This is a genomic window from Runella sp. CRIBMP (assembly GCF_009905605.1).
Taxonomy (GTDB): domain Bacteria; phylum Bacteroidota; class Bacteroidia; order Cytophagales; family Spirosomataceae; genus Runella.
The window spans coordinates 346029-403699 of the sequence record NZ_JAAAKZ010000003.1 but is presented as its reverse complement, the minus strand read 5'-3'; the positions used below and the strand labels follow the sequence as shown (position 1 = coordinate 403699).

Sequence of the window (57671 nt, the reverse complement as noted above, 5' to 3'; positions counted from 1 at the left end):
GCTGAAGTAAGTAATAATCTTATTTAATGCTCAAACTAAGCACTGGAATATCCGAATGATTGACGGTATCTTCGGTCATGCTACCCATGAAAAAGTGGGCTAGTCCTCGACGTTGATGCGTACCCATCACAATCAAATCCGCATGGTTCTGGTGCGCAAAGTCAAGAATAGCATCTTCTTCATTGAATACTTCAGTGTCAGACACAAACAAGGTTGCATTTTTTAAACCTGATTCTTTCACCAAAAAATCTTTTTGGGCTTCCATCGCCGCCGTGTTTTTAAAATGGCCTGGATCATTGATGTAAAGCAAAGACACCTCTCCGCTAAAAATTTTCTGCAAAGCCGCAAAAGCCTTAAAAGCTGGAAGTTGACTTTCTTTGAGCGTAGTGGGAAAAACAATTTTACCAAACGATACTACTGGGGAAGGCACGGCCAAAACGGGGCATTTTACCCGACGAATCACTTTCTCAGTATTTGACCCTACGATAATTTCTTCCATTCCCGACACACCGCGCGTTCCCATCACGACTAAGTCAATGGCGTGGTCTTTCACAAAATCTTCGATAACACTTACCATCGGCCCCCCAATAACGGCCGTCTTAACTTTTACCCTCGCAAACTTTCCACTCTCGGCAATTTCGGCCAATGTTTTTTTCAAGCTCTCCGTGACCATGTCCAAATACTCATCCTCAATAGCTTTATCGTAGAGATAGTACTCCGCCAACGGCGTTGCCGTCACCATTTTTTCGTTGGCATGGAGCAACATTATTTCGGCATTTGTTTTAAAGGCTATATCGGCCGCCACTTCAAGGGCATTGTGCGCAAAACCTGAGAAGTCAGTAGGAACTAATATCTTTTTCATTGCAGTACATCGGTTGATTTAAAAATGATAGTAAATGTACATTTACCACGAAGTTCAAATGCTGACAAAAATCAAGACAACTGACTGATTTCCATCAACTAATCACTTTTCATCGGAAAATATGTCACCAACCTGATGTCTATCAATCAATCTCTGCTTAATTTTGGTAACCAATATTCATTTAACAAAACCATCGATGAACCTTTTCAAAATAAGTTGGGCCAATCTCAAAGATAAAAAGCTGAACAGTTTTCTAAGCGCACTCCTGATGACGCTCGGAATCGGTATTATTTCGATGTTATTGTTGCTCAACAAGCAGTTGGATGAGCAGTTTCGCCGCAACATCAAAGGGATTGATATGGTCGTGGGGGCCAAAGGCAGCCCACTGCAACTGATTCTATCTAGTATTTATCAAATCGACTCCCCTACGGGCAATGTGTCGCTCGACGAAGCTCAACGGGTGATGAAAAACCCACTGGTCAAAACGGCCATTCCGTTGGCGATGGGGGATAACTATATGTCGTACCGGATTGTGGGAACAAACCCAAAATACCCCAATCATTTTGAAGCCAAAGTAAAAGAAGGACGGCTTTTTTCGACCACGATGGAGGCAACCTTGGGGGCCAAAGCCGCAAGTGTGACAGGCTTAAAAATCGGCGATACTTTTTCGGGAGCACACGGTTTTGACAACATGGATGATGTCCATGGCAACAAAAAATACAAAGTAGTTGGTATTTTCGAAACCAATAATTCCGTCATTGATCAGCTTATTTTAACCGATATTTCGAGCGTATGGTCTATTCACGAGCACGCCGATGAGCCCGGCAAAGGCGCCAACGTAACCGATATGCTCACGGGAGGCGATTCTACCCAAACCGACGAGCCAAGTCAAGAAATCACTAGCCTGTTGGTAAAATTTAGGAATCCAATGGGCATGGTAGCCTTACCACGATTTATTAATGAAAACACCAAAATGCAGGCCGCTTCGGTGGCTTTTGAAATCAATCGTTTGTTTTCATTATTGGGCATCGGTATTGATACCCTACGCGCTATTGCGCTGATTATCATTCTCATTGCGGGCGTGAGTGTTTTTATTTCGCTCTATAATTCACTGAAAGAACGTAAATACGAAATGGCCCTGATGCTTTCGATGGGTGCCACCCGCACCAAACTTTTTGTGATGTTATTACTCGAAGGAATTATGTTGGCACTGGTAGGCTATGGCGCAGGAGTTTTGCTCAGTCGCGTGGGGCTATGGCTATTCAGTCGGGCGGCTGAGTCGGATTATCACTATTCTTTTGCCGATTTTAGTCTTCTACCCGAAGAAATTATGCTTCTAGGCGGAGCCATATTGATTGGAATTTTAGCGGCGGCCATTCCTTCATTGGGCATCTATCGCATCAATTTGTCGCGGACATTGGCCGAAGAATAAAGCATTACACTTAAGACCGCTGGTTGGTAAAATGCCCATCAGCGGTTTCCTTTCATTTAACAGAACTTCCTAAATCCTGATGCAAGCTCTTTACTTCTTGCCCGAAAAACACGGCTGACTGACGGTCAAATGCCTCGGTCGAGTCCGTGGTATAAAATGTCCGTTTGCCATTTTTACTGCATTTAGCTTCCAGTTCGGGATGGCGCTGAAGATAATCCGTCAAACTGTGCGCCACAATTTCGGCTTGATTGATGATGCGAATAGAAGCTGGCAAAAACTGTCGTATCTTCTTGATTAGCAACGGATAATGCGTACATCCCAACAAAACAGCATCAATATCAGGGGACTGCGCCAGCAAATGATCAACGTGCTTTTTGACAAAATAATCTGCTCCATCGCTGTCAAATTCCCCATTTTCAATCAATGGCACCCACATTGGGCAAGCTTCCTGCACGACGTGTATGTCTGGGAAAAATTTCTTTATTTCAACCAAATACGATTTCGACAAGACCGTACCTGCCGTGGCAAAAATCCCGATATGCTGCGTATCGGTAAATGTCCCAATCACTTCGGTGGTAGGTCGAATAACGCCTAAAACCCGCCTATCAGGAGCAATATGCGGCAAATCCAGTTGCTGAATATTACGTAAGGCTTTGGCCGAAGCCGTATTACACGCCAGAATCACCAAATGACAGCCTTTAGAAAAAAGATGTTTGACGCATTCGAGCGTATAATGATACACTGTATCAAACGAGCGCGTGCCGTAGGGAGCACGGGCATTATCACCCAAGTACAAGTAATCGTACTGGGGCAATTGCTTCACCAACTCTCTTAAAATTGTTAAGCCGCCGTAACCCGAATCAAATACGCCAATCGGCCCCTGCATTGATGTTCATTTAAAGTGATTACCAAGATACTGTTTTTAAAAACTCCGCCACAAACAGCCCGCAATACGTGCCAATGGCATTTCCCAAAGCACCCACCAAAATTCCTGGCAAGTACAAATCTGGACGATTCAGACTTTTGGACAAGGCCAGCGCCGACGCAGAACCTCCGATATTGGCTTGTGAAGCGATAGATAAAACATCCCAATCCTGTTTTAAAAGCGCCCCAATTCCGAAGATGACCAACGCATGAATCACAATCAATGTGCTTACAAAAACCATCATGCTAATGGCCAAAGGCCCGTCTTTAAGCAAGGCCTCAATATCGCAAAAAGCGCCGATGACGGCCAAAAATAAATAAATAAAAAACATCGCCAACACCTTCATTCCCCGTAAACGCTGTACTACTGGAAGTTGGGCCAATGCCAACGCCAACGTGGTTAAAATAAGGATTTGAGGTACCTGCGGTATCATCACCGCCAATTGTTTAGATACATACAGCCCTGCCGCCCCCATCCCCACCAAAATGGCCAAATCTTGTGGGCTGAAGGTTTCAACATCACTCACTTGCGCCGAAGCCTCTTTTTCAAACTGTTGCGCCTGTTCGGCGGTATGATTGTATTCGATGCGTCTGGGTAAATAACGATTGAGGAGCTGAGGTAATAGTAATGTCGCCACCATCCATAAAGCCGTCAGGATATTATCCACCGCCACCGCTGCGGCATACACATTTCCTTCTTTATTGACTTCGTAATGCAGCGCCAATGCGTTGAAATTTGTACTGCCACCAATGTACGTACCCGTAAACATTCCTCCCAACGCATAATAAAACTCCCCAAAACCTTTGGGGCCTGAAATAGCCCAAATACCAGCAATAACGCCCAACATTGTTCCAGCTGTTCCCAGAAAAAAACTCAGAATCATGGGTGTACCAGCCTTTTTCAACCCTTTCAGATTAACAGTCAGTAGTAAATAGAATATCGAAATCGGCGCGAGATAAATAAAAATGCCGTCGTAAATCGGCGGTGAATTGGTTGAAGCTGGTATTAAGCCTAGATTGGACGTAATTGCGGTCAATATAATGACGATGAGCGCCGTACCCATATGACGCAGGTACGGCAGTCGTGCCAATCGTTCGGAAATGATGATATTGACCATCAATACCGCCAGAATAGGCAATGAATCTTGAAATAAAGGCATAGCAGGTTAAGGAATGGGTAAATAGCTGATGCAATTTATCATTTCTTATTGCATTTGCACTATCGTAACCCCCGCTCCTCCACGATCTGGGTGTTCATCCTGCATTTTTCCTACCTGCTTGTACGATTTTAAGTGATTACGAACCAATTGACGCAAAATACCGTCGCCTTTTCCATGCACAATCCGCAACTCATTAAAACCAAGCATCAGGGCATTGCTCAAAAAGTCGTCTAATTCAACAATTGCTTCTTCTCCGCGCTTGCCTCTAATATCAAGATTGAAGCTAAAATTCATCATCTTTTCATTGATATCAATTCCGCCCACGCCCGTTCTTATGCCTGCGCCCGCTCCTTTTTCCCCCGTTGCTTCTTTGTACGCTTTTTTGGAGACCTTTTCCAACCGATTCAATTTTACATTGGACTTTAAATCGCCGATTCGAATCTCCACATCTTTGCCTTTCATGGCCAGCACTTCACCCACGGTAGCCTGTCCTTTGATACGTACAAAACTCCCAATGGTAACTTCTCCCCCTTCGGGAATAAATTCCTCGCGCTCGGGTTCAGCAACCGCTTCAATTTTCAACTCCTGCTTTTCAAACTGCTCCAGTTCCTGCCGTATCAGTTTTGTGGTATCGCGTTCGGCTTTGTTTTCCTTTATTTCCCGAATGGTACTTTCGATGCGCTGATTGGCCGTAGCCAACAGTTGCTTGGCTTTTTGCTTGGCATCGTTGATGATTTTCTTTTGGTCATTGTCCAAACGCGTCTGCAACGCTGTCGTTTCGACCAGTTGCTGGGCCAGTTTTCGCTCCTTGATTCCTATTTCAATGTTCTTTTCCGAAAACACTTTTTTCTCAATATCCAGCTCTTTCAACAATTTTTCGAAATTGACCTGCTGCGTACCTAATTTACCCTTAGCCCGTTCAATAACAGCCTTCGGCAAACCGATTTTGGTCGCAATTTCAAAAGCAAAACTACTGCCCGGTTTGCCGATTTCGAGTTGATACAGCGGCTCCAGATGTTCTCCATCGTAGCGCATAGCACCATTTACCAATCCCTGCGTTTTATCAGCGTAGGTTTTGAGGTTGGTATAGTGCGTATTGATTACGCCAAATGCGCCCGACTTGGTCAAATCTTCCAATATGGCTTCCGCAACCGCACCGCCTAAGCTTGGCTCAGTTCCTGTTCCAAATTCATCAATCAAAAATAGCGTACGTTTATTGGCAAATTGCAAGAAATGACGCATGTTGGTCAGGTGGCTGCTGTACGTACTCAAATCATTGTCTAGGCTTTGCTCATCGCCGATGTCAATAAATAAATTCTGAAACAACCCCACCGTAGAATCTTCACGCATGGGCACGAGCAAACCGCATTGAAGCATATATTGCACCAATCCTATTGTTTTCAATGCCACGGATTTCCCTCCAGCGTTTGGTCCCGAAATCACCAAAATACGCTGATTTTGACGCAGTTCAATGCCCAAAGGAACCACTTTTCGGCCCTGTTTCTGAAAAGACAAATACAATAATGGATGCCGTGCCATGCGCCAGTCAATCACGGGTTGATTCACAAAAGCGGGATTGACGGCTCCTAATAGTGACGCGAATTTTGCTTTGGCACGAATAAAATCTACCATCCCCAAAAACTGACAAGCTTTTTGCAACTCAGGCAAATGCGGCCGTATTTGGTTGGCCAGTTGAATCAAAATACGATTAATCTCCCGTCGTTCGGCGTATTCTAACTCTTTGATTTCATTGTTGGCATCCAATACGTCGGCCGGCTCAATAAACAGCGTTTGCCCCGTCGATGATTCGTCGTGCACAAACCCTTTCAATTTCCGCTTGTGTTCGGCAGAAATCGGAATTACCATTCGGCCATTACGTACCGTTAAGGATACATCATCTCCTACCCAACCGCTACTTTTGGCGTGCTTGAGCATTGAATCCAGCTTTTTACGCACCCCCGCTGCTTCCGAAATCAATCGACGACGGATATCCGCCAACTCGGGCGAGGCGTTGTCACGGATCTGTCCGCGGTCGTCAATGATGCGGTCGATGGCATCACTGACCGATTTTTCCACTTTGACGTTGCCTGCCAATTCAGTTAAAAAAGGGAATCGTCCTTCTTCCTGCTCGGCCAGAAACTTCAGCACCTGGCGAATGGTGCGGAGCGAAAGTTTCAAATCAAAAAACTCATCCAACGACAAAACCATGCCTTCCACCCGCATTTTATCCAAAGCGGGGGTAGCATCCAAATAGTTTTGGGAAGGAAACTCGCCCGTCGATTCTTCGAGAATAGCTTTCATCTCGGCAGTTTGACGAGTCAATTTATCAATCACGGCGAAATTATCCGAAAAGCGAATCTTCTGCACAAAGGCCCGCCCGAGTGGGCTCAGGCACAACTCACTCAATTGTTCGCGAATGCGGTCAAATCCTAATTTTTGTTCTAAATCTTGCGGGTATAACATTGTCATTCAACATAAGGCATTGAACATTTATCAAAATGTATAGCCAATGCTAAATGACAAATGTTCAAGGAAAAGTTCCCACAAAGGTAGTCACTATACAATGAAGTATTGTTAAACCCACGGTTAGTACTTAATTTTACGACCAAAACTCACCCACAGACTCCACTTTTGACGGTGGATTACTCACTAAATTCATGTTTCATATCATTCCCGCCATAGACCTTATTGAAGGCAAGTGTGTACGCCTAACCCAAGGCGATTACGAACAAAAAAAAATCTACAATGAGCATCCGTTAGAAGTTGCTATGCAGTTTGAGGATGCGGGACTCACTCGCCTACACCTTGTTGATTTGGACGGTGCGAAGGCTAAAAAAGTAATCAATTGGAAAGTTTTGGAAACCATCGCGACCAAAACCAAACTTCATGTCGATTTTGGCGGAGGCGTTCAGTCAGAAGACGATTTGCGGGTGGTATTTGAATCAGGAGCTAAACAGGTGACGGGCGGGAGTATTGCCGTAAAAAATCCAGATTTATTTGAAAAATGGCTTTCAAATTACGGCGGCGAAAAAATCATTCTAGGTGCCGATGCCCGCAATGAGCGCGTAGCCGTCAGCGGTTGGGAGGAAGGTACCGAACTATGGGTCTATGATTTTGTACAAAAATGGATTGATAAAGGCGCACAGTATACTATAAGTACAGATGTTGCCAAAGACGGATTGCTTCAGGGACCTTCTTTTGAATTGTATAGAAATATGCAGGACCAATGCCCTGGCATACAAATCATTGCCAGCGGAGGCGTAAGCAACTTAGACGATATCGAAATGTTGGCCGAAATGAATCTTTTTGGCGTAATTGTTGGGAAAGCCATTTATGAAGGCAAAGTGACTCTGGCAGAGCTGCAACGCTGGTCTATTAAGTAATTTTTCATGTATAAATTACTTAAAAAATAAATTCTGTTTATGAAAAACAATTTGGTTGTACAATTTTTTCTTGGTTAAGTGTAATACAGACAATAATTCTGGATTCCAAAGAATACTCGGAATTATATTTGGTGTTTCCTTTACACTTTAAAAAAAATTTGGCAAACGCTTGCACAATAAATTTTTATTGTTTTATCTTTGGGTCATAAAGTTAAGACGCAAAATAATTTTCTTCAACCAAAACAACGAGGGGCTACAATATCGAAACAAAGATTTACGTTAACTAATTGTACATACTGAAATGGAAAAGTACCAAGTTAGCGACAGTGATCTGGTTTCATTGTACGTTCATGGCAACGAAAAAGCCTTTGAAAAACTCGTTCAGCGTCACAAGTCCAAGATTTACACCACTATTTATTTGATTGTTAAAGATCAGTACGTAGCTGAGGATTTAATGCAGGACAGCTTCGTTAAAGCTGTTGAAACGCTTAAATCTGGTAAGTATAACGATGAGGGCAAGTTTTTGCCGTGGATACTGAGAATTGCTCACAATTTGGCTATTGACCATTTTCGGCGCGACAAACGCTACCCCGAGATAGTGTTTGAAGACGGAAGCAACGTGTTTAATACGTTAGACTTTTCGGAAGACTCGATTGAGTCGCTCCAGATTCGTCAAGAAACGCATGAACACCTACGCGAACTGATTCAACGATTGCCTGACCCTCAGCGGGAAGTGCTCATTATGCGGCACTACGAAGACATGAGTTTTCAGGAAATTGCAGATGCCACAGGAGTGAGTATCAACACGGCTTTGGGGAGAATGCGTTACGCGCTGATTAATTTGCGAAAGCAACTCAGCAAACGCGTTCCTATATATGATACAAACGTTTACCCCAGATGATGTCATTCGGTATGTTTATGAAGAAACAACCGATGAAGAAAACACGCTCATTGAAGATGCCTTAATCGGCGACCAGGAGCTATTGGAATTTTATCTCGATACGCTTGAGATAAAAAGCCTAATGACCAAGATTGAACGTGCGCCCTCAAACCGCGCAGTTTCAAACATTCTGGAGTATTCGCAAAACTATACAGGCAGTCAATCAGTGGCATAATTGCTGCGGATTGACTGCTTTTTGTTTGCGGATTACTCTTTACTTCCCTCCTTTTGAGGGAAAGCATGCTTTTTGAGTTCGTCGTCGATGACCCCGAAACATTTGTCTCTTAATGATACAACATCTTGAGGGGTTAAGCCGACCGTAGGAATCGCTTCGTGTACTATCGCCTGCATTGGATAACGATGCATTCGGATAGGATGTACGTCTGGTAAAATTTTGTAGTTTGTCAGCAGACTGATCGGAACAATCGGTACTTGCTGCTGAATAGCCATCTTAAATGCGCCATCCATAAAAGGTTGATGCATTTGAGGTGGCTGCTTTGCTTTAATCCCCCCTTCAGGAAAAACCACAATACTTCTTCCCTGCGCCAAGGTTTTGATGGCCCGATTCAGCGACGACACCCGGCTCTGGGTACTTTCGCGCTTGACCTGAATGTGCAAATGCTGGAACATATACCCAAAAAGTGGAATATCCTTAACATCGGCTTTGCCAACAAATGCAAAATAATGTTCTACAATAACGCCCATTACTGCAATATCCAAATACGAAAAATGATTGGCACAAAAAACGTAGGCCTGTTTTGGAGCAAGCTGACCCCTGTATTCTATCTCAAACCTAATCCCTGCCAATGGAAAAAACAATTGTCCCCAGAGTCGGTTTATCCGATGCGCGTACGGCTTCCATTCTTTTCGTTGTAAGCAGATATACGTGAATGGAAACAGAAGCAAAAAAATGAGAATCAACCAAAAAAAACACCAGATTGTATAAATAACTTTCATTGCATAAAAACGAAAAATGTAAAAGTATTTGCCGAATATTGAACATTGTATTCAATTTGACAAACACTGATATAAATAAGTTAATCTCTTTATAATCATGAAAAAAGTCGTATTCCATCACTTCGGTAAACCAGCGGATATTTTAAACGCTGAAAATGCAGAAACCCCAACACCCGGACCTGATGAAGTCCTCATCAAAGTTTTGGCCAGCCCCATCAACCCTTCCGATATTATGTTTGTACAAAACCTGTATGGGATTCGTCCGCATTTGCCGTCAGGAGCAGGATTTGAAGGGGTAGGAATTGTGGAAGCCGTGGGCAGCAATGCCAAAATTGCCGTTGGTACACGCGTAAGTTTTACGGGGATTGGGGCTTGGAGTGAGTACATCGTCACCAACCATCGAACGTTAATTCCTGTTCCAGAGGCCATGAACGATGAGACTGCCGCCCAATTGTTCGTGAACCCATTTACGGCCGTAGCCATGGTAGAAGACTCGGGCGTCAAAAAAGGCGAATGGCTCATGATTACGGCCTGTACTTCGGCCTTAGGAAAAATGGTTATCCAAATCTGTAAAATGCGCGGCATTAAAACCATTGGTACGGTACGTCGAAATGACCATAATGACGAACTGAAAGCACTTGGTGTGGATGAAATTATCAATACCGCCGAAGAAAACCTCCCTAAACGCGTACAGCACATCACCAACTACGAAGGCGTACGGGCGGTCTTGGAATGTGTGGGAGGCGACACCGCGAGCGAAGCAGTAAAATGCATGGGGCGCGGCGCTATCATGCTCATTTATGGCGTTTTAAGCCTTCAAGACCCTAAAATAAATATCGGCCTGATGATTTTCCGCGAGCTGACCCTGAAAGGCTTCTGGCTTACGGATTGGATGCGACGGGTAGATGGGAGTACGCGCCAAAAGGTATCGCAGGAAGTCATTACTTTGTTATCTACCGGACAGGTGAAAATGCCGATTGAGGCTATTTATAGTCTGGACGAAATCAAAGCCGCCGTTACCCATGCAGATGCTCCGGGCCGATGGGGGAAAGTGCTTTTGAAGCCGTAAGCAAACAGTCCCTGTCAGAGGGTGTATTTTGTTACTCTGACAGGGACGATTTTTACTTTAACACAAAAGAGCTTCGATTGAATGCGGCAAAGCAACCCAATCCGTTTTTGATGTTTGAAGGAATCAATGACGGCTCTGCAAAGGGGTTATCTCGGTCAAACGCTTGCACCGCACGATGATAATCATAATAGGTTTTCTCACAATTAAGCAGCGTCAACTCGACATACTTGACCTTAAAAACCAACATTGAGCCGGGATAATTATACAGCCTAGTGCGCGCAGTATTGGATACCATTTCTTTGCCGTCGGTACTGGCATCCGTCGAAAATGCCCCCAAACGATTATTCTCCCCAAAACTCAGGTCTTGAATGGATGGAATGACAGTAAACACATTGGGGCTTGTTTGAACGGTCTGGTTTTGAAATACATACCCACCTACCCGATAATAATTTTCTTGCCCCGCAATGTCGAGCCAAACAATACGATAAAGATATTCTTTGGGTGGGACATAGTTAGGGTTACTTGGATCCATCATCTTTGAATCTACAGAATCTTGTTTAATTTCCTGAATAGCTACGGCTTTGGGAACTGTACATTGGGCTTCGGCGGTTTGGCCGCCTCTTTCTACTTTTAGTTCATACGTTTGTCCTTCCAAAATCGGCATTGTAGTAGCTTTAATACTATACGTACCTGTTTTGGACTCAAATGGCAACGTCACGCTATTCCCTTGGTTTGAGAGCGTGACAACTGCGTCGTTTAATGATATTGGCGACCCATTCAGCCAATAAGGTGAATTATTGCCCCCAATCAATTGACTGCTGTAATAAACGTTGATGCTTATCGTGGTATCCTGCGGTGATAGATAACCATGAACCACCAACTTGCTGTCACTGCGCGGTAGGCGGTCAGGGTCTACGTCATTGACGAGGGTTTCGCAAGAAAAAAGGCTGATTGAGCAAATCGCCAAGAGGGCTAGAATGGTATTTTTCATGGCGTTTAAAATTTGAAATTATAACTCAACGTGGGTACAATCGGGAAAATAGAAATACGTTGTAGCACCGTCTCTGTTTTCACATATTTTCCGTTGGCATCAAACACCTGACGGGAAGTGAGGTTGTAGAAAAAAGGATTTCGACGATTGTAGAGGTTATAAACGCTCAATTCCCAGGTTCGTTCGTGATGCCTTTTTTTCTTGTGAAACTGTAAACTTAAATCAAAGCGGTGGTAAGGCTCGGCGCGAAAACTGTTTTTTGGCCCATAATCACTCACACTCCATCCACCACCAAACGACCTATAGACAATCGATGGAGCATTAGCATTTTGACCGTATTGCACTTGTGGATTTAGATTATGCGGATAAGCTAGATAATTGCTCTGGGGCAATGTGAGGGCATTGCCAGTGCCATACACCCACGTACCAGAAAGCGTAATACGAGGGCTAAATTCATAAATTCCTACAACGGACAAATCATGCCGGCGGTCATAACGGGGATAAAATGTTTGTCCGAAATTTAGTTCAGCAAATTTCCATTGCGTCCATGAAAGGGTGTAGCCAATCCAACCCGAAAGTTTGCCCGTTTTTTTCTGTAATAACACTTCTGCCCCATACGACCAACCACGCCCGCTGGTGATATTTTCATCCCAACGAACCTTTTCAGCACTTGAGGGGTCATCAATCAACAAAAAGCTAGAACCTTCTTTATAATTGACGATATTGTTCATGGTTTTGTAATACCCTTCAAACGTCAGCGCCAAACCCTGTTTTTCAAAATCTTTGGCAAAACCCGCCGCCACTTGACTCGATTGCTGCGGTGCAATTTTGGCCGTACTCGGCACCCACAAATCCGTGGGCAGGCCGATACCAGTGTTAGAAAGTAAGTGAATGTACTGATTCATACGGGCATACGACGCCTTAAACGACAAATCGGGACGCAACATCAGGGCGGTCGAAATGCGGGGCTCTGGCCGAAAATAATTTTGATTTTCTGCGCTGAAATGGCTCAATCTTAAGCCAGCATTCATTTTGAGCCAACGATTAGGCTTCCAAGTATCTTCGGCATAGATTCCAGATTCAACGTTGTTTAGGGCCTCTACTTCAGTTTTGAATTGATTAATATCTGAATTTTTGACCACTACGGCGCTCGGTGTAAAACGGTGCAATGTGGTCACCACGCCAAAACGTAAGGCATGTTGAGGGTTGGGGAAGTAATCAACGTCATACTTTAGCCCCCAATCCCTTACCCCTGAGGTATAGCGCAACTCAAACTCGTTTTCTGTATTATTAAACCTTTCACTTTCTTTGGCGTAAATCTGAAATTTGTAGTTGCTAAAAATCAACGAAGCGTTGGAAAACAGTTTCTCACTAAATAGGTGGTTCCAGCGCAGCGTACCAGTCGCATTGCCCCAATTCAATCCCCCTTCACTGCCAGAAGATGCGTTTTTTTCGCGAAAGAAAAAACGATCTTTTCCAAAATAGCCACTGGCGTATATTTTATTCTTTTGTCCAAAATCATAATTGAATTTAGCATTGAGGTCGTAGAAATAATAGCCTCCCATCGTATTGTCGTCTGTTTGGGCGGCAATGAGCGGCCGCGCCAGTAAGTCCAAATACGTACGTCGCCCAGAAATTAAAAAAGATGACTTGGCCACGGCAACTCCTTTCTTTTTGATGGGCCCTTCGAGCGTTAAACGACTGGCAATTAGTCCGCCGCCACCTTCACCGTGCAGCTTTTCTTTGTTGCCTTCTTTCATATTCAACTCCACCACCGACGACAACCGCCCGCCAAATCGTGCGGGGAAGCCTCCTTTGGTCAGTTCGACACTTTTGAGAGCATCGCCGTTGAAAACGGAGAAAAATCCAAACAGGTGACTTACATTATACACGGGCGCATCGTCGAGAATCACCAAATTTTGGTCGGGTCCACCGCCACGTACATAAATACCCGTTTGGCCTTCCGAGCCTTTTTGAACTCCAGGCATGAGTTGCAGCACGCGCAACACGTCCTTTTCACCCAAAAAAGCGGGAATTTTCTTGATTTGTTGCACCGGAATATCAATCTGGCTCATTTGTGCCATTTGGCTGACTTTGTCGGCCTCACGCCGCCCCGATACGACCACTTCATTCAGCTCTCGTCCTATAGCCGCCAACTGCACGTTAAGTTGGAGATTGCTGCGCAGCTTTACGGTACGGATTTCTGTGCCATAACCAACAAAGGAAAAAGCCAACGTAACAGAATCGGCCGCGGGAAGGGTAATAGAATAAAAGCCGTAGGTATTGGAAGTCGTGCCTGTGGTGGTATTGGGCAAATAAACGTTTACGCCGATTAATTGCTCCTGGCTTCCGCTTTCGCGGATATAACCACTAACCGTAAAACGTGATTGGGCATAGACCGAAAATGTAAGCAGAATAAAAAATAAAATTAAACGCATGATATGGCTGTTCAGGTAATGAGTTGTAAGTTTGGCGGTTTAATGTATAACGTTTCCTTTTTAATACATAGTCTGTTAAGTAGCCAAAAGGGTTGGAACCAACTTAAAAAATAATTATGTCATCTATTCTTATCATTAACGCCCGCGTAGTCAACGAAGGGCATATTTTGGAACAGGACGTTCTGGTAAAAAACGGTTTGATTGAAAAAATCGGGGGTGATTTAAAACATCTTGATGCCGATAAAATCATCGATGCCGCTGGCCAATACCTACTGCCAGGGGTGATAGACGACCAAGTTCACTTTCGTGAGCCAGGTCTGACGCACAAAGCTACTATTTATTCGGAAGCTAAAGCAGCCGTGGCGGGCGGGGTAACTTCTTTCATGGAGATGCCCAATACCGTACCCAATGCACTAACTCAAAGCTTATTGGAAGATAAATATCAAATTGCTTCGCAGACCTCGTTGGCAAATTACTCTTTTTTTATGGGGGCTTCCAACGATAATTATGATGAGGTTATGCAAACGATTTGCCCTGATGTGTGCGGCATCAAGATTTTTATGGGCTCTTCCACGGGCAATATGCTCGTAGATGCGCCAGAAGTGCTGGAAAAACTATTTGCCAATGCTCCTTGCTTGATTGCCACGCATTGCGAAGATGAGCCCACGGTTCGGCAGCGTACAGAAATGTTTAAACAACAATACGGTGACAACGTTCCGTATGATATTCACGCGCTCATTCGCAACGAAGAAGCTTGTTATAAATCGTCTTCGATGGCGATGGCGCTGGCAAAAAAACACGGTACACGGCTGCATATCCTCCACATTTCGACGGGTGAGGAAACCGAATTATTTGAAGTTGGTAGCTATGGAAACAGTGCCATAAGCGAAAACGATAAACGACAAAAACGCATCACCTCAGAAGCATGCGTACATCATCTATGGTTTGACGCCGAAGATTATCATCGATTGGGTGCCCAAATCAAGTGTAACCCTGCCATCAAAGCGCCTCATCACAAAGAAAAAATCTTTCAGGCACTGCTTGACAACCGCATCGACGTCATCGCTACCGACCACGCTCCACACACTTGGGAAGAAAAATCAAAAGGTTATTGGGCGGCCCCTTCTGGTTTGCCTTTAGTGCAGCATTCGCTCAATATCATGTTAGAATTTGTGCAGCAAGGTAAGATTTCGATAGAACGAGTAGTAGAGAAAATGAGCCACGCCGTAGCCGACGTATTTCAGATAGACCGCCGTGGCTATATCCGGGAAGGCTACTGGGCCGACTTAGTATTGGTAGATTTAAACCAACCTACCACCGTAACTAAAGAAAATATTTTATTCAAATGCGGTTGGTCTCCTTTGGAAGGAACTACCTTTCAATCAGGCATTACGCACACGATTGTTTCGGGACATTTGGTGTATGCCAACGGAGTTTTTGATGAGTCTGAAAGAGGAAAACGATTATATTTTAGACGTACAGTTTAGAGACGCACGGTGTTGCGTCTCTACGCATTTCAGTTCACTCCTTATTTTATCGGTTTCATCAGGCGAAACCACAGGTTTGTCTTTTTTTTTGGGCAACGTGCAACCTTTTCACCCACCTTTACATCATATAGTTGTAGAGGTTTGGTGGTCAATGGTTATGTGATGAAAGGAAGTTTTCAACGACAAGAAAAATTGCTTACCACTCATCCTCTAAATTTGCCGATTAACACTTTTTAACCAAAAACAAGGTACTTTGTATTGCATAATACCATCCCAAACCCATATCTTTGTTTCATCCGAATCGTCGGTCCGAATTCAGCCATCAAAAATAAATACTCGTTACGAATCCATTTAAAAACTCATACAGTCATGAAAGCTATCACCCTCGTCGTCGCCCTGTGTTTGTTGAGTACCGCCGCTTTTTCAATTGGCCGGCCGCACAATATTTTTGCGACCCACAAAGCCTTGACCGAGCGTACGGTTGTTTCTCAACCCCAAAAGACTGTGATTCCGCAAGGTTCTATTCTCAAGAACGTTACGCAACGAGCACAGGACGGCGTGGAGGAAACTCGCCAAGCTGTTTCTACCGTTGGGCGTATTGTAAGCTTCATTATCAAAATTACGCACTAGTACTTCCACCGTCAGCAGGTCTCAGCCCAATGACAAAAGCACTCCACAAAAACATTCAGAAGTAAAAAAATTATTGTAGTTAGGGTTTAGGAAAAGGGACAAACGCTGCTCGGTTGGGTGGCGTTTGTTTTTTAATTAACCTTGGGAGAAGCCACAAAAAAGACCTCAAAACCCTGCCGAGGAAGAATGGAATTGGCGGCGGGACTCATGCGTTTTAGGTCAAAAGTTTCCTCAAATAAACCTTTATACTCTTCGACCGTTCCGCCGAAAGGAGGACCACCTTCAAAAGGCCGATTAAACAAAAGCCCCGCCAACCTTCCGCTTGGAGTCAGTAATTCATGCATTTTGTGCACATAACGCGGCCGCAGCGACGGGTCGATTGCGCAGAAAAACGTTTGTTCCAAAACTAAGTCATACTGCCCCTCGTGCTCAAAGAAATCTTCACAAATAGCTTTGAAGCCTTTTGAAGCATGTTTATCTTGAAGTTTTTTAACAATTTCGGCCGATATATCCACCACGGTCACGTCCGTAAACCCCTGCTGAAGAAGATATTCTGCCTCATAGCTATTGCCACCGCCAGGAATAAGGATGCGAAGGTTCTTATCAGTTAATTGGTCAATGTAATCTTTCAAAGGCGGCGATACATAGCCAATATCCCAACCCGTTTGACCAGCGCGGTAGCGTTCATCCCAGAAATTTTGATCTAAATTACTCATACACTTTTTCACCTTTATTGAGCCAAATCCCCCAAGACCGCGAATAAGCGTGGACTTTTTGGGTAGGTTTTCCCTGCGTATCTACCACGGAATTTTCCTGATTTACCCATTCAAAAATACTACCATAAAGATTTCGGACATTTTGAAACCCTGCCGCTTTAAGTCTTTCGCCAATGCGCTCTGAACGAACGCCTACGGTACAATACACCACGATTGGCGTATTTTTGGGAAGGTTTTCTACTTTTTTTAGGTCAAATTCTTCATACCCAACCCATCTAGCTTCGGGCAAATGGCTCACTTCAAATTCGCGTTTGGTGCGGGTATCCAGCAGAACAACCTGAGACTGTTCCTTTTTCAATTCCTTACAACTTACCGTCGGAACGGTATGCTTGTACATTCCCTCCAACATCATTTTATAAGCTCGACTTTTGGTCTGGGCGTTGGGTTTAAACCATGAAAATAACATCAGTAACAAAAGGAGCTTTCGCATTAGATTTCGAACGCTAAATGGAGATTCAATACATTTTGTTCGTCAAACTCCACTAATGTAGCGCGACGACCATGAATAAATGTATAACCCGTTTCGAGGTTGACACGTTCGCTTAAACTCCACAACAAGCTTCCTCCAAACCAAAATTGGTGAAAACGCAAAGGCTTTTGACCGCTCAACAGCGGTGGGTCATGAAAAAGAATCTCCGTAACGCCATTCACACTTACAAAAGGGGTGAATTGATAACGAATATTGGCCCTACCGCGTACCCGGCCAACGGGATGAAAATTATTGGCTTTAAAAAACCGTAACTCTTGCATGAACCGCTGCCGAAACGTGAGTTTTTCGTTTACTTCTTGGTTAAACTCAACCCCGCCTGCATAACGAAACTCCTTGCCAATGGGAGCATTAAAATCTTCCTCTTTTCCCAACAGCTGATTGGAAACCATGTAACTCATTTGAGCAATATGTACCCATACCGTATTTTGGGTATTACGATGCGTAATCAGCGCTTGCCCTCCCATCATCAACGGACTAGCAGTGGGATTATGAGGATTCTCTTGATAATTATTCTGACGTCTCCACATGAGCGTCCCTACAAGATTCCAGTTCGGATTCGGTTCTTTGGCTACTTGCACCCGTGACCAAAGCGTCAGGTGAGGATAATATTGCTTTTGCGCCTCTGAAATGAAAGGCCATACTCCAACTGCAAACAGGAACAAGAAGCGATGCAAGGGGAAAGCGGTTGAAAGAGTTTACAGATTTAGAAAATTTTCAAAGATGCGCTGCCCCACATTCCCACTGATTTCGGAGTGAAACTGAGCCGCAAAAAAGTTGTCCTTTTGTAACATCGCTGAGTATTCAACGATGTAGTTGGTCTTGGCTGCCGTTTGGTCACAAAGCGGTGCATAATAGCCGTGATTATAATACACATAATCGTGCTCATTCAAGCCCGCACAAAGTGGGTTATTGAGCGAATAAATGTCATTCCAACCCGTTTGAGGCACCTTAAAGCCATTTGTACGCGGAAAACGCAACACATCCACGTCAAAAATTCCCATGCAAATAGTATCGTTTTCTTCCGAATAACGGCACATAAGCTGCATTCCTACGCACGTACCCAACAGCGGCTGTTTGAGCGAGGGTATCAATTTATCAAGCCCGCGCTCTCGCAAATATGCCATGGCGGTACTCGCTTCTCCCACGCCTGGAAAAATTACTTTATCGGCCGAACGAATCGTATCTGGGTCGTCGGTCCATTCGTAAGCCGCGCCGATTCGGTCCAAGGCGTACATCACAGACTGCACATTGCCGGCGTTGTATTTGATAATAACTGTTTTCATCGTTTTTATTGAAGGCCCAACATTTTTATGGCTGTCATGGCAGCTTCGTCGCCTTTATTGCCGTGGATACCTCCTGCTCGGTCGAGGGCCTGTTGCAGCGTATTGGGCGTTAAGACCCCAAAAATAACGGGTTTGTTGTACTTCAACGCTACGTCGGTGAGGCCATGAGCAACCGCGTGGTTGATATAATCGTTGTGCTTGGTTTCGCCCTGAATCACGCAGCCGATGGCAATAATGGCATCAACGTCGGGCTTTTGGGCGTATACCTGTGAGCCAAAACTTAATTCAAAGCTTCCAGGAACATTCACTCTCCGAATATTCTCGGGTTTGGCACCGTATTCGAGCAACGTTTTATGGGCTCCTTCGTAGAGCGCACCAGTGACCTCGTCGTTCCATTCGGCCACAACAATGACAAATTTTTTAGCACTTATATCGGGCAAACCTTCCGTGTTGAATACACTCAGGTTTTTGTGAGCAGATGACATTCTTAGCAGTCCGTTTACGGTTAATAGTCTATAGTTTTACAACAGCGAATCACAAAATTAGGGTATTGCTGCGAAGTTTCTATTTTTTCGTACTTTCGTCTTTCCTAAACCTTTCGAAATTATGCGTTTTTTATCATTTGTTGCCCTCAGTTTGGCTTCTTTTACGGCCCTTGCGCAGGCTGATTTTCAAAAAAAACTTCAGCGTCAGCTCATTATGGCCGAAGACGGTGCCACCATTACCCTTGAGGCTGGCACTTATACATTGAGTGGAAGTTTGTCGCTCGAAGGCAAAAAAAACATTATCGTTCGCGGAGCTGGAATGGAAAAAACCATTCTGAGTTTTAAAGGCCAAACAGATGGTGCGGAAGGATTACGGGTGAGCAACGCCGAAAATATAATGCTAGAAAATTTCACCGTCCAAGATGCCAAGGGCGATGCCATCAAAACCATGAATGTCAATGGCATAACGTTCAGAAACGTCAAAACCGAATGGACAGGCGAGCCCAAAGCCACCAACGGCGCTTACGGATTGTACCCAGTTATGTGTCAAAACGTATTGATTGAGGGCTGCGTGGCCATTGGCGCTTCTGACGCAGGGATTTACGTAGGGCAATCCAAAAATATCATCGTACGCAATTCCCGTGCTTACCACAATGTAGCGGGCATTGAAATCGAAAACTCACTGGTAGCCGACGTCTACGACAACGAATCCACCGAAAATACGGGAGGCATTTTAGTGTTTGACTTGCCTGATTTGGTTCAGAAAAAAGGCGGAAATGTGCGGGTGTACAACAATCATATTCACCACAATAATTTCCCCAATTTTGCCCCAAAAGGAAACATCGTAGCTGGCGTGCCGCAAGGTACAGGAGTCATGATTTTGGCAACCAACCAAGTGGAGATTTTCAACAATAAAATCATTGGCAACAATAGCCTCGGCACAAGTATTATCAGCTATTTTCTGACCGAAAATCGCATCAAAGATAAAGACTATTACCCTTATCCTACGGGCATATATATCCACGACAACGTCTATGAGCGCGACCGCGTGCGCTATCAGGGCAAGGGCCGCATGGGCCAGTTGTTTCGTTATAAATTACGGTTTGGTAAAAAAGTCCCCCATATCATTTACGACGGAATCGTAGACGCCAACACTTTAGAAAATGGCCAAATTAAAGCGGAAAGCCGCATTTGTGTTCGTAATAATCAAAACGCAACCTTTGTAAATATTGACGCAGCCAATAATTTCAAAAATGTTTCGCGCGATGCCGCTGCCTACGACTGTTCCCATTCGCCGCTAAAACAAGCGGCGGTCAGCATGAAATAACCTACTTTTTATGGGCTGCCTCGTAATGCGCTTTTAATAAATCTTCACCCCAATCGTTGGTTAAATCTCGCACCACGGAATGAACGTGGTTGCCGCCGTTTTGGGTATTATCGTACTCAATCAAAAACGTGGGGCCGTGTACGCGGAAATAATGCCCATGCCCTACCCCCCGAATCGGCTCGCGGTCGCCCATCCAAGCAAAATAAATTTTGTTCATATCCGCTTGGCGCAGGCGGTCCAATTCCTGATTTTTAAGCGTTACGTGGTAGCGGCTTAAATAGATATTTATCAATTCTTGAAACATTTTTTGTTGTGCAGGGGTCATATCGCCCAGTGCCAATCCTTCCCGATTTTCGAGATTTACCTTTCGAGAATTGGTGGTTAGTAAATCATTGGGCGCTTTGTTGGCAAGCATTACTTTTTTCAGTTGTTGCTCGTCAAAAGAGCCCAATAAGCGAAAAGCGGCATCGGTTTCTTCTTTCAACACCTGTTTTCCTTCCTGAATGTAACCTGGCAGTACAATACCCGGGTTGCTACCGAAAAAGCTCGGCATAAATTCCACTTTGTTATCCACAATCGTAAAATGCAACGACAAATGATGGCCTTCCACACTCCAGCCCCAGGGCTGCTTGGCATCGGGACTACCAAAAACGGCAAAAGCGTAATTTTCAGGGTCGCGGTAAGTGTCATTTTCGGGGCGTTTTTCCACCTGACGCAATACGTATTCCAAGCTAATAATCGCCTCGGCTTTGGCTAACCCTTGGTCACTTAAAGCCACTTTCAACAAATTCATGGCGGCTTTACGTTGGGATTCATTCATTTGTTTGAGAGGCAATCCTTTGCGTTGACGCGGCGTGTAGTTCCAATCGTAACGCCACTCCGAGTCAAAAGGCAACGTAGCCAATGCTTTTTGTTCAGCTGTAAGGGTTCCTAAAAATTGCTCAGAAGCTGATTTTAAGTCACTACTGAGCTTTTTTTGCGCGTGTAGCTCCACCGTAACAACGTAGAGATAGAGGAATAAAAGCGCGATAATTTTTGCGCTGTCAGAGATTCTTCGAGAAACAAAAGAGCAGGTTTGCATAATCGGGGCAGGATTTAAGGAATAACACTCTGAAAATGACGACATTCCTTAAATCTACTCCATAAAAAAACCGAGAACAGTCGTCCTCGGCTTTTTTTATAATCTGACACCAATATGAATTCTTTATGTTAAGGCTGTACTTTGGCTGGCACAACCCATTCATTTATCTTTTTATCATAAACCAAAGTCGAATCTGGCCACTCCACGTAATGCTTCATGGTCACATACTTGTCAATGTTTCCTTCTTTTATCATTGCTTTAAACAAAAACTCACCTCGTTCCAACACCAAACTGTCACTCTTAAAATGAGGTGTACACCATAGTTCTTCGTACTGCATAGGCATTAGATTTTTGCCCATCTTAAACTTACCTCCCACCCCACGCTTGTAATAGCCACTGCCCACAGGGCGGTTGATGAAAAAGTAGTGCGTGGAATCAGGCGCAACAAAGTAACCTTCAAACTTATACTGCCCCAAGCGACTCACGTATTCTTTGCGAAAACGTGGTTCAAAACGGGTAGTGTTGGTAGCTCCTTTGGCATACTGACTGGTGTAAGTAATGATGTTGGCGAGCAGCGTATCTTTTTCATTTTCAGAAAAATACGCACTTACATCATAAGGGTCACCGTCTTTGCAACTCACAACGCCAGCAGTTATCCCAAAAGCAATAAATAAAATAAAGAACGCGGTTGAAAATTGTGTTTTCATAAGTTTCGGGAAGTCGAATTTAAATGACTTCCCGAAATATACTAATTATTGCACTTTGGTATAATCCGTCGTGCCCGAATTAAAGTTAGCCCATTTAGCAGTCCAGTCCATGTCTTTAAACGCGCCGATAAAATCAGTAGCTGTAAAGAAAGCACCCGCAGGAGCTTGACCACCTTTGGTTAAAGTTTCCGCAGCAGAAGCACCAACGGTAAAGGTAGGTGTACCCGCCACAAATAGGGTATTGCTCAGACCAGTAAGCGTCCAATCCGTTAAGATTTTATTGCCTGGCTGCGCCGCAAACCACTCTGATGGTTTTTGCGTGCCAATGTTGGCAAGGGCTACTGGCGTAGTAGCGGTATTTACATCACGAACCGCAAAACCGTTAGGGTTGCCTGCACCAGCACCGAAGCTGTTTGAACCCCAGCTTTTTACGCCAGAAACCACTACGCGATTCAACACCAATTTTCCATCAGCGGCATTTTGTAACGTAGAAACTGCGCCACTTGGGTCGATGAAAATACCATTAGGGAAGCCCGTCACAACGGTATTATGAATTTTCACCTGGGCATTACGACGCAAGTGCATACCGTTTTGGTACTGAACGCTGATAGCGGTTGTATTGTCCAATTTTGGTCCAATCAGCGAGAAGTTCGATAAAGTAGCCGATGTCACTGGCGTGTTGGCTGTACCGCTTCCGTCGTTGTCGATTTCAAAACCGTTTGAACCAGACTGGTCAGCAACTGCCGCACCACGAAGACCGATTCCGTACTGTAAATTTCCGCTGAAACCGTTGTCGATGTCGAAATCATCGTCCAAACCACGGTAAGCAATCAAATATTTGCCATTTACGGCGCCACCAAACCACTCAAAAGAGTCGTCGCCGCCGTAAGATGCCTGCAAGTATTCCATGGTAGTGCCACTTCCGACCGAACCAAACGTAAACGAGTTTACTTCTTGATTGGGGTTGATGGGTATACCAGCGTATTCTACGCGAACGTATTTCAATGAACCTGAATTGTCGGCATTGTCGGTTCCGCCGTGGAATGCGCCGTATTGGCCTTCCAATTCAGCGACTCCTTTTACACCACCCGTAGTCAAGTTGTTCAATCCTCTACCGCAGATAACCAAACCACCCCAGTCGCCCGCTTCGCGTTCGCCAATGGCGCGCTCAGAGGTAAATACAATCGGAGCATCGGCGGTTCCGTTGGCGATGATTTTGCTACCACGCTGTATAATCAACGTTGCTTTTGAAGAGCGCTCACCGATAATCACAGTACCTGCTTCAATGGTCAGCGTACCCGTTTTAGTGGGGGTTCCGTCAATTTTGGCATCTTCACCCACCCGAACGAATCCTTTCAGACGGTAGATATTCCCTTTTGTCCAGCTGATGTTTCCTTCTAAAGTACCGCTTACATCCACGATGGGCTTGCTCGGAACGGCCGAAACCGTAACGATTTGCGTAGCAATCGTAGAAGCTTGGTCTTTGCTATCAGTTGCTTGAAATGTAAACACAACCGTAGACCCTACTGGCAGGCTTTCTACCGTATAATCTTTGGTATAAGAAAGCGTTGTTTCACCCGTAAGTGCTTTGCTTTCAAATGTTTGACCATTTTTCAAAACGGTCAATGTTTTCAAACCGCCAGGAGCGTTAAGCGTGGCCGTAATTTTTACAACATCACCTGTTTTGGCGTTTGCAGCGGCACCCGCAGCGATGGTCGGTGCAGGAAAAACTTCTTCCTCTTCTTTACAGGCATTGAAGATTACTGCGGTTGACAGCAAAAGCGCTATCGTTCGCAACATTTTGATGGATTTAAACATATTCATAGTTTGGGATAATTGACTTACTTGATGGTTAAAGCAAAACTTACAAAATGCGGAAAGAGAAGCCCAGTTGCAGCATTCGTCCCGGACGATACGTTTGGATTAATTGGTCGTTGTTACGGTCAAATTTTTTGTCGCCGTTGCCATTCTGCAACAATACGTTGGTTTGGTTCAGAATATCAGTCACCCCCCCTTTCACCGTCCAACGCGCTCCGATTGCTTTAGAGAATGTAAGGTCCAATACGTTGCGGGGCATTTCATAAATATCAGGGTAACCTTCAAAACCTGCGGCGAAGATTCGGCGCCCAATGACGTTATAGAGCACGTTTACCTGAAAATCAGACTTAGGATTGTTGTAGTTCAAGCCAACATTGACGATGTATGGCGATTGACCCTGCAATGGGCGGTCGTCAGACTGGCCTAAACCCAACGTACCTAACTTGATGCGGCTAAAAATCAAGGCTGCGTTGAACAACAAACTCATGTTTTGCAAGATGGGAGAGGGAGCAAGCGAGCCTAGTCCTTTGCGAATTTCTAATTCTAAACCTGAGCTTACAGAGCTTTTGGCGTTGGCAAACGTAAACGTCTTTGCCCCTCCCGAACCAGCGCCCGGCACCACGATTACTTCAATTGGATTGGTAAAATACTTGTAAAAACCCGCAATACTCACCACTTCATTGGGCGTAGGATACCACTCGTAGCGCAGGTCAAAATTGTCAACATTGGCCGTTTGAACATCTGGATTTCCTTTGTAAACAATGTTATAATCAAAATCATAGAAGGCAAACGGCGCTAATTCACGGAATTCGGGGCGGTTGAGGGTACGTCCGTAGGCAGCCCGAATCAATGTTTTTTCGGAGAAATTATACGTTAGATTCAGCGACGGCAACAGCTTATTGACTGGAAAACTTACGTTGATAGGGTCTCCGTTAATGGTTGCTGATTTTAATTGTTGCGTGTTGGCTTCATAACGTACCCCAGCAATCATGTTGAATTTTTTCGACAGAGGAATGTTCGCCGAACCGTAAAAGGCAATTAAGCTATTGTCAGCATCGTAAGAGTCACTATTGTTGGTTTGTTCGTCAATCCGAATTCCGTCGGTATTGTTAATGTTTTGAGGCTGAAACAATTGCGTAATTGAGCCACTCAAAATATCGGGATTGGTACGGCTGGTGCGCACATAGCCTAAGTTGCGGGCTTTAAATTCACGGCTTTTATCTTCATAATAACCGCCAACTTTCAGCTCAATATCCGAACCGTTTTTGGTGGCCAGTTTATGCGTCAGGTTTACACCGCCCGTTACCGCACTCTCATTCATTTTTGAAGAAAAACGACCTAAGAAAAAGGCCGCCGCCGTGCCGAGGGGCACATAAAGAGTTCTTTGGCCGTTTGATTCATCCAAATCGGACCGGTAACGACGATAGTCGGGTTGGTCGCGGTAGGCGTTGTTATATCCTACAACCCAGTCAACCACCGTTTTATCGTTGTTAAACTCGTGTTTTCCCAACAATTGCCCCGTATAAATTCCACGATACACTTGGTCAAAAGAGTAGCTGTCGGGCGAGAAGTTGGATTCAAGATTGCGTCCTGTACGGTTTACGGTGCTCGAATTGCTCAGTTGATTGTACAAATTCTTAAAATCAATGGAGTGATTTTCGTTAAATCTTACAGACCAATTGTGCAAAATACCCACCCGAATATTGCGGTTAGACTGGGCATCGTTGTAGTTATAAATGACCGACTGTACGTTGTTGTTGCTCTCGTTGAAGTCTTTGCGCGTTATTTCAAAAGCCGTCCGGCTATCACTGTATGTAAGCGCCGTTACGTTTCCGATTCTCACGTTTCCTGCCTGTAATTTGAAGTTACCAGTCAAAGAGTAACGTTGGTCAGGAATCGCCGAAGTCCGCTGTGCGGTCCAGTTATTACGTAAGGCGCGGCCAGCCAGTTCTAACTCAGCGGGCGTGGCGAAATTCAGGTTCTTATTAGGAAAACTGCTCGGAATACTCTGGTAGCCGTTGTTGAAACCCGTCCAGTAGTTTTTGCCCTGCTCAGGTTGGTCGAAGTCCCCGAAAGTCGTGCCTTGGCGGAAACTCGTGCTGTAATCAAACGTAATGCTCGTCTGGTCAGGAATGTTTTTGGTAAAAATCTTCACGACTCCACCCGCAAACTCGCCCGGCAACTCCGCCGCTGGGCTTTTAAATACCAACAAACGGTCGATTTGTGAACTCGGGATGATGTCAAATGAGAACGACTTCACGTCCGTTTCCATCGAAGGCGTGAAGGCATTGTGCAGCATTACGTTGTTATAACGCTGATTTAATCCTCTAATATTTATAAAACGGTCGCCAACGATGGTGATTCCAGGTACACGTTTCACCACCTGCGCCGCATCGCGGTCAAGGGTACGCGCAATTTGTTGAGACGAAATCCCGCTGACGATATTTTGGGAGGCTTTGATTTCGCTGATGACCGAAACCTCCGTGTTGGTTTGGCGGGTAGCTACTACTCTCACTTCTTGCAAGGTAGCGGCGGCTTCCAAAAGGGCCGTATTGACTTCGGTTACTTTGTCGGCCTCAATAGACACATTTTCAATGATTTCCGTTTTATAGGAAACGTAGGTGATTTCTAATGTATACTTACCCGCAGGGACTTTGGCAATGGAAAAGAAACCGTTAATATCGGTGGCGGCCCCAAGTTGGGTTCCAGTAAGTTTTACAGTAGCCCCAATGAGCGTTTCTTTATTCTTAGCATCGGTAATGGTGCCTCGAACGGTGCCCGACTGGGCAAAGGACTGAATCGAAGCAAAAATAATGGCAGCAAATATCAGTAATCTGCTCATGGATTTGTAATGTTTAAATTTAACTTTCATATCAGTGTTTTGTCGGGTGCAAAAGTACGGGTACAATATTATGCCAATGTTAAGCCAACATTAAGAGTAGATTACCATTAAAACCCAAAGAACAAACAATTGAATATCAAATATTTACACACAAAACCAACTACATACTAATACCGACACAGGATAATTCGCCCCCAAACCTCTTTCACTCTTGAAATGAGTTTTGTACTATTTTTTTAGGATGTCATAACTTTATTTTTTATTATTTTTGTCAGTATTTACCAACACCTAATGAAAAAAATATTGATTAGCACCTCCTTTTTGGGGTGTACTCTTGCTTGCCTACTGGGCGTGACAAGTTTTAAAAATGACACACCGAGGGGCACTTTTATATTTGCTGAAAGTAAATGGGTCGATAGTGTTTTTAAATCACTTACGCTCGAACAAAAAATAGGTCAGTTTTTTATGCTCGCCACGCATTCTGACCGCAGCGAGTCTTACTATCGCCATTTCGATGTATTGATTAAAAATCAGCAGGTTGGGGGGCTTATCTTCTTTAAAGGGGGCCCTTCGCGACAGGCAAGCCTGATTAATCGTTATCAGGCGCTCTCAAACGTGCCGTTGATGATTGGCATTGATGGCGAATGGGGCTTAGGAATGCGGCTTGATAGCATTGAAGATTTTCCCAAACAAATGACTTTGGGGGCCATTCAGGACAATCAATACATTTATAAAATGGGCCTAGAAATAGCCCGCCAGTGCCAACGATTAGGGGTAAACGTGAACTTTGCACCCGTTGCCGATATTAACAGCAACCCTCGTAATCCCGTGATTGGTCTGCGCTCGTTTGGAGAAGACCGCGACAATGTGACCAACAAAGCCGCCGCCTACATGAAAGGCCTCCAGCATCAACGCATCATCGCCACCGCCAAGCATTTTCCGGGGCACGGTGATACAGATTCCGACTCACACTATACTTTACCTGTTCTCTCGCATTCAAGCGACCGCTTGGTGGAGACCGACCTTTATCCGTTCCGTAAGCTCATCGCCGACAGCCTGACGGGCATCATTACGGGGCATCTGTACGTACCCGTTCTTGACAATACGCCCTTTCTCGCTTCCTCTCTTTCCGAAAAAATAGTCACTGATTTACTTAAAAATAAACTGGGTTTTCAAGGACTGGTTTTCACCGACGCCATGAATATGCAAGGGGTGATGCGGGGACGCACGGCTGTTGATGCCAACATAAAAGCCCTACTGGCAGGAAATGATATTTTATTGTACCCCGAGCACGTCGCCGAGTCCATTAAAAGAATTAAAATAGAAGTAGAAAAAGGGCGCATTCCCAAAGATGTCATTGACGAAAAAGTACACAAAATACTTCGGGCCAAATACTGGATGGGCTTGCATAAATCTCGGCCCGTGGTGATGAAGCATTTGAACGATGATATCCAAAAAGCCGAAGTGCGGGCGCTTTCGCGCGAATTGTGCGAGCAAGCCGTTACGCTGGTTCGCAACGATAACCAACTTCTGCCCATCAGCGCCGTTGATACCTGCGCGTTTGCATCTATTGCCATCGGCGGTGGCGGTATCAATCAGTTTCAGCAAACCCTAAGTCGCTACGCTCCCTTCAAACACATCATGTACGCCGACAAACCCACCACCAACGAAGAAGTGGAGAGTTTGCTCACGCAGGTCGGCGATGCCAACGTTGTTATTGTAAGTCTGCACGAAACACGGCGGAACTTTAACCGACCGTTTTTAATTACCCCCGCTACGATTGAATTGATTACGAGATTACAGCAAAAAGCCAAAGTAATTGTCAGTTTGTTTGCCACACCTTACGCCCTTAAGCAGCTTCCTGCCACCTCGGCGGTGGTGTGTGCGTACGAAAATCTGGCTGATTTGGAAGTAACCGCCGCGCAGCAAATCTTCGGGGCGCTGCCTTTCAAAGGAAAATTGCCCGTCTCTATTGAAGGCCAATACGAAATAGGAACGGGGTATGAAACCACCACCCTCAACCGCATGACGCTGGGTTTGCCCGAGCAAGTAGGCATGAGTAGTTTACTGCTCAACCGCATGGATACCCTGATTCAGAACTCTATCAATGCGCGCATCTTTCCGGGGTGTCAGGTGGTGGTGGCGAGAAAGGGGCGGATTGTTTACCAAAAAAATTATGGAACCCTCAGTTATGACAAAATCACGGAAAAAGTTCAGAATGAATCACTTTATGATGTAGCCTCGGTCACCAAGGTAGCGGCTACCCTTCAGGCCGTGATGTACCTGCAAGAACAAAATGTACTTGACCTAAAACAAAAATCGGCACACTATTTGCCTGAGTTAGTGGGGACAAACAAATCTCAGATCACTTTGGAGGACTTGCTACTGCACCGCTCAGGGATGGTGGCTTTTTATCCTAAACTCTGGGAACGCACCAAAACGGGAGGAGGTGGCCTGATGACCGAATATTACAGTTCACTGCGCGACAGTGTATATTCAATGCAAATCGCGCCTAAGTTATTTGCCAAACCCGCGTTAAAAGATTCGGTTTGGCAATGGGTGATTCAATCTCCGCTCCACAATAAGCGGGAGCCTGGAGGTCGTTATTCTTTTGTTTACAGTGATTTAGGCATTTTAATGTTACAGAAAATCGTCGAACGTGTCACCAATCAACCACTTGACGAGTTTTTGCAGCAAAATTTTTACGAACCTCTTGGCATGATGCAAACTGGCTTTAAATCGTTAGAACGCTTTCCAGAAACGCAAATCGCCCCTACCGAAAGCGATTTTTCGTACCGCAACCAGCTCTTGCGCGGTACGGTACATGACCAGATGGCGGCGGTCTATGGCGGCGTGGCAGGTCATGCGGGTTTGTTTAGCACTGCCTATGATTTAGCGATTTTGATGCAGATGAATTTACAAAAAGGGCTCTACGGCGACCGGCGTTATTTTCAGGATGCAACGGTTCCATTATTCGCAAAAATGTATGATACGGCGCACCACCGGGGTCTTGGCTGGGACAAAGCTCCTACCAAAGGAGAAAGTAATTATGTAGCTCCTTCGGCCTCCGCTACCTCGTTTGGCCATTCGGGTTTTACAGGCACAATGGTGTGGGCAGACCCTAAATACGACCTCGTTTTTGTGTTTCTTTCCAACCGTGTTCACCCCAATGCCGAGAACAATGAAATCAATCGGCAGAAGATTCGGCGACGGATTCACGAGTATGTTTATCAGTCCATGGATATTACCGGAAAATAAATCTTGTGGTCAGAAAAGAGGACTGTTTTCAATAAAGCACTAATTTTAAGCGTTTTTTACAAAAAAAACCTATTTCTAATTTAAGTTATGTTAAAAAAACTACTTATTCTTAGCTACGCAACTTTACTGGTTTGTGGGTTAGCAATTACAGGTGTAGCGCAGATTACGGCCGTAACCGTGAATAATACATCAGGCGTACCAACGTCTGATTTTTGTACCGGTGCAAGCATCAGAGTAGCGTTTACTAGCGCACTTACTACCTTTACGGTACAGCTATCTAACTCGGCGGGAAGTTTTGCTTCTCCAACAAACATAGGTACTGGCACAAGCAGTCCTGTATCAGCGACCCTCCCCAACATTACGGGCAACGGATTTAAAGTTCGGGTAATTTCGGGGATGGTCACGTCGGCTGCTAGCGCCCAAACATTGCAGATAGGTAACCCACCTTCTAACCCTACGGTTCCCTCCACTACGGTCAATTATTGCGTGGGAGCTACCGCCTCGCAGTTAAGCGCTACTGGCAGTAACCTAAAGTGGTACACCGTTGCTTCGGGAGGAACAGGAAATACGACCGCCCCCACTCCAAATACGGGTAGTGCAGGAACGCAGTTTTATTACGTGAGTCAAACCGTCAATGGTTGTGAAAGCAACCGCACCCAAATTACCGTCAATGTCATTTTTACCGCTCCCCCAACCGTTGCGCAAAGTACTCTCAACTATTGTCAGGGAGATTCGCCAGGGCCACTTTCGGCAAACGGTAGTAATTTGAAGTGGTACACCACTTCGTCGGGTGGTACGGGAAATACGACCGCTCCCACGCCCAATACAGGTGGAGCAGGAACGCAACTTTATTACGTGAGTCAAACGGTAAATGGTTGCGAAAGTAACCGCACCACCATCACTGTTAACATAAATCAACGGGCTGCAACCGCCCCTGCCACCAACACAAACGTTGTTTATTGCCAAGGACAGTCTGGTTCTGCATTAAGTGCGACCCCTACCTCGGGCAATACCATAAGATGGTACGCAAGCAACAATTCAACCCAGCTTGGCGGGGCTCCCACTCCCAATACCAACGTCAACAGCACTACGGTTACGGAATATTATGTAACGCAAGCCACTTCGTTTGGGTGCGAGTTTGTGCCACGTACCAAAGTGACGGTTACGGTCAATTACACCGCTCCTCCTTCTATTTCGGTAGGATTACCGATTAATGAATGTCAAAACAGAACCGCCACATCATTGGGCAATTACGTAAACGCTTCGGGCGGGAATTCATTACTTTGGTACGGAACATTGTCTTCGGGAGGAAGCAGTTCAACTACGGCAACCGTTCCGAGTACTTCCTCAACAGGCCAGACAACGTATTATGTTACTCAAAAGAATAATACAACGGGTTGTGAAAGCATTCCTCGGACGGGCGTTATTGTACAAGTAAACGCTGTCCCCAACGCTCCGTCGGTCACTTCACCCGTTAATTTATGTCTTAACGCAGGAGCAGGCCCGCTATCTGCTACTGCTTCTGGCGGGGCCAACTTGCTCTGGTGGGGGACAAACGCTTCGGGAGGCTCATCAAGCCCGAGCGCCCCAACACCCTCAACTGGAAGTGTCGGCACGACGACCTATTATGTTAGTCAAATAAGCAATACCTGTGAAAGCTCACGGGCTCCCATTAGTGTGGTTATCAATGCCATCCCCGCAGCACCATCTGTGGCAACAAACACCGTACTTTACTGTAAAGATGCTTCCGCAACCCCTCTGGCGGCGACGGCGAGCAGCGGCAATACGCTTCGCTGGTACAATGGAGCTACCTTTATCGGAACAACCGCACCCACACCTTCCACCAACGTAGGAAGTACTGCGGTTACGACTTATAATGTTTCGCAAATTTCAGGCTCACCCGCCAACTGCGAAAGTCCCAAAGTTCAAATCACCACCACGGTTTATGTAACACCCACCCCGGGCGTTAGTTCTCCAGTTTCTTATTGTCAAAATGCCCCCGCCGTGGCTTTAACCGCCAATACGGGTTCGGGTGCCACCGTAAACTGGTACACAGCCGCATCGGGCGGTTCGGCCAGCGGAACAGCCCCTACGCCATCAACTAGCACTGTTAATACAACTAATTTTTACGTTTCTCAAACACTATATGCTGTTTCAGGTTTTGCAGGGTGTGAGAGCCCTCGTGCGCAAATTGCCGTAATTACCAATCCATTGCCATTGGCTCCTACCGCCACTAACCCAGTTTATTGCCAAACTTACGGAGCCAGCCCACTAACTGCCACTGGAAATAGCCTCAAGTGGTATACAGTTGCCACGGGTGGAACAGCCACTACAACAGCGCCAACCCCCAATACCGCTAATGCAGGGGCAATTAATTATTACGTAAGTCAAACCAATGGATTTAACTGTGAAGGCCCGCGCGCGCAAATTACGGTTACCATCAATCCCACGCCCAGCCGGCCCAGCGTAACTTCCGTTCAGTACTGTCAAAATGCTACCGCAGTTGCTTTAAACGCTACTCCAGATGGAAATAACACCCTGAAATGGTACGGCACTAGCGAATCGGGTGGGACTTCCACCACCACAGCCCCAACGCCCTCTACGACTTCACCAGGTCAAACGAGTTTTTACGTTTCACAAACCAATAGTTTCAACTGTGAAAGCCCCCGGGGGCGGTTGGTGATCTCGGTCGTTCCAACACCAGGTAATCCAAGTGCGAACTCTCCTACTTACTGTGCTACCGCCATTGCGCAACAGCTCTCCGCCAATGGTGACAATCTAAGATGGTATGACCGATTGTCAGGGGGAACAGGTTCAGGTCTTGCCCCGACTCCTTCAACCAACAACTCAACTGATAGCTCCACCTTTACCAGTTATTTTGTTACTCAAACCAATTCGTTTGGCTGTGAAAGTCCTCGAACAGAAGTGAAGGTAACTGTAAAACCACTGCCTCCTTTTCCGAATGTATCAAAACAAGAATATATACTTTGCCAATTTGATCCATCGGTTCAGTTAGATGCTAAATTGCAAGGTACTGGACAAAATTTGGTGTGGATTTTACCCAACAGCAACGAAACGGGCAATGCACCCGTGATTACAACCGAGGCAGGATTTGTTGGAACGTTTGCCGTATTGCAAGTACGAGACGGCTGCCGAGGCGGACGTACTGAAATCAAAGTCAACGTTCGTACCACTCCGCTACCCACTGTGAGTACTATTCCAGTAGTAAGTTGCCAAAATTCTACGCCTCAGCCACTTCAGGCAACGGGAGAAAGATTAAAATGGTACAATACCAACAAAACAGGCGGTAACCCACAAGATACCCCTAACATCCCTCCCACTCAAACGCCCGGCACCTACCAGTTTTATGTAACTCAAACTGGTTCAAATGGTTGCGAAAGCCCAAGGGCAGAAATTACCGTGGTGATTCAACCGCTTCCTAGTGCTACCCTTACGGGAGGTGGCTCCATTACACAAGGAGAACCTAGCAATTTAACCATTGCTTTTACGGGACAAGGCCCTTGGACGTATACGCTTTCCAACGGCTCAACATTCACAACCCCCCAGAATCCCGTAACGATTCAAGTTTACCCCCTTGAATCAACCATTTATAACGTTACAAAAATTACCAATAATTGTGGGGAAGGAACCCCCGCAGGAAGTGCTTCTGTGCAGGTAAAAATTGCCACCATTGATGTTGGGAATCCAAGTGCTACCACCATTTGCGCTAGCCAAACATTCACGATTCCTTACTTTTCATCCGACTTTTTCCCATCTAGTACCCAATTTAGGGTACAGATTTCCAAAACCATGGATGATGCTAGTTTCCAAACCATTCCGACGGAAGGAAACAATAGTCCCGTTAGAGCTACCATTCCAAATGCTACTTCAGGCGGCACTTACTATTTGAGAATTGTGGGTCTAGCTTCGGTAGCAGGAAATAATTTTACGATAAAAGGAAAACTAAGTCCTGTTCAAATCAATGTACGGGAATTGCCGACCGCTACCATTTCAGGGCCGACCAGAATCTATGAAAATGAGAGTGCTAAACTGGCCATTGCCTTCACAGGTGAAACTCCTTGGAACATTACGTATCGGGATAGTCTTTCAACAAAAGACACTACTTTCTCAACATCTGCTACACCGTATGAATTTACCGTCAGACCCGGCAAAACCAATACTTACAGCGTGGTATCCATCAGCAATGGTTGCGGAAACGGACCTGCTACCTCTCGGTTTGTGCTCATCGTAGACCCCGTATTGGGCGTAGAGCCTGCCCTCAGCAGTGAGTGGATTAAAGTGTATCCAGTTCCAGTTCAGGCTCGCTGTACCATCGAAATCGACGGTACCACGGGCAAGACGGTTTCGATGACCGTAACTGATGGCTTAGGACGAATTATATTACGTCAACAAACCACGTCAAACAAAGATGAGCTGGATTTCAGCAGCCTAGCCCCCGGCATGTACTTCCTAAATGCCGAGCGAGATGGTCAGATGGCCCGACGAAAAATCTTAAAAATACAGTAGAAATAACACGTCCACGTTTTTGATTAATAATATACAAAACGCCGACATTCCTTGAATATGAAAATACGTATTGCTTTCCAAACCGGCTGCCTACTTTTGGCGGCCGGTTTGATTTTTTCGCTCAATGCCCAAAACCAAGGCATGACCCAACTCGCCACCGACGGAAACGCCCCCTTTCAATTATCGGGCGACTGGAAAACGGCGGGGTCGGCGACCTTGCATCCAGACAAAGCGTCGTTTGTTAAAACCACTCCTTCTACCGACAAAAACACCAGCCTTATTTTGGGAAAAACGGGAGCGAAAGCGGCCGTTGCCCTTGGGGTAGGTGATATTGTGCTCAAGATGGAGTTCATGCTAGCACCGGGCACCAATGCTGCCTTAACCCTTCCCGGAGGCTACGCCATTCGACTCAATGATAGCTGGAAAAGCCCTCGATTGGACGCAAACGTTAGCGCGGGTATCGGGACATTGGCTCCCCTACAAAATGCCGCCAAAGCCCCGGGCCTTTGGCAAAGCATAACGGTACAATTTAAAAGAGCGGGTCAAACCACCGCCGCCCAAATTGAAAAACTGGTCCTCAACGGCGTAACCGTTCAGGAAAATGCATTTCTTAGCGCTCCACCAACGACCGAAACGGCCCTATCGCTGGAGGTAGTATCGGGCATGGCCGCCTTCCGAAACGTCTTTTATCAGCTGCTCAATGATACCCGCCCAGTAGCGTTACGCAACCTGTCTTACCAGTTGTACAAAGCAGGAAATGATAAACCTAAAGAACTTCTGGCCGAAAACCTTCTCAAAAAAGACACAACGTCTATTCTGACCCGCGAATGGGGGATGGGAAACAACAGTTATTATTTACTTTACGATGGCCAACTAGACGTGGCGCAGGAAGCTGATTATACCTTTCAACTGGCCTACATGTCCAACGCCGCCCTTGAGATTGACGGCAAAACGGTATTGCCGTACCAATGGAACGACTTCCTCCAAAACTACGTACCCGTTACGGTGCATTTAACAAAAGGTTTGCATCCCTTCCGTCTTCACCACCATAAGTTTACGTGGCGTCGGCCTGGGTTGGGAATGTTTGTGGCAACGCAGGGTGTACGTCAGTATCCTTTACATGTAACTTCGTCTTTACCCGAGCCCACGCCCATTCCTACCATTGAAGTAACCGCTAATGGCAAAGCTGAATTGGTGCGCTCGTTCATTCAACGCGAAGGAGAAAAAGGCAAGCGCACCCATTGCCTTTCGGTAGGCACACCAGAAGGCATTCATTACAGCTTAGACCTCAATCGTGGTTCTATTCTGCAATTTTGGAAAGGTGGATTTGCCAACGTAACCGAGATGTGGTACGAGCGCGGCGAACCGCAGATTCTGCATCCGATGGGCTCGGCCATCCTCACCGCTGGTCAAACCGACTTTGCCGTGTTGAATGACCTAAACGCCGCGTGGCCCGATTCGTCGGTTGATTTATCATTTAAAGGCTATCGCCTCAACCCCGCAGGAATCCCCACACTGACCTACCGTACCAGCAATGGCGACATTACCGACGAAATAGCCCCTGAAAACGGCGGGCTTACCCGTACCATCACTGGCAATTTGCCGAATACGTACGTTCGGTTAGTAGCGGGCAAGAGCATTTCATTGTTAGAAAAAGGCCTGTATGAAATTGACGGCCAAAGGTATTATGTGCGCATTGACCCTAAAAGCAAACCCGTAGTTCGTACCGTCAAAGGACAACAAGAACTGCTGTTGGCGCTTACTGGCTCATTGCATTATTCCTTGATTTGGTAAGTTTTCACAACGCAATAAACCATTTTGCACGAAATTTGCGTTGTAAATTCAAAACATACTTTAAAACAAAAACAGTTATACCAATGCAACGCTTCATCTCTGCTTTAGCAATAGCCCTCCTGATGCTGTCAGGCATTGCCGCTACCACCCCAAAGGTCACAAAAGCTCCTGCAGCTTCTGGCATTCAGTTTGTTGAGTTACCTTGGGCAAAAGCACTTGAAAAAGCCAAAAAAGAGAAGAAATTAATCTTTTTTGATGCTTATACCAGTTGGTGCGGCCCTTGTAAAATGCTCCAGAAAAACGTCTTTACCCGCAGCGACGTAGGCGAATACTTCAACGCTAATTTTATCAATATCAAAAAAGACATGGAAGAGGGCGAAGGCCCCCGATTGGCCACGATGTACCCCATTGAAGGTTATCCTTCGTTGTTTTTTATCAATGGAAACGGCAAAGTCGTTACCATGCATTTGGGCGCTATGGATGGGCCTGAGCTCATCAAGTTTGCCAAAATGGTAGCCAGCAAAAAATAATTTCCTGCAACATTCTGTGCGTTCTTCCCCTTTGGCCTCAACCAAAGGGGTTTTATTTTGTTTAATGGTAAACCAAAAACCAAGTGAACCTTCAACATTTACTTCCGCTCTCTTCTCAAGAACTGCACGATTGGGCGTTGGAAAAAGACCAGCAGGATACCTTACGCAGCTTTCGCGAACGATTTTATCATCCCAAACACAACGGAAAAACGGGGGTTTATCTATGTGGGAACTCCTTAGGGCTGCAACCAAAATCTGCCCGGGAAGCCATTGACCGCGAACTTAATACGTGGCAAAACTACGGCGTGGAGGGATGGTTTGAGGGGGAAGAATCGTGGCTTAGCTACCACCGCTATTGTCAACAATCATTGGCCAAAATAGTAGGGGCACTTCCCGAAGAGGTTTGTCCGATGAACCACCTGACGGTCAACTTACATCTAATGTGGGCGTCATTTTATCAACCGACGGCACAACGCCATAAAGTTTTGACGGTAGCGGGTGACTTTCCATCTGACCAATATGCCATTGAAACCCACCTGAAATTTAGGGGCTATGACCCCGCCACCGCCCTGATTGAGGTAGCGCCGCGAAAAGGGGAATACACCGTTCGTAGCGAAGATTTGTTGGACGCTATTCGCCAAAATGCTGACGAGCTGGCGTTGGTTTGCATGAGTGGCCTGCATTATTATACGGGTCAAGTCTACGACATGGAAGCCATCACCGCTTTAGCGCACCAATACGGCATCATGGTGGGTTTTGACTTGGCGCACGCGGCGGGAAATGTCCCGCTCCGATTGCACGACTGGGGAGTCGACTTTGCGGTGTGGTGTTCGTACAAATACCTCAATTCAGGCCCGGGAGGAGTATCCGGCGTATTTGTTCACGAAAAGCAGCACGATGCTTCGGTGCTACGACTGGCAGGCTGGTGGGGTTACAATGAAGCTCGACGGTTTGAAATGACCAAAGGTTTTGTGCCCATGCAAGGAGCGGCAGGCTGGCAATTAAGCACGCCCAACATTATGGCGTTGGCGGTTCATCGGGCATCGTTGGCACTCTTTGAAGAAGCAGGTATTGAAAATTTAAGAACAAAAAGTGTGGAGCTAACGGGCTTTTTAGAAGTCATCATTCAACGCATCAATCAAAATGCAGGAACGGAAAAAATCCGCCTGATGACTCCCTCCAATCCTGCCCAACGCGGCTGTCAGCTTTCGTTATTGATTGACAATGAAGGCAAAAAAGTTTTTGATTACTTAACCGCGCAGGGAATCATTGGTGATTGGCGCGAGCCCAACTGCATCCGTCTTAGCCCGATTCCTTTATATAATCGTTTTGAAGATGTGTGGAAAGTTGGTGAAGCACTGGAAAATTATGGGAAATTTCAGGCTTAATTGAATTAGTTTTGTAATTAATGGTCTGACTACCTCTGACCATTAATTACAAAAAAGGCTTTGAGAGGATTTACCTTTCAAAGCCTTTTTCTGATCGTGCATTTATTTTCGCTCCTTACTTCTGAGCGCTTACTTAATATCCGCCAGTTTATCCAAGTCAATGTCATCCAAAACAGACTTGATTTTATCCATGTCAACATCGCGACCTTCTACCTGAACAATGTATCGATTGGCGACAATGACCGATATTTCACCATTTTTGGATTGTGTATTGTATTTCTCAAACGCTTTGTGGCCTTTGTATTCAGTGGTTTTTTCGTAGCCCGTTTCGGTTTCTTTATCAATCGACGCCATCGACCACGCTGCCATGCCCATCAGCGCCACGCCCATTCCCGCCACGTCGGTGATATTTACGTCAATATCCTGTCCGTTGTCATCGCGGTAAGAAGCTTTGGCGGTCGAAACCCCAAAACCCATCGCAGCACTTTTTTCGCTCGATGCCTCCTTGCGTTTCAGGCCATCGGCATCTGCAGGTAGCAACTCCTTCAACAACTTAGGGTCAACCGTCTCTTTGGGGCCTTCTTTCGACATTCTTTCGGCTTCTTCACCCAGTTTTTGTAGGGCTTCTAGGCCATTTTTAGGTTCTTCTTTGGCCTCTTCTTCGGCATCTTTGCTGGCACAATTCCAAGTCAGAACCGCCAAAGACAGGAAAATCGCGAGGAGTTTAATCGTTTTCATTTGCTACTATTTTAGGTTTATGAATAAAAAAAGGGGGAACACATGTTCCCCCGAAATTACATTTTTTATGCGCCTGCTTTACGCCCAACAGGTTAAATTTATTGAGCGGTTATGATTTGGCCACCTGCGACTCCGCGCGGTTTGCCTCCTCGGCGGCGCTGTCGGTAAAAGTCACCTGCTTTTTATCTTTGTTTTTCAACGCATAGATTAAAAATATAACACCTAACAATACGACCGGAATACTCAAAATCTGTCCCATGTTATAGGCAAGTTCGTTTTCAAAAGCCACTTGATTTTCTTTGAAGAATTCAATCACGAAACGCAGCCCAAACACCCAAATCAGGAAGATTCCGACCAACATTCCCTGCGGCGTCTGCGATTTACGTTGGCTCCACAACCGAAATAATATAAAACAAAGCACCAAGCAAGCAATGGCCTCATACAACTGCGCCGGGTGACGCGGGTACTGGGTAAATTCATAGTTGCGGGTAAACACAAACGCCCAAGGAACGTCAGTCACTTTCCCTACAATCTCCGAATTCATCAGGTTGCCGAGGCGAATAAAACAACCTGCAAGGGCCACCACAATCACGATGCGGTCACACACCCACAGAAAACTCATTTTCTTGTTGCGGGCGTAAATAAATAACCCCAACAAAATACCGATAGCCGCTCCATGACTGGCCAAACCAGCAAAAGGAGGCGTAATGACTTGCAGTGGATTTTTGAGTAATACTTCGGGTTCATAAAACAAAAAATGCCCGAAACGCGCCCCTAAAACGGTGGCAATAACCATGGTGAGCAAAAGCGAATCCAACAACGTTTCTTTGATTCCTTCTTTACGGAAAACATGCGTCATGATGCGTTGCCCCACCAAAAAACCAGAGGCAAACAACAAACCATACCAACGAATGGAAAAACTGCCGATACTGAAAATTTCAGGATTTACATCCCAGATAATATAGCCAAACATAAGTGACCGATTTTGAATGAAGGTATCAATGATATTAAAACCTTCACAAAAATCAAGAAAGATTATTAGAAGTACATAATTATGAGGAACGAAAAGTTAAAAGTTAATTACAAACCACTGATAATCAACCATTAGCTAGCTTTTAACTATTTACTAATTTACCGTTTATCCCTAAAACTCCCATTTACCTTTCCGATAAAATTCAATTATCTGACGCTGAAGAGCGTATTCGTAGCGTGAGCGAATGGCATTTGCCTGCGCCCGTGCCAGATTTGCTTTGGCAAGGGTATATTCAAACACGTTGATGGTACCCGCATTCAGGCGGCTTTCGGCCGCCGAAAAGTTGGCCTGTAAAGATTCCACCTGACTCTGCGCGGCGGCGTAGCGGTCGGTGGTGGCATCTAGCTGCTGCACCGCCAGTTCGATAGACTGACGCAAAAGTTGTTTCACCCCATCTACCTGATTGCGGGCCAGCTCTTGTTGCGCCTTAACCACGTCCACGCGTGGACGAACCTGCCAACGCCCCATGATGGGAATATTTAGACCTAAACTTAGTGAGCCATTGCGGGTAGCATCCAATTGTTTGAAGTAACTACGCTCAGAGTTGGACGACGCATAAAAAGCGGCAAAATTTCCCGAAAGATTCAACGAAGGCAGGCTGTTTGCTTTCACCGCTCGAATCTGACTCGCAAAGCTGCTCAAACGCAGCTCACTGCTTTTCACTTCTGGAAACAACTTCAACGCCTCCTCATAGATAGCGTCGGCGGCTGGAGCCACACTCAGGGCGGTGGCCGCGTCGGCGATGGGTTCGAGCACTACGTCTTTTTCGGGTTGAATGTTCATCAACTGAAACAACGTCAATTTTGCCAACTGCTCGTTGTTGCGCGCAGTTACTTCGTCAAATTTATCATTGGCCAACTGCGCTTTTATTTCATACAACGTATTTTGACCCACGGTTCCTGCAGCTACCTGCTTTTCTACCCGATCTACCTGTTGCTGCGACGACGCCACCTGCTGCTGCGCGGCATCGTATAAAGCCTTGGTAGCCAATACCTGTACGTATGCCTGAAGCACTCGAATGATTTGCTGATTAAGGATGGCCTCTTGATTTTTCAGGGCCGCGTCGCGCAGTGCAATACCCTGCTGTACTTGATGCTGAATTTGAAATCCCTGAAACAACGGAACCTGAAAGCCTAAACCAATCCCGTTGGTATTGTACAACTGGTCGATGTAAGCATTGGTAAAACGGTCGATACTACGACCAAAGTTTAGGTTTTGTCCAGCGCTGAATCCAATTTGCGGCAACTGCTGCGACCTCGTTTGTTGCAATTGAGCCCCTGCACTCTGCGCCTGCAACTGGCTTTCACGGTAGGTGAGGTTGTTTTTTGTCAATAATTCAACGCACTCCCGCAAGGTCAACGTTTTTTGGGCACTTGCATTCAAGGCAAAAAACAGCATCCCAATGACTGCAAACCGTATTTTAGATACCTGTAACATGAAATTTTCTTTTAACAATAAACAAATGACTATTCTGAAACCCAACCGTCTTTGAGGCGAATAACCCGGTTTCCGTATTCGGCGTTGGCCTCTGAGTGCGTCACCTGAACGATGGAAACTTTATCTTTTTGATTGAGTTCTCTAAACAATTCCATGATTTCTTTGGCTTGCTCGGAGTGTAGATTCCCCGTTGGCTCATCGGCAAAAATGATTTTAGGCTCATGCACAATGGCCCGCGCGATGCCTACCAATTGCTGTTGCCCACCCGACAACTGACTGGGAAACAAGTCTTTTTTGGCAACCATGTTAAAACGATCCAACAATTCGGCCACCCGACTCTTGCGCTCTGACGACGAGGTTCCTTTGTACAACAGTGGCGTTTCGATGTTTTCGTACACCGTCAGTTCGTCAATCAAATGGTAGGCCTGAAACACAAACCCAATGCGGTGGCGATGCAATTCGGTGCGCTTCTTTTCGCTGAGTTTGTCTACTTTTTCGTCCAAAAACAGATATTCTCCTTCCGAAGGCTCTTCCAGCAACCCTAAAATATGGAGCAAAGTGGATTTTCCCGAGCCAGACGGCCCCATAATGGAGACAAATTCCCCCTCATTTATTCCCAAATTGATATTACGCAATACGTACGTTTTTCCAAAACCTGCTGGATAATGCTTTGAAATGCCTTTTAACTGAATCATGGACCTGTTGGTAAAATATTAAGGATAATGTAATGTATTTTGCACGAGTTGTGCCAACTTATCATATTACTGAAAATCAGCACATTGATTTATTTTATCTTCACAAAATCGTCCGAAAACGGACAATATTTGTACGCCTGCGGACGAAGCCAAAACCCCGCATCTGTGCGATTTTTTAAGCCGTAAAGTTACTTATTTTGGTTTTTTTTGGTTGAGAGCTATTGCGATATTTTGCTCTTCTATGCCATTATTTAGGCGGTAGCGGGAGGGGTGTCGTTGGAGAATGCGCATTTTTCACAAAAAAAGCCCGACGAATCGGGCTTCTTGTGAAATCACGTTAAGAGAGGCTAATTAATGCGCTTTCAACTTCTCCTTAAATACCTTCTTGAACTTATCCACTTTGGGCGCTACCACAAATGCGCAATAGCCTTGGTTGGGGTTGTTGGCAAAAAAATTTTGGTGATATGCTTCGGCTACGTAAAACTTCTCGGCTTTGGATACTTCCGTCACAATCGGCTTGCTAAAAGCACCTGAGGCATTGAGCTCTTTGATGGCTTTTTCGGCCAAGGCTTTTTGATCTGCGTCGTGGTAAAAAATCACCGAACGATACTGCGGCCCTACGTCGTTGCCCTGACGGTCTTTGGTGGTTGGGTCATGCACCCGGAAAAACACCTCCAACAGTTCAGCATAGGTCACTTTTTTGGGGTCGTATTTGATTTCTACGCACTCGGCATGGCCCGTAGCTTTTCCACAGACTTGTTCGTAGGTCGGGTTTTCCACAAATCCACCCGAATACCCCGATACTACCGATTCAACGCCTTCCATTTCCTGATACACCGCTTCGGTACACCAGAAACACCCCGTACCAAACGTGGCGGTGGCCAGCCCCGTGAGGGTTTTTGATTTTTCTTCCATTTGTTCAATCTTTTTGGCTGACTGTCCGCACGAGCTAAGTGATGACAACGTCAACGTGCCGAAAATGAGTTTTTTGATGATTGTCTTCATATTTATTTCTAACAAAAAAGTAAGTATTAAGTTCTGATTACGGAGCTTTGCCGCTGCTAATGTGTTTAAAAACAATTCATTGGATATACGGGAAAAGCCATTCTTTTAACGAACTTTGCACCGAAAAGTTTTGTAATGCAAACTTTCACTTATTACTTTACACCAAATGTCGGGCATCCGACATCTTCCTCAAAATGATTAGAACTGAACTTGCAACACTGGGTGAATTTGGGCTGATTGAGCGTATAAATCAGCAATTTACGCCTGTGCTTCCCCAAACCATAAAAGGCATCGGCGACGACGCCGCTGTCATTGATACCGCCACCGATGAGTATTTGTTGGTCTCGACCGATATGCTCGTAGAGGGTGTCCACTTTGACCTTAGTTATGTACCACTCAAGCACCTGGGCTACAAAGCCATTGCGGTCAACGTCTCCGACATCGCGGCCATGAACGGCATTCCTCGTCAAGTGACGGTGAGCATTGGCCTGAGCAATCGCTTTTCTGTCGAAGCCATCGACGAATTATACGCGGGTATTCAGGCCGCTTGTGAAGCCTACAAAGTGGATCTCGTTGGCGGCGACACTACGTCTTCGCGCTCGGGTTTGTTGATTTCCGTGACGGCCGTGGGAGTCGTCGATAAAACCAAAATCTCGTACCGAAACGGTGCCCAGCCCAACGACATCATTTGTATCACGGGTGATTTAGGCGCGGCCTATATGGGGCTTCAACTGCTAGAACGAGAAAAACGGGAATTTTTGGAAAACCCTGAAATGCAACCGCAGTTGGAAGACAAATCGTATCTGGTAGGTCGTCAACTCAAGCCCGAAGCGCGGACGGACATTGTGTATGAACTTTTGGAAGCGGGGGTGGTGCCTACGTCGATGATTGACATTTCGGATGGATTGGCTTCTGAGATTCTGCACCTCTGTAACCAATCGGGAACGGGAGCGCAAGTTTTTGAAGAAAATGTGCCCATTGCCGACGATACGTTCTTGACCGCCGATGAGTTTAAAATCAGCCCGTTGACCATTGCCCTAAACGGTGGCGAGGATTACGAATTGCTGTTTACCATTAAGCAGTCAGATTACGAGAAAATCAAGAATTCACCGCACATCAGCTTTGCGGGATTTATGACCAACGACCCGAAAAATGTGGAACTGGTAACCAAAGGCGGCAGTCGTTTTCCAATAAAAGCCCAAGGCTGGCAACACCTGACCAATCAACAATCCTAAATCTTTTTTTTAACACTGCATTTTATTCATTTATACATAAACAACCAACTATGGAAATTCTTGTACGCGCCCATTCGGGCCTTCGCTACGTAGTTCTTGCGCTTCTGATTGCCGCGATTTACACCGCTTTTACCAAACGCAGCCAACCCAATGCGCCTTATTCTAAAGTATATTTGTTTGCCATGATTGCCACGCATACCCAATTGCTCATCGGGCTGGTTCTCTACGCGTTAGACTGGGGAGTAAAAGTACGTTTTGACATGATGAGCGATAAATTCTATCGTTTTTACACCGTCGAGCACATCGTCGGAATGTTGGTTGCCATCGTGCTGATTACGATCGGCCACGCGCAGGCAAAAAAGCTGAACCACGGCAAAGTTTTCACCTTTTATCTGGTGGCATTACTCCTTATTTTGATCTCTATCCCGTGGCCTTTCCGCAACCTAGGGGGCGGCTGGTTTTAAATATTAAAAACAACGAAGGGTTGCTGAAAAGCGGCCCTTCATTATTTTTAATGCTTTTTGCTAAATAATACCGTGTTTTTTTGCAACCCGAATTTCAAAACTTCGTATATTAGCCACACATTCAGGTCATTAACCCTGCCTACCCATGAAACACTGCTACGCGATAGTTGGATTGGTATGTCTGTTTGCATTGTCGGGATTTGGTCAGAGCAAGCTATTCCGAGGACATTGGTATGTCGGAACAGACGTCGGGATTTTCAGTAATCAAACGCGCATGATTGCGGGAGAGCTCAGCAAATATAACCCTGGCGGGTCGGGAATTATGCCCATGTACGGCATGAAAGTAGGCCGAGTGGTTAACCCTTATATGTCGGTCGAAACGGGCATCTATTCTTTGCCGCTCAACCTCGTTTATCTCTATCAGACCAACCGCGCGATTGGCACCAATCCCCTGCAATTTATGTCGTTTCCGGTGCGGGCTAATTGGCGCGCCCGGGTATTTTATGACAAACTTGAAGCCCATTTGGGCGGCGGCTTGCAATACGTATGGGCCAATGGCGAAATAAGCCAAAAAACATTCAACGGCGTAATCACTACCCGTGGGCATACGTGGACCGACTCCCTCGTTTATTCAGGCTCGGTAGGTGTACTTCGACAACACTCCATCAACGCTGAGTTGGCGGCTAGTTTCAACTGGGCCATGTCGAGACGGTGGACCTTGAGCGTATATGCCCGTCAGGTCATGGGCCTTACGAGTATTGCCAACGTGAAAGTATCGATTAAAAACAATCAGGAGCCCATTGAAAATGCCGAATTTGTGACGCGCGGGGCGGGTTTTACCGCTGGTATTGGAATACGATACAATATCTCTCCCAAGTGGCGCATCAAATAGCCCCATCAATCTGAACGATTGATGAGGCCGCCAAAAAGCTACACACTATCCAAATAAGATTGGTATTTTCTTTTAATTAATCGCCTTTTGTAAGTGATGAAAAGATAAGTATCATTGTTTTTTGTCTGAATGAACAGCCGATTAGGAAATAAAAATAAGAAAGCCCTTCGCTTCATTTTCTTTATTTCCTTGAATGATACCCCAATTGGCTTAATGAGATGAGCATTGCAAGGAAAAACGGGGGATAGTTTCTTTGCCAATTCATTACAAGGGGTTGTATTAAAAAATAAGCTATCGCTAGAAACCCTTATTTTCCCATAAACTACTGTTCCAAAAATTGACTGAAATGGAGTCATTTTTATAATCAACCCAACATTCACTGTATCTATTTTATTTTGGCTTGTGCTTTTTGTGAAAATAAAAACCATAAAAAATAGCATTACACATCTATAAATTTTCATATACAAAGATTTTTTGTAACTGTTTATAGTTTATTAACGCCCAATTATATGCCTTTTAGTGCTCTTGTCAGCAAAAGAAAGTTTTATAGCCCCAAGTAATCCCACGAAATGGTTAATTGCCCCGCAACATCCTTTCCACTTCTTTTCGTGCGGCAATAAACCGTTGCCCCCAATTTCCTTCAATCAACACATACGGTAGCTCTCGTTTTTCTAATTCATTCTTAAAAAGGTTGAACATTTCTGCCCGCCGATCACCAAAGTCGCGCAGTGAATCGGGTACCCAAGGCGTATCAATGTTTAGTAGCAAATACAGGTCGTACGTAATCTCTGCTTCGCATTTTTTCAACTCATCGGGCACGTAGCCAAAATACTGTTGGCAGTAAATTTGCGTCGTAATCAAGTCTGTATCACAGAAAAGCACTTGATTGGCTTCTCCTATTTTTTGTTTGACCAACTCAGTTTGTAATTCGCCAATTTCGATGATTTTTTCTATTTCAAACTCATTGGAGGTGAGCACCTCCCGAGCGACTTCGTGCGCAAAAGTTGTTTGAAAACATTCTGCTAACTGCTGCGCCAGCGTTGTTTTTCCAACGCTTTCGGGGCCATAAAGGCAGACTTTTTTCGTAAAATACGGCCTTACCAGCTGCGGTATAAAATCCCAATGTTGATACGGATTGGAGCGAATGACCGTGGCAGAAATAGGAACTTGAACGCGGTCTAAATCAAAAAACACCACAGGACAATTCAAATGACGGGCCAAAGGAACTCCGTAGGCTTCTGAGCAGAAAACGCCCTCTACATCAGGAAAAGTTTGGTGAATAAAATCCGCCCACATTTTGGTAGCTTCTGTGAGAGGCAACCCCTCATCGGGAAAATCGTCCAGTGCTCGAAATAGCTCAATACGCGGATTTTGGTCAAAGATTTGGTGTAGCCAACCAAAGCGTATTTCGGCAGGAATAGGGTCGTCGAGGGTAAAACTCATTGAAACCATGACTTTATCACAGTACGACAACGCAAACTCAATCAATGCCAAATGCCCTTTGTGCAAAGGCATGAATTTCCCAAAAACCAACCCTTTTTTCATCGTTTATCGTAGCTGCGGTATTCTTTGGTCCAATGATACGCCCCAAACGCCGCAATGAAGCAAAACAGAAAATACAGTAGCGCGTACAGCTTCACTTCTTTGAGGTAATAAATGTAAGTAGCAATGACATCAATCACCAACCACACGTACCACGCCTCGATTTTTTTACGAATCAACATAAACGTAGCCACAATACTCATGACCGTCGTGAATGAGTCCATGTAGGGAAAGGCACTGGGTTGACTAAACAGTACGGGGAAAAATTCGTGTAGATTTTTGGCAAAACTACCCATTGCAAACGTACACACCAGCCCACCTACGCCCAGCACCAGCCATTGTTGCAAGGTTAACTTACTGATTTTTAACTCATTTTTTAAGTTGGCCTCATTGGCTTTGGGGTATTTCCATTGCCACCAGCCGATGAGATTAGTGATAAAGAAAAAAACCTGCAAAAACATATCGGGGTAAAGCTGAATTTGGTAAAAAAGCGCAAACGCCAGCACCACATTCAACAAACCAATAATCCAACTCCACACGTTTTCACGCGCTGATAGCCAAACGGCCACTGCACCCGTGACGGTCGCCCAAAACTCAAGGTGGCTCATTTTGTATCCCCAAGCCTCAAAAAGGACGGAGTTGATGTCGAAAAAATTCATATTCAAGTGGTTCTCGGTTTTGGAAAAGAGGCTTAAAGAAAAAGAAAAAGATTTTTTAGTACTTATAGTGCAATTTTGGCTCGAAAAAATCTATTTTGCACCATACAACCTATAATGAACCATCGCTAAACTCAATATTATGGCAAAATCAGCAAAAACTAAAACTGAAGTTGTAGCCGAAACGCCCGTTCCGAAGAAAACCCGTAAAAAAACCGAACCGGTGGAAGACCTCACCATCGCCGAAGCCCCTGTCCAGTTGCAAGCTGTTGAAAATTATTCGCGCTTTTCAGAGTTTGATATTTATTTGTTCAAATCTGGCAAGCACTTTAAATTATACGAAAAGTTGGGCTCTCACGTAGCCGAGTATAAAGGAGTCATCGGTACTTATTTTGCCGTTTGGGCACCCAATGCTCACTACGTTTCGGTCATTGGAAATTTTAATGGCTGGGAGCGCGGCAGTCATCCACTCAGCTCTCGTTGGGACGGCTCGGGTATTTGGGAAGGCTTTGTGCCAAACATAGGGCGCGGTGAAGTCTATAAATACTTCATCAAATCAATGAATAATGGTTTGGAATTAGAAAAATCCGATCCTTTTGCCCTTTGGTGCGAAGTAGCCCCCCAAACCGCCTCGGTGGTGTGGGACACATGGTACGAGTGGCAGGATGAAGGATGGATGCGTAACCGCCGCAAGCACAACTCATTGACCTCTCCCATCTCAGTGTATGAAGTGCATTTGGCTTCATGGATGCGCGACCCCGACAACCCAGAGCGTTTTTTGAATTACCGCGAAATTGCCGATAGTTTGGTTCCCTACGTCAAAGAAATGGGCTTTACCCACGTAGAGTTGATGCCCATCATGGAAGCGCCCTATCCGCCTTCTTGGGGCTATCAAATCACGGGGTATTTCTCGTGCGCTTCCCGGATGGGAAATCCGCAAGACTTAATGTACCTCATTGAGCGGCTTCACTTGGAAAACATCGGCGTGTACATGGACTGGGTTCCATCGCACTTTCCAGGCGACGCCCACGGATTATATAACTTTGACGGTACGCATTTATACGAGCACGCCGACCCCCGCAAGGGCTACCACCCCGACTGGAAAAGCTATATTTTTAATTATGGCCGTAACGAGGTCCGTTCATTCCTCATTTCCAACGCCGTTTTCTGGATGGACCGCTACCATACCGACGGTCTGCGCGTAGACGCCGTTGCTTCGATGCTCTATTTGGACTATTCGCGCAAACACGGCGAATGGATTCCCAATGAGTTTGGCGGACGCGAAAACTTGGAGGCGATTTCGTTGATGAAAGAAATGAACGAAGCCATTTTCAAAGATTTCCCCGATGCCCAAACGATTGCGGAAGAATCCACCGCTTTTCCGGGTGTGTCGCGCCCTACTTATCTAGGCGGACTGGGATTCGGCATGAAATGGATGATGGGCTGGATGAACGATACCCTCAAGTATTTCGAAAAAGACCCGATGTTCCGTCGTTGGCACCAAGACCAGATTACGTTCAGCTTGGTATACGCTTTTTCTGAAAACTTCATGTTGCCGCTCTCTCACGATGAAGTGGTGTATGGAAAAGGTTCTCTGATTGGCAAAATGCCAGGCGACGAATGGCAACGTTTCGCAAATTTAAGGTTGCTGTTTACCTATATGTACACCCACCCTGGCACCAAACTGCTCTTCATGGGTGGGGAGTTTGCCCAAGCTCGTGAGTGGAATTTTCAACAATCGTTGGATTGGCATCTGCTCAACCATGCGCCACACAAAGGAGTACAGGAATGCGTTAAAGCCCTCAACTCGGCCCTACGCAATCAGCCCGCTTTGCATGACTATAACTTTTCGCCCGAAGGCTTTGAGTGGATTGACTCACAGGACCGTGACAATTGCATTGTGGCTTATTCGCGCAAAGGGCTTAATCCGAGCGATACCATTGTGGTGGTTCTCAACCTGACCCCCGTTCCGCAACAAGGCTACAGAATTGGCGTTCCGTCAGTTGGAATATGGGAAGAAGTGTTTAATAGCGATGCTCCTTCTTTTTACGGTAGCGGCGTGAGCAATACTCAAGTGATAGAAACCCAACCCGAAAAATGGCATAATCAGCCTCAATCAGTGGTCTTGACTTTGCCGCCATTGGCTGGGATTATTTTGAAGAAAAGTGCAAAATAATCGCTATTTCAACAGTTTAGTTCTGTTTTTTTTACAAAAATCTTTTTTTATATCTTATTGATTTAAAGAACATTGAAACAAACCCTCTGAAATAGTTATTGGTTTCATCTTATTTCGTGAAATTTTTGCCTCTTTTTTGGCGTTAAGATAAATGTAGATTAATACATCAACATTAACATACAATGCCATGAAAGAACGTATTTTAACTATTTTAGAAGACTTTGGTGTAGAACGCCGAGCGGTCACCGACAATGTTCATTTTGTAAAAGATTTGGGCTTTGATAGCTTGGACACGGTAGATTTGATGATGAAACTTGAAAAGGAATTTGGCCTGCGAATCCCCGACGAAGATTATCACAAATTATCCACCTTAAACAAGTTGATGGTTTATCTCGAAGAAGAGCAGAGCGTGATGTATGCCGCGGCCTAAAGCCACTCACCACAGAACCCAACAAGAGGATATAACTGCGACAGTTGTATCCTCTTTTGTTATTTTTATACCTTGGTTTATTTCAACGGACGATGTCTAAAGTCGGAAATATGTACCCTCTTTTTTCGGACGAGTACTATATGCAACTCGCTCTCTATGAAGCAGAAGCGGCCGCCGAAGCAGGGGAAATTCCCGTGGGGGCGGTCATTGTGTGTCAACACCGCATCATCGCCAAAACCCGCAACCAAACCGAGCAGTTGACCGACGTCACGGCCCACGCCGAAATTTTGGCCATCACCGCCGCCGCCGACTATCTGGGCAGCAAATACCTCAAAGATTGCACGTTATATGTCACCTTAGAGCCGTGTGTAATGTGCGGTGGGGCGCTGTATTGGTCCCAAATTGGGCGCATTGTCTACGGGGCTTCCGACGACAAACGAGGCTATTCTTTATTAACCCAAAACATCCTTCATCCCAAAACAACCGTTAAAAGGGGCATATTGGAGCAAGAAATTACCCAACTCCTGAAGAAATTTTTTCTCAGGCTGCGAACATAAAACGCTGGCACGGTGTTTTGCAGTCGAGTAACACGTTAAAACTTAAATTATAACTGTCATGTCCTTTACATTAGCCCCTCTGCCCTACGCCTCAAATGCGTTGGAGCCCCATTTTGACCAAACTACCATGGAAATCCACCACGGTCGTCACCATAATACCTACGTGACCAACCTCAACAACGCCATTGCAGGCACTCCCAACGAAGGCAAAAGCATTGAAGAATTGGTGGCCAATGCGGGTGCCATTTCTCCAGCGGTTCGCAACAATGGCGGCGGTCACTGGAATCATACATTTTTGTGGAACATTCTTTCGCCCAACGGCGGAGGAGCTCCGGTCGGTGAGTTAGCCGCGGCTATCGATGCTAAATTTGGCTCATTTGACGCATTTAAAGACGAGTTCAAAAAGGCAGCCTTGGGTCGCTTCGGTTCAGGCTGGGCATGGTTGATCAAAACTGACGACGGCGTAGCGATCACTTCCACTCCCAATCAGGATAATCCATTGATGGACATTGCCGATGTAAAAGGTACGCCAATTATTGGCCTTGACGTATGGGAACATGCCTATTATCTTAAGTACCAAAACAAACGCCCCGATTACGTGGATGCATTCTGGAACATCGTAGACTGGAACAAAGCAGAAGCTACTTTTAAAGGCGCCTAAAAAAATAGGAAATTCAATTCTTTTTAACCCGAAAGCTAAACGGCTTTCGGGTTGTTTGTTTTGGGGGATTAGTTAACCACTCAACCCATGCCATAAAAGAGGAAGAACCTTTGTTCAAATTAAGTATAGCATTATTAGGGCAGAATGAGGCGCTTCAATCAAACCCAATCGTTATCTCCACCACTTTCGGATTCAGTTGCTGCATGGCTGGATGGGAGGATAAAAACGGCCCTTCGCCCAGTACTTTTTCGGCAATAGTGCCGAGTTTATCATCTTCGATGTTATAGTAAAATCGAATCACGAGATTCTCCACTTCATTTTTACCAGCGAGTTTTCCGCGCTGCCAGTCGGTCACAAAGCCGCCGTAGTCCCACCCAAAGCCCGCAATTTTGAAGGGCTTACCGTTTATTTTTTCCACTTCTTTCAGGGGCATTCCCATCTTGACACCACTGTCTACCAACCACTGATTGGGTTTGCCTTCAGCCGAACGAATCATCACATTCCTAGGATTGGCGTAGTTGACGGTATCTTTCCACAAAATTTGGGCTTCGTCGGGCGTACCTTTAAACAGCGTCGTTCCTTTTTCGTAATAACCCTCTCCGATGTAGACCGAATCCCGAACCACATTTTCCGCTCCCAGCATCGCCATGAGGCTCGCTTCGCTGCTGTTGGCCTTTACATTGCCCGCCTGAACCCCAGGAATACAGTAAAAATTGTCGGGAGAGCCTTCTGGCTGACCAACTGCGACCGTTGCAGCGCTGTCAGGGGCGTTACCTGTTTGGTCGGTAGTGCCTTGGCAGGCGGTCAGGGCGAGCACGGCAAGGATAAAAAGGTAGTTATTGTTCATAGAGGTTTAGATCAGGGATTGTATCAACGCTTTGGAATTGGATTTTAAAGTAACAGACAAAGGACGGGAAGGTAAAACTTTTCTTTTTTATGCCTTACCCATTTTTCGTAAATTGTATTCTATTCTGACAAAAAAGCTCATAACACTTCGAAAGCCTTCATTGTCAAAAGAGAAGAAAAACGCCTGTGCAACAAACTCCGCCCAACCTGCGTAGTCCGTTAGATAAACTAATTGGGGTTTGTTATTGTTAAAACTTAACTTTGCAACGTAAATTTTAAACATTAGGTCATTTTGACTCCTTTCATGGCAGCAATAAATTGTTCTTTTTGTGGCAGACGGAAAAATGAGGTCCAGCTACTGCTCTCGGGTATTGATGCCCACATCTGTAATTTTTGCATTGAGCAAGGCTACGGCGTAGTTCAGGAAGAATTGTATCCTAAAAAGAAAAAGGAAAAACCATCCACCCCCAAGTTTAATCTCATCAAACCGCTCGAAATGAAGCGCTACCTCGACCAATACGTCATTGGTCAAGACGAAGCCAAAAAGACGCTTTCGGTGGCGGTTTACAACCACTATAAACGCCTCATGCAGCCAAAGTCGAACGATGAGGTGCATATCGAGAAAACCAACATCATCATGGTAGGCGAAACCGGAACGGGAAAAACCTACCTCGCGCGGACCATTGCCAAGATGCTGCAAGTGCCATTTTGCATTGCCGATGCCACCGTGGTGACCGAAGCTGGCTACGTGGGAGAAGACGTAGAAACCATTCTGACACGCTTGCTTCAGGCAGCCGACTACAACGCCGAAGCCGCCGAACGGGGCATCGTGTTCATTGATGAAATTGATAAAATTGCCCGGAAAAGCGATAATCCCTCTATCACCCGCGACGTGAGCGGCGAAGGGGTACAGCAAGCACTTCTAAAACTTTTGGAAGGCTCGGTCGTAAACGTTCCCCCGCAAGGCGGACGTAAGCACCCCGACCAAAAACTCATTCCAATCAATACCGAAAACATTCTTTTCATTTGCGGCGGCGCGTTTGACGGCATTGACCGACACATTGCCAAGCGCATCAACTCGCGTCCGATTGGTTTTACCAACGACCGTCGTTTGGGCGAAATTTTCGACAAAGGCAACCTATTGCGCTATGTAGCCGCGCAGGATTTGAAATCATTTGGTTTGATTCCTGAGCTCATCGGGCGTTTGCCTGCATTGACTTACCTCAATCCTCTGGACGGAGATGCATTGCGCCAAATCTTGACCGAGCCTAAAAATGCACTGGCCAAGCAATACCAGAAATTGTTTACCATGGAAGGCATTAAATTGACCTTTGATGATGATGTACTCGAATACATCGTGGAGCAGGCGTTGTCTTACAAACTAGGCGCGCGTGGTTTACGCTCCATTTGCGAAGCCATCATGACCGACGCCATGTTTGATTTGCCATCCATGAAAGACGTGACGGAGTTTACGCTCACGCTGGATTATGCCCGCGAAAAATTTGAACGCTCCTCATTATATGTCCTGAAATCAGTGGCATAAACCTAATTATTGAGTATCTTTGACAATAGCCCTCAGAAATCTGTTGGGCTATTGTTTTTTAATCGTTACAAAACCACTCCAACACAGCATGAAAACACTCGTTTTGATTCACGGCCACGGCGTTGACGCCTCCATTTGGGAAGACATAAAGCCACTGCTTCAGGAATATCAAGTACTGACTCCTGATTTCTCGACCGAGACCAAATTTAAAAGTATTGAAGAATATGCCGACGGGCTGCACGCTTGGTTGGAAGAAATAGGCATAAAAAAATGTGTTCTTATTGGGCACTCAATGGGCGGCTACCTCACTTTGGCATTTGCCGAAAAATACCCACAGCTTCTTCAGGGATTTGGCTTGTTTCATTCCACCTCCTATGCCGACGATGAAGCCAAAACCGAACAGCGAAAAAAAACATTGACGTTTATGGAAACCCACGGAGCGGCCGCTTTTATTCGTCAGTCGGGGCCCAACATGTACGCCGAGACGTATGCTAAAACCCATCCCGAAGTGATCAAAAATCACGTAGGAAAATACGCTCAATTGCCAACAGAAGCCGTTATTGCGGGATTTAAGGCCATCATGACTCGCACCGACCGTACGTCGATACTTCGGAATTCCAACCTTCCAGTTTTGTTTGTTTTTGGGGAAGAAGATAAGCTCATTTCGTTTGAAAAGAACATTGAGTTGTCTAAACTTTCTCCCAACACCCACACTTTGGTCCTCAAAGAAGCAGGCCACATGGGAATGGTCGAAGACCCAAAAGCTTCGGCAGAAGCCATCAGGGAGTTTATGGAAACACTTTAGAAATAAGCCAGCATCAGCGTCGTCTGCCTTTTAAATTACGACCAACTGCGCATAGATGACGCTGATGTTTTAAGGTAAAATACTTATAATCAGCACCCCATCTGCTTTTAGGATAAAGTAAAATCAAAGTTGATTCCTGCTTTAATAAATAAAACGATGGCAAAGCACACCCTTTTGTTTTTGTTTCTGACGATTTGTTTCGGAAGTTGTAAAAAAGAAGCCGACCCCGAATACCGTGTCCCACCCGAAGTTGAACCTTACGTGCAAGCGTTTGTCAAAGAAGCTAAACTACGCGGATTGGAGTTGAAAATAGATAACCTTATCGTTGAATTTGCCCAACCCGACGCCAACTATATCTGCGGAATGTGTAAAGGTGTGCAAGCCCATCAAAAGCACATTATTCTTGGTATTCAGGAGTTTTGCTGGAAAGAAGCCACTACCCAAACCCGCGAAGGGTTGGTTTTTCATGAACTCGCTCACTGCTATTTGGCGCGCCTGCATACCTCCAAAGCATTCGCCGACGGCACCTATGCTAGCCTGATGAACCCTGACAATACCGAAGTTTATTCTATCTGTTTGTACCCAATCGACAACGGCAACGACTGCGACAAACGCGCCCGGCGGCAATACTATATTGATGAGCTGTTTGACGAAACCACGCCTACGCCCGCTTGGGCCCGATAGAAACCGTTTGTCAATGTGAAAGAATCTGCGGAACTTTGATAGCTGTTTGAGGCTTATTAGCCAAGAACGATTTCACTAATTAACCCACGCGTAAGCGATGATTTCTAACGAACTTCTATTTTTTGGAGCATTTACGGTATTTGTCATTTTCGTCATGCTCATCGACCTCGGTGTATTTACTAAGCAAAAAAGCCACATTGTCAGTTTTAAAGAAGCGGGTATCTGGAGTGCCGTTTGGGTGGTACTGTCCGTTGGATTTTATTTCTTCATCAAAAACTTCGGCTACCTTATTCACGATGTCTCCGATATGACTCATTTACAGGAGATTGTAAGCAAGTATGCCAACCATCTAGTACTTGTTCCAGGCAATTTTGAGGCCAGTTTACAGATTTTTCAGAACAACATGGCCCTTGAGTACATCACGGGTTATTTGGTTGAATACTCCCTTTCTGCCGACAATATTTTTGTATTTATCTTGATTTTCAGTTCTTTCGGTGTTCACGAAAAGTTTTACAAAAAGGTATTGATTTGGGGAATTTCGGGGGCGGTAGTGCTTCGCTTCGTATTTATATTTGTCGGCGCGGCGTTGTTGCAAAAGTTTGAATGGATTATCTATATTTTTGGGGCATTTTTGGTCTATACTGGTGCTAAAATCCTCTTTCAGAAGGAAGAAGACGAAGAAATCAATCCGAGTGAGCACATCGCCGTAAAATTTGCCTCTAAGTATTTCAACGTCTATAATCGCAACGTTGTTGACCATTTTTTCATCTTCCACCGACGTTACAATAAATGGTACATCACACCCATCTTTGTGGTCGTTATTGTGATTGCTTTTACGGATTTGATTTTTGCGGTTGATTCCATCCCCGCCATTTTCTCCATCACCAAAGACCCTTACATTGTCTTTTTCTCCAATGTGTTTGCTATCATGGGGTTACGTTCGATGTTCTTCTTTTTATCGAGCATCATGGACAAATTCCATTACCTCAAACCCGGTTTGGGAATTTTGCTTTCTTTCATTGGACTCAAAATGTTGGGACATCATCAACTGGAAGAATGGGGCTTTAAGACCGTTTATTCGCTTTATATCATTGTGGGGATTTTGGCCGTTGCCGTTATCGCTTCCCTGTTATTCCCCAAAAAAGAAGAACCTGTTACTTCTCCAAGCTGATGATTTATCACATTGTTACGCCAGAATATTGGGCACAATTTGAGTATGCCCCCGCCTACAAAAGCGAGACGCTGGATGCCGAAACATTCATTCATTGCAGCACGCAAACTCAAATAGCGGGTGTTTTGGAAAGATATTACAGCGGAGTAGACAACCTATTTTTGATGCACATCGACGAGACCAAGCTTACTTCTCCGCTGTTGTACGAACCCGCGCCCAACGGCACCGAACTCTTTCCGCACGTGTATGGCCCCATTAATTCTGAGGCCATTGTAGAAATAGGTTGGCTCAAAAAAGACGGAAATATTTTGTAGAGACGCGGTGTTTGTGTCTCTACAAAATAATCACAAATGTGGTACCTCTGCCTACTTCCGAGGTCACACTGAGCTGACCACCGTGCTGTTGCATAATTTGGCGCGAAAGACTCAGTCCTATGCCCGAACCTGTTTTTTTGGTGGTATAAAAAGGAATAAAAATCCGCTCCAAAGCTTCTGGCTCAATGCCAAGGCCGTTGTCGGCCAC

Annotated in this window: 52 protein-coding genes (2 of these 52 cut by a window edge); 26 read left to right on the top strand and 26 right to left on the bottom strand. The window is 45.4% G+C overall.

Features of this window, described 5'->3' with window-relative positions:
* Positions 1-27, top strand: the end of a protein-coding gene (locus GVN20_RS11560) for a PAS domain-containing sensor histidine kinase (RefSeq protein ID WP_166558470.1). Its footprint begins 3729 nt before the window's first position; 27 of the gene's 3756 nt are visible here — the last part of the coding sequence; the start codon falls outside the window, past its left edge; it ends in the stop codon at positions 25-27.
* Here the strand turns inward: GVN20_RS11560 and GVN20_RS11555 are convergent.
* Positions 20-862 carry a universal stress protein gene (locus GVN20_RS11555; protein ID WP_166558469.1) on the bottom strand — a complete coding sequence of 281 codons (843 nt, stop codon included), beginning with the start codon at positions 860-862 and terminating at the stop codon, positions 20-22. The genes GVN20_RS11560 and GVN20_RS11555 overlap by 8 nt on opposite strands.
* A gap of 196 nt (positions 863-1058) precedes the next feature.
* Between GVN20_RS11555 and GVN20_RS11550 the strand changes: the two genes are divergently transcribed.
* Positions 1059-2294, top strand: coding sequence for an FtsX-like permease family protein (locus GVN20_RS11550; RefSeq protein ID WP_166558468.1), 1236 nt, complete (start codon positions 1059-1061; stop codon positions 2292-2294).
* A 52-nt stretch (positions 2295-2346) separates the two neighbouring features.
* Here the strand turns inward: GVN20_RS11550 and murI are convergent, their stop codons facing one another.
* From murI to GVN20_RS11535, 3 genes are read right to left on the bottom strand one after another with little or no spacing between them, the layout of a single operon-like run.
* On the bottom strand, positions 2347-3180 hold the full coding sequence (murI, locus tag GVN20_RS11545; RefSeq protein WP_166558467.1) for a glutamate racemase: 834 nt from the start codon (positions 3178-3180) through the stop codon (positions 2347-2349).
* 19 nt (positions 3181-3199) lie between these two features.
* Complete coding sequence (locus tag GVN20_RS11540) at positions 3200-4378, bottom strand: DUF819 domain-containing protein (RefSeq protein ID WP_166558466.1); 1179 nt, start codon at positions 4376-4378, stop codon at positions 3200-3202.
* 45 nt (positions 4379-4423) lie between these two features.
* Complete coding sequence (locus tag GVN20_RS11535) at positions 4424-6841, bottom strand: endonuclease MutS2 (protein ID WP_166558812.1); 2418 nt, start codon at positions 6839-6841, stop codon at positions 4424-4426.
* A gap of 194 nt (positions 6842-7035) precedes the next feature.
* On the opposite strand from GVN20_RS11535, the gene hisA reads away from it, so the two are divergent.
* The 3 genes from hisA (at position 7036) to GVN20_RS11520 (ending at position 8876) form a co-directional block, all read left to right on the top strand.
* A complete protein-coding gene (gene hisA, locus GVN20_RS11530; RefSeq protein ID WP_166558465.1) occupies positions 7036-7761 on the top strand; it encodes a 1-(5-phosphoribosyl)-5-[(5-phosphoribosylamino)methylideneamino]imidazole-4-carboxamide isomerase in 726 nt (241 codons plus the stop codon).
* A gap of 301 nt (positions 7762-8062) precedes the next feature.
* On the top strand, positions 8063-8662 hold the full coding sequence (locus GVN20_RS11525; RefSeq protein WP_114068450.1) for an RNA polymerase sigma factor: 600 nt from the start codon (positions 8063-8065) through the stop codon (positions 8660-8662).
* Positions 8637-8876, top strand: coding sequence for a hypothetical protein (locus GVN20_RS11520; RefSeq protein ID WP_166558464.1), 240 nt, complete (start codon positions 8637-8639; stop codon positions 8874-8876). Before GVN20_RS11525 ends, GVN20_RS11520 begins: the two co-directional genes overlap by 26 nt.
* Before the next feature lie 32 nt (positions 8877-8908).
* Here GVN20_RS11520 and GVN20_RS11515 read toward each other — a convergent pair whose 3' ends face one another.
* Positions 8909-9607, bottom strand: a complete 699-nt coding sequence (locus GVN20_RS11515) for a lysophospholipid acyltransferase family protein (RefSeq protein WP_310586818.1) — start codon at positions 9605-9607, stop codon at positions 8909-8911.
* Positions 9608-9755: 148 nt separating this feature from the next.
* Between GVN20_RS11515 and GVN20_RS11510 the strand changes: the two genes are divergently transcribed.
* A complete protein-coding gene (locus GVN20_RS11510) occupies positions 9756-10727 on the top strand; it encodes a zinc-dependent alcohol dehydrogenase family protein (RefSeq protein ID WP_166558462.1) in 972 nt (323 codons plus the stop codon).
* Positions 10728-10779: 52 nt separating this feature from the next.
* On the opposite strand, the gene GVN20_RS11505 is transcribed toward GVN20_RS11510, so the two are convergent.
* Together GVN20_RS11505 and GVN20_RS11500 are read right to left on the bottom strand one after the other, a co-directional pair.
* Positions 10780-11718 carry a DUF4249 domain-containing protein gene (locus GVN20_RS11505; protein ID WP_166558461.1) on the bottom strand — a complete coding sequence of 313 codons (939 nt, stop codon included), beginning with the start codon at positions 11716-11718 and terminating at the stop codon, positions 10780-10782.
* 5 nt (positions 11719-11723) lie between these two features.
* Positions 11724-14156, bottom strand: a complete 2433-nt coding sequence (locus GVN20_RS11500; RefSeq protein WP_166558460.1) for a TonB-dependent receptor — start codon at positions 14154-14156, stop codon at positions 11724-11726.
* 116 nt (positions 14157-14272) lie between these two features.
* On the opposite strand from GVN20_RS11500, the gene GVN20_RS11495 reads away from it, so the two are divergent.
* Together GVN20_RS11495 and GVN20_RS11490 are read left to right on the top strand one after the other, a co-directional pair.
* A complete protein-coding gene (locus GVN20_RS11495; RefSeq protein WP_166558459.1) occupies positions 14273-15643 on the top strand; it encodes a dihydroorotase in 1371 nt (456 codons plus the stop codon).
* 369 nt (positions 15644-16012) lie between these two features.
* The gene (locus GVN20_RS11490; protein WP_166558458.1) at positions 16013-16273 is read left to right on the top strand and encodes a hypothetical protein; all 261 of its coding nucleotides are present in this window, start codon (positions 16013-16015) and stop codon (positions 16271-16273) included.
* Between the two features lie 131 nt (positions 16274-16404).
* On the opposite strand, the gene GVN20_RS11485 is transcribed toward GVN20_RS11490, so the two are convergent.
* Genes GVN20_RS11485 through ribH form a run of 5 tightly spaced genes read right to left on the bottom strand, consistent with a single transcriptional unit; the run spans position 16405 to position 19307 of the window.
* On the bottom strand, positions 16405-16989 hold the full coding sequence (locus tag GVN20_RS11485) for a methyltransferase domain-containing protein (protein ID WP_166558457.1): 585 nt from the start codon (positions 16987-16989) through the stop codon (positions 16405-16407).
* On the bottom strand, positions 16982-17479 hold the full coding sequence (locus GVN20_RS11480; protein WP_166558456.1) for a rhodanese-like domain-containing protein: 498 nt from the start codon (positions 17477-17479) through the stop codon (positions 16982-16984). The genes GVN20_RS11485 and GVN20_RS11480 overlap by 8 nt, the downstream gene beginning before the upstream one ends.
* Positions 17479-18213 carry a DUF2490 domain-containing protein gene (locus GVN20_RS11475; protein ID WP_166558455.1) on the bottom strand — a complete coding sequence of 245 codons (735 nt, stop codon included), beginning with the start codon at positions 18211-18213 and terminating at the stop codon, positions 17479-17481. Before GVN20_RS11475 ends, GVN20_RS11480 begins: the two co-directional genes overlap by 1 nt.
* Positions 18214-18234: 21 nt before the next feature.
* The gene (gene hisH / locus GVN20_RS11470) at positions 18235-18822 is read right to left on the bottom strand and encodes an imidazole glycerol phosphate synthase subunit HisH (RefSeq protein ID WP_166558454.1); all 588 of its coding nucleotides are present in this window, start codon (positions 18820-18822) and stop codon (positions 18235-18237) included.
* Positions 18823-18827: 5 nt separating this feature from the next.
* The gene (gene ribH / locus GVN20_RS11465) at positions 18828-19307 is read right to left on the bottom strand and encodes a 6,7-dimethyl-8-ribityllumazine synthase (protein ID WP_166558453.1); all 480 of its coding nucleotides are present in this window, start codon (positions 19305-19307) and stop codon (positions 18828-18830) included.
* Positions 19308-19428: 121 nt separating this feature from the next.
* On the opposite strand from ribH, the gene GVN20_RS11460 reads away from it, so the two are divergent.
* Positions 19429-20634: a parallel beta-helix domain-containing protein gene (locus GVN20_RS11460; protein WP_166558452.1), complete on the top strand. Its 1206-nt coding sequence runs from the start codon at positions 19429-19431 to the stop codon at positions 20632-20634.
* Position 20635: 1 nt separating this feature from the next.
* Here the strand turns inward: GVN20_RS11460 and GVN20_RS11455 are convergent, their stop codons facing one another.
* The 4 genes from GVN20_RS11455 to GVN20_RS11440 form a co-directional block, all read right to left on the bottom strand.
* Positions 20636-21715 carry a DUF3500 domain-containing protein gene (locus tag GVN20_RS11455; RefSeq protein WP_166558451.1) on the bottom strand — a complete coding sequence of 360 codons (1080 nt, stop codon included), beginning with the start codon at positions 21713-21715 and terminating at the stop codon, positions 20636-20638.
* Positions 21716-21843: 128 nt separating this feature from the next.
* Complete coding sequence (locus tag GVN20_RS11450) at positions 21844-22422, bottom strand: hypothetical protein (protein WP_166558450.1); 579 nt, start codon at positions 22420-22422, stop codon at positions 21844-21846.
* A 45-nt stretch (positions 22423-22467) separates the two neighbouring features.
* A complete protein-coding gene (locus tag GVN20_RS11445) occupies positions 22468-24246 on the bottom strand; it encodes an Ig-like domain repeat protein (protein ID WP_166558449.1) in 1779 nt (592 codons plus the stop codon).
* Between the two features lie 40 nt (positions 24247-24286).
* Positions 24287-27082, bottom strand: a complete 2796-nt coding sequence (locus GVN20_RS11440) for a TonB-dependent receptor (protein WP_166558448.1) — start codon at positions 27080-27082, stop codon at positions 24287-24289.
* Between the two features lie 291 nt (positions 27083-27373).
* Between GVN20_RS11440 and GVN20_RS11435 the strand changes: the two genes are divergently transcribed.
* The 5 genes from GVN20_RS11435 (at position 27374) to kynU (ending at position 38579) form a co-directional block, all read left to right on the top strand.
* Positions 27374-30340, top strand: coding sequence for a glycoside hydrolase family 3 N-terminal domain-containing protein (locus tag GVN20_RS11435; RefSeq protein WP_166558447.1), 2967 nt, complete (start codon positions 27374-27376; stop codon positions 30338-30340).
* An 87-nt stretch (positions 30341-30427) separates the two neighbouring features.
* Entirely contained in the window at positions 30428-34867 is a 4440-nt protein-coding gene (locus tag GVN20_RS11430; protein ID WP_166558446.1) for a T9SS type A sorting domain-containing protein, read from the top strand.
* Between the two features lie 57 nt (positions 34868-34924).
* Complete coding sequence (locus tag GVN20_RS11425) at positions 34925-36661, top strand: family 16 glycoside hydrolase (RefSeq protein ID WP_166558445.1); 1737 nt, start codon at positions 34925-34927, stop codon at positions 36659-36661.
* Between the two features lie 83 nt (positions 36662-36744).
* Entirely contained in the window at positions 36745-37191 is a 447-nt protein-coding gene (locus tag GVN20_RS11420; RefSeq protein WP_114461646.1) for a thioredoxin family protein, read from the top strand.
* An 83-nt stretch (positions 37192-37274) separates the two neighbouring features.
* Positions 37275-38579: a kynureninase gene (gene kynU, locus GVN20_RS11415; protein WP_166558444.1), complete on the top strand. Its 1305-nt coding sequence runs from the start codon at positions 37275-37277 to the stop codon at positions 38577-38579.
* 129 nt (positions 38580-38708) lie between these two features.
* Here kynU and GVN20_RS11410 read toward each other — a convergent pair whose 3' ends face one another.
* The 5 genes from GVN20_RS11410 to msrA form a co-directional block, all read right to left on the bottom strand.
* A complete protein-coding gene (locus tag GVN20_RS11410; RefSeq protein WP_166558443.1) occupies positions 38709-39317 on the bottom strand; it encodes a transposase in 609 nt (202 codons plus the stop codon).
* Positions 39318-39426: 109 nt separating this feature from the next.
* Positions 39427-40290 (bottom strand): prolipoprotein diacylglyceryl transferase, encoded by an 864-nt coding sequence (gene lgt / locus GVN20_RS11405; protein ID WP_166558442.1) that lies wholly within the window; start codon positions 40288-40290, stop codon positions 39427-39429.
* 171 nt (positions 40291-40461) lie between these two features.
* A complete protein-coding gene (locus tag GVN20_RS11400; RefSeq protein WP_166558441.1) occupies positions 40462-41787 on the bottom strand; it encodes a TolC family protein in 1326 nt (441 codons plus the stop codon).
* 29 nt (positions 41788-41816) lie between these two features.
* Positions 41817-42482, bottom strand: coding sequence for an ABC transporter ATP-binding protein (locus GVN20_RS11395; RefSeq protein ID WP_166558440.1), 666 nt, complete (start codon positions 42480-42482; stop codon positions 41817-41819).
* Positions 42483-42833: 351 nt separating this feature from the next.
* Complete coding sequence (gene msrA, locus GVN20_RS11390) at positions 42834-43487, bottom strand: peptide-methionine (S)-S-oxide reductase MsrA (RefSeq protein WP_199563250.1); 654 nt, start codon at positions 43485-43487, stop codon at positions 42834-42836.
* Positions 43488-43681: 194 nt separating this feature from the next.
* Here msrA and thiL point away from each other — a divergent pair, with 194 nt between their 5' ends.
* From thiL to GVN20_RS11375, 3 genes are all read left to right on the top strand, one after another.
* Entirely contained in the window at positions 43682-44722 is a 1041-nt protein-coding gene (gene thiL, locus GVN20_RS11385) for a thiamine-phosphate kinase (protein ID WP_166558439.1), read from the top strand.
* 50 nt (positions 44723-44772) lie between these two features.
* Entirely contained in the window at positions 44773-45186 is a 414-nt protein-coding gene (locus GVN20_RS11380) for a cytochrome B (RefSeq protein WP_166558438.1), read from the top strand.
* 145 nt (positions 45187-45331) lie between these two features.
* The gene (locus GVN20_RS11375; protein ID WP_166558437.1) at positions 45332-46078 is read left to right on the top strand and encodes a hypothetical protein; all 747 of its coding nucleotides are present in this window, start codon (positions 45332-45334) and stop codon (positions 46076-46078) included.
* 38 nt (positions 46079-46116) lie between these two features.
* On the opposite strand, the gene GVN20_RS11370 is transcribed toward GVN20_RS11375, so the two are convergent.
* From GVN20_RS11370 to pnuC, 3 genes are all read right to left on the bottom strand, one after another.
* Positions 46117-46539, bottom strand: coding sequence for a hypothetical protein (locus tag GVN20_RS11370; RefSeq protein ID WP_166558436.1), 423 nt, complete (start codon positions 46537-46539; stop codon positions 46117-46119).
* Between the two features lie 112 nt (positions 46540-46651).
* Positions 46652-47623, bottom strand: coding sequence for an AAA family ATPase (locus GVN20_RS11365; RefSeq protein ID WP_166558435.1), 972 nt, complete (start codon positions 47621-47623; stop codon positions 46652-46654).
* The gene (gene pnuC / locus GVN20_RS11360) at positions 47620-48279 is read right to left on the bottom strand and encodes a nicotinamide riboside transporter PnuC (protein WP_166558434.1); all 660 of its coding nucleotides are present in this window, start codon (positions 48277-48279) and stop codon (positions 47620-47622) included. The genes GVN20_RS11365 and pnuC overlap by 4 nt, the downstream gene beginning before the upstream one ends.
* 139 nt (positions 48280-48418) lie before the next feature.
* On the opposite strand from pnuC, the gene glgB reads away from it, so the two are divergent.
* The 4 genes from glgB to GVN20_RS11340 all read left to right on the top strand — a co-directional run bounded on the left by glgB (position 48419) and on the right by GVN20_RS11340 (position 52100).
* Complete coding sequence (glgB, locus tag GVN20_RS11355) at positions 48419-50452, top strand: 1,4-alpha-glucan branching protein GlgB (RefSeq protein WP_166558433.1); 2034 nt, start codon at positions 48419-48421, stop codon at positions 50450-50452.
* A gap of 187 nt (positions 50453-50639) precedes the next feature.
* Positions 50640-50882, top strand: a complete 243-nt coding sequence (locus GVN20_RS11350) for an acyl carrier protein (RefSeq protein WP_114461692.1) — start codon at positions 50640-50642, stop codon at positions 50880-50882.
* Between the two features lie 92 nt (positions 50883-50974).
* Positions 50975-51439, top strand: coding sequence for a nucleoside deaminase (locus GVN20_RS11345; protein ID WP_206023251.1), 465 nt, complete (start codon positions 50975-50977; stop codon positions 51437-51439).
* Between the two features lie 58 nt (positions 51440-51497).
* Positions 51498-52100 carry a superoxide dismutase gene (locus GVN20_RS11340; RefSeq protein WP_166558432.1) on the top strand — a complete coding sequence of 201 codons (603 nt, stop codon included), beginning with the start codon at positions 51498-51500 and terminating at the stop codon, positions 52098-52100.
* 154 nt (positions 52101-52254) lie between these two features.
* Here the strand turns inward: GVN20_RS11340 and GVN20_RS11335 are convergent, their stop codons facing one another.
* Positions 52255-52947 (bottom strand): hypothetical protein, encoded by a 693-nt coding sequence (locus GVN20_RS11335; protein WP_166558431.1) that lies wholly within the window; start codon positions 52945-52947, stop codon positions 52255-52257.
* Positions 52948-53250: 303 nt separating this feature from the next.
* On the opposite strand from GVN20_RS11335, the gene clpX reads away from it, so the two are divergent.
* From clpX to GVN20_RS11310, 5 genes are all read left to right on the top strand, one after another.
* Positions 53251-54489: an ATP-dependent Clp protease ATP-binding subunit ClpX gene (gene clpX / locus GVN20_RS11330; RefSeq protein WP_114068411.1), complete on the top strand. Its 1239-nt coding sequence runs from the start codon at positions 53251-53253 to the stop codon at positions 54487-54489.
* An 88-nt stretch (positions 54490-54577) separates the two neighbouring features.
* Positions 54578-55294: an alpha/beta fold hydrolase gene (locus GVN20_RS11325; protein WP_166558430.1), complete on the top strand. Its 717-nt coding sequence runs from the start codon at positions 54578-54580 to the stop codon at positions 55292-55294.
* A gap of 156 nt (positions 55295-55450) precedes the next feature.
* Entirely contained in the window at positions 55451-55978 is a 528-nt protein-coding gene (locus tag GVN20_RS11320; RefSeq protein WP_166558429.1) for a hypothetical protein, read from the top strand.
* 97 nt (positions 55979-56075) lie between these two features.
* Positions 56076-57149, top strand: coding sequence for a TerC/Alx family metal homeostasis membrane protein (locus GVN20_RS11315; RefSeq protein WP_166558428.1), 1074 nt, complete (start codon positions 56076-56078; stop codon positions 57147-57149).
* Positions 57149-57463 carry a DUF952 domain-containing protein gene (locus tag GVN20_RS11310; RefSeq protein WP_166558427.1) on the top strand — a complete coding sequence of 105 codons (315 nt, stop codon included), beginning with the start codon at positions 57149-57151 and terminating at the stop codon, positions 57461-57463. Before GVN20_RS11315 ends, GVN20_RS11310 begins: the two co-directional genes overlap by 1 nt.
* 19 nt (positions 57464-57482) lie before the next feature.
* On the opposite strand, the gene GVN20_RS11305 is transcribed toward GVN20_RS11310, so the two are convergent.
* Positions 57483-57671 carry the 3' portion of a PAS domain-containing sensor histidine kinase gene (locus GVN20_RS11305; RefSeq protein ID WP_166558426.1) on the bottom strand. It continues 1140 nt past the right edge of the window, so 189 of the gene's 1329 nt are visible here — the last part of the coding sequence; its start codon lies off the right edge, out of view; it ends in the stop codon at positions 57483-57485.

Bases quoted from the DNA above. Each gene is read 5' to 3' on its own strand.
- GVN20_RS11420 (WP_114461646.1), top strand. From the start codon at position 36,745: ATGCAACGCTTCATCTCTGCTTTAGCAATAGCCCTCCTGATGCTGTCA.
- GVN20_RS11490 (WP_166558458.1), top strand. From the start codon at position 16,013: ATGAAAGCTATCACCCTCGTCGTCGCCCTGTGTTTGTTGAGTACCGCC.
- GVN20_RS11310 (WP_166558427.1), top strand. From the start codon at position 57,149: ATGATTTATCACATTGTTACGCCAGAATATTGGGCACAATTTGAGTAT.
- GVN20_RS11440 (WP_166558448.1), bottom strand. From the start codon at position 27,082: ATGAGCAGATTACTGATATTTGCTGCCATTATTTTTGCTTCGATTCAG.
- GVN20_RS11505 (WP_166558461.1), bottom strand. From the start codon at position 11,718: ATGAAAAATACCATTCTAGCCCTCTTGGCGATTTGCTCAATCAGCCTT.
- GVN20_RS11340 (WP_166558432.1), top strand. From the start codon at position 51,498: ATGTCCTTTACATTAGCCCCTCTGCCCTACGCCTCAAATGCGTTGGAG.
- GVN20_RS11345 (WP_206023251.1), top strand. From the start codon at position 50,975: ATGTCTAAAGTCGGAAATATGTACCCTCTTTTTTCGGACGAGTACTAT.
- GVN20_RS11320 (WP_166558429.1), top strand. From the start codon at position 55,451: ATGGCAAAGCACACCCTTTTGTTTTTGTTTCTGACGATTTGTTTCGGA.
- GVN20_RS11520 (WP_166558464.1), top strand. From the start codon at position 8,637: ATGATACAAACGTTTACCCCAGATGATGTCATTCGGTATGTTTATGAA.
- lgt (WP_166558442.1), bottom strand. From the start codon at position 40,290: ATGTTTGGCTATATTATCTGGGATGTAAATCCTGAAATTTTCAGTATC.
- GVN20_RS11500 (WP_166558460.1), bottom strand. From the start codon at position 14,156: ATGCGTTTAATTTTATTTTTTATTCTGCTTACATTTTCGGTCTATGCC.
- GVN20_RS11445 (WP_166558449.1), bottom strand. From the start codon at position 24,246: ATGAATATGTTTAAATCCATCAAAATGTTGCGAACGATAGCGCTTTTG.
- GVN20_RS11555 (WP_166558469.1), bottom strand. From the start codon at position 862: ATGAAAAAGATATTAGTTCCTACTGACTTCTCAGGTTTTGCGCACAAT.
- GVN20_RS11510 (WP_166558462.1), top strand. From the start codon at position 9,756: ATGAAAAAAGTCGTATTCCATCACTTCGGTAAACCAGCGGATATTTTA.
- glgB (WP_166558433.1), top strand. From the start codon at position 48,419: ATGGCAAAATCAGCAAAAACTAAAACTGAAGTTGTAGCCGAAACGCCC.
- thiL (WP_166558439.1), top strand. From the start codon at position 43,682: ATGATTAGAACTGAACTTGCAACACTGGGTGAATTTGGGCTGATTGAG.
- pnuC (WP_166558434.1), bottom strand. From the start codon at position 48,279: ATGAATTTTTTCGACATCAACTCCGTCCTTTTTGAGGCTTGGGGATAC.
- GVN20_RS11540 (WP_166558466.1), bottom strand. From the start codon at position 4,378: ATGCCTTTATTTCAAGATTCATTGCCTATTCTGGCGGTATTGATGGTC.
- GVN20_RS11455 (WP_166558451.1), bottom strand. From the start codon at position 21,715: ATGCAAACCTGCTCTTTTGTTTCTCGAAGAATCTCTGACAGCGCAAAA.
- GVN20_RS11395 (WP_166558440.1), bottom strand. From the start codon at position 42,482: ATGATTCAGTTAAAAGGCATTTCAAAGCATTATCCAGCAGGTTTTGGA.
- GVN20_RS11525 (WP_114068450.1), top strand. From the start codon at position 8,063: ATGGAAAAGTACCAAGTTAGCGACAGTGATCTGGTTTCATTGTACGTT.
- murI (WP_166558467.1), bottom strand. From the start codon at position 3,180: ATGCAGGGGCCGATTGGCGTATTTGATTCGGGTTACGGCGGCTTAACA.
- GVN20_RS11375 (WP_166558437.1), top strand. From the start codon at position 45,332: ATGAAACACTGCTACGCGATAGTTGGATTGGTATGTCTGTTTGCATTG.
- GVN20_RS11495 (WP_166558459.1), top strand. From the start codon at position 14,273: ATGTCATCTATTCTTATCATTAACGCCCGCGTAGTCAACGAAGGGCAT.
- GVN20_RS11485 (WP_166558457.1), bottom strand. From the start codon at position 16,989: ATGAGTAATTTAGATCAAAATTTCTGGGATGAACGCTACCGCGCTGGT.
- GVN20_RS11365 (WP_166558435.1), bottom strand. From the start codon at position 47,623: ATGAAAAAAGGGTTGGTTTTTGGGAAATTCATGCCTTTGCACAAAGGG.
- msrA (WP_199563250.1), bottom strand. From the start codon at position 43,487: ATGAAGACAATCATCAAAAAACTCATTTTCGGCACGTTGACGTTGTCA.
- GVN20_RS11380 (WP_166558438.1), top strand. From the start codon at position 44,773: ATGGAAATTCTTGTACGCGCCCATTCGGGCCTTCGCTACGTAGTTCTT.
- hisH (WP_166558454.1), bottom strand. From the start codon at position 18,822: ATGAAAACAGTTATTATCAAATACAACGCCGGCAATGTGCAGTCTGTG.
- GVN20_RS11480 (WP_166558456.1), bottom strand. From the start codon at position 17,479: ATGCGAAAGCTCCTTTTGTTACTGATGTTATTTTCATGGTTTAAACCC.
- GVN20_RS11450 (WP_166558450.1), bottom strand. From the start codon at position 22,422: ATGAAAACACAATTTTCAACCGCGTTCTTTATTTTATTTATTGCTTTT.
- GVN20_RS11460 (WP_166558452.1), top strand. From the start codon at position 19,429: ATGCGTTTTTTATCATTTGTTGCCCTCAGTTTGGCTTCTTTTACGGCC.
- GVN20_RS11370 (WP_166558436.1), bottom strand. From the start codon at position 46,539: ATGAAAATTTATAGATGTGTAATGCTATTTTTTATGGTTTTTATTTTC.
- GVN20_RS11350 (WP_114461692.1), top strand. From the start codon at position 50,640: ATGAAAGAACGTATTTTAACTATTTTAGAAGACTTTGGTGTAGAACGC.
- hisA (WP_166558465.1), top strand. From the start codon at position 7,036: ATGTTTCATATCATTCCCGCCATAGACCTTATTGAAGGCAAGTGTGTA.
- ribH (WP_166558453.1), bottom strand. From the start codon at position 19,307: ATGTCATCTGCTCACAAAAACCTGAGTGTATTCAACACGGAAGGTTTG.
- GVN20_RS11535 (WP_166558812.1), bottom strand. From the start codon at position 6,841: ATGTTATACCCGCAAGATTTAGAACAAAAATTAGGATTTGACCGCATT.
- GVN20_RS11335 (WP_166558431.1), bottom strand. From the start codon at position 52,947: ATGAACAATAACTACCTTTTTATCCTTGCCGTGCTCGCCCTGACCGCC.
- GVN20_RS11425 (WP_166558445.1), top strand. From the start codon at position 34,925: ATGAAAATACGTATTGCTTTCCAAACCGGCTGCCTACTTTTGGCGGCC.
- GVN20_RS11400 (WP_166558441.1), bottom strand. From the start codon at position 41,787: ATGTTACAGGTATCTAAAATACGGTTTGCAGTCATTGGGATGCTGTTT.
- GVN20_RS11410 (WP_166558443.1), bottom strand. From the start codon at position 39,317: ATGAAAACGATTAAACTCCTCGCGATTTTCCTGTCTTTGGCGGTTCTG.
- GVN20_RS11315 (WP_166558428.1), top strand. From the start codon at position 56,076: ATGATTTCTAACGAACTTCTATTTTTTGGAGCATTTACGGTATTTGTC.
- clpX (WP_114068411.1), top strand. From the start codon at position 53,251: ATGGCAGCAATAAATTGTTCTTTTTGTGGCAGACGGAAAAATGAGGTC.
- GVN20_RS11325 (WP_166558430.1), top strand. From the start codon at position 54,578: ATGAAAACACTCGTTTTGATTCACGGCCACGGCGTTGACGCCTCCATT.
- GVN20_RS11550 (WP_166558468.1), top strand. From the start codon at position 1,059: ATGAACCTTTTCAAAATAAGTTGGGCCAATCTCAAAGATAAAAAGCTG.
- GVN20_RS11435 (WP_166558447.1), top strand. From the start codon at position 27,374: ATGAAAAAAATATTGATTAGCACCTCCTTTTTGGGGTGTACTCTTGCT.
- GVN20_RS11430 (WP_166558446.1), top strand. From the start codon at position 30,428: ATGTTAAAAAAACTACTTATTCTTAGCTACGCAACTTTACTGGTTTGT.